General features: G+C 63.7%; 60 protein-coding genes and 1 tRNA gene (2 of these 61 cut by a window edge). 23 read left to right on the top strand and 38 right to left on the bottom strand.

Annotated features, from left to right (window positions below; translation table 11 throughout):
• The 5 genes from ACQ4WO_RS16275 to ACQ4WO_RS16255 all read left to right on the top strand — a co-directional run.
• On the top strand, positions 1 to 307 hold the 3' end of the coding sequence (locus ACQ4WO_RS16275) for a CobW family GTP-binding protein (RefSeq protein ID WP_436482330.1). The gene continues 776 nt to the left of window position 1, outside the view; only the last 307 of its 1083 coding nucleotides appear in the window; its start codon lies beyond the left edge, outside the window; the stop codon is at positions 305 to 307.
• A gap of 481 nt (positions 308 to 788) precedes the next feature.
• Positions 789 to 1241: an RNA polymerase-binding protein DksA gene (gene dksA / locus ACQ4WO_RS16270; protein ID WP_436482329.1), complete on the top strand. Its 453-nt coding sequence runs from the start codon at positions 789 to 791 to the stop codon at positions 1239 to 1241.
• Positions 1242 to 1462: 221 nt separating this feature from the next.
• Positions 1463 to 1999 carry an ATP-dependent protease subunit HslV gene (hslV, locus tag ACQ4WO_RS16265; protein WP_076565072.1) on the top strand — a complete coding sequence of 179 codons (537 nt, stop codon included), beginning with the start codon at positions 1463 to 1465 and terminating at the stop codon, positions 1997 to 1999.
• A gap of 132 nt (positions 2000 to 2131) precedes the next feature.
• Positions 2132 to 3487, top strand: coding sequence for an ATP-dependent protease ATPase subunit HslU (hslU, locus tag ACQ4WO_RS16260; protein ID WP_070304591.1), 1356 nt, complete (start codon positions 2132 to 2134; stop codon positions 3485 to 3487).
• A gap of 18 nt (positions 3488 to 3505) precedes the next feature.
• Positions 3506 to 3700, top strand: coding sequence for a hypothetical protein (locus ACQ4WO_RS16255; RefSeq protein WP_070220858.1), 195 nt, complete (start codon positions 3506 to 3508; stop codon positions 3698 to 3700).
• A 68-nt stretch (positions 3701 to 3768) separates the two neighbouring features.
• Here ACQ4WO_RS16255 and ACQ4WO_RS16250 read toward each other — a convergent pair whose 3' ends face one another.
• On the bottom strand, positions 3769 to 4383 hold the full coding sequence (locus tag ACQ4WO_RS16250; protein ID WP_128141010.1) for an outer membrane protein: 615 nt from the start codon (positions 4381 to 4383) through the stop codon (positions 3769 to 3771).
• A gap of 168 nt (positions 4384 to 4551) precedes the next feature.
• On the opposite strand from ACQ4WO_RS16250, the gene ACQ4WO_RS16245 reads away from it, so the two are divergent.
• Positions 4552 to 5337: a helix-turn-helix domain-containing protein gene (locus tag ACQ4WO_RS16245; protein ID WP_223278964.1), complete on the top strand. Its 786-nt coding sequence runs from the start codon at positions 4552 to 4554 to the stop codon at positions 5335 to 5337.
• Here ACQ4WO_RS16245 and ACQ4WO_RS16240 read toward each other — a convergent pair.
• From ACQ4WO_RS16240 to gpmA, 17 genes are all read right to left on the bottom strand, one after another.
• The gene (locus tag ACQ4WO_RS16240) at positions 5310 to 7568 is read right to left on the bottom strand and encodes a patatin-like phospholipase family protein (protein WP_436482327.1); all 2259 of its coding nucleotides are present in this window, start codon (positions 7566 to 7568) and stop codon (positions 5310 to 5312) included. The genes ACQ4WO_RS16245 and ACQ4WO_RS16240 overlap by 28 nt on opposite strands.
• Positions 7569 to 7626: 58 nt before the next feature.
• Positions 7627 to 8193 (bottom strand): type II secretion system protein N, encoded by a 567-nt coding sequence (locus ACQ4WO_RS16235; RefSeq protein ID WP_436482326.1) that lies wholly within the window; start codon positions 8191 to 8193, stop codon positions 7627 to 7629.
• 16 nt (positions 8194 to 8209) lie between these two features.
• A complete protein-coding gene (gspF, locus tag ACQ4WO_RS16230; RefSeq protein WP_070304520.1) occupies positions 8210 to 9430 on the bottom strand; it encodes a type II secretion system inner membrane protein GspF in 1221 nt (406 codons plus the stop codon).
• A 10-nt stretch (positions 9431 to 9440) separates the two neighbouring features.
• Entirely contained in the window at positions 9441 to 10862 is a 1422-nt protein-coding gene (gene gspE, locus ACQ4WO_RS16225) for a type II secretion system ATPase GspE (protein WP_211548936.1), read from the bottom strand.
• A gap of 10 nt (positions 10863 to 10872) precedes the next feature.
• Complete coding sequence (gene gspD / locus ACQ4WO_RS16220; RefSeq protein ID WP_436482325.1) at positions 10873 to 13110, bottom strand: type II secretion system secretin GspD; 2238 nt, start codon at positions 13108 to 13110, stop codon at positions 10873 to 10875.
• Positions 13107 to 13883 carry a type II secretion system protein N gene (locus ACQ4WO_RS16215; RefSeq protein WP_436482324.1) on the bottom strand — a complete coding sequence of 259 codons (777 nt, stop codon included), beginning with the start codon at positions 13881 to 13883 and terminating at the stop codon, positions 13107 to 13109. The genes gspD and ACQ4WO_RS16215 overlap by 4 nt, the downstream gene beginning before the upstream one ends.
• Complete coding sequence (locus ACQ4WO_RS16210; protein ID WP_436482323.1) at positions 13880 to 14413, bottom strand: type II secretion system protein M; 534 nt, start codon at positions 14411 to 14413, stop codon at positions 13880 to 13882. Before ACQ4WO_RS16210 ends, ACQ4WO_RS16215 begins: the two co-directional genes overlap by 4 nt.
• Complete coding sequence (gene gspL, locus ACQ4WO_RS16205) at positions 14410 to 15639, bottom strand: type II secretion system protein GspL (RefSeq protein WP_436482322.1); 1230 nt, start codon at positions 15637 to 15639, stop codon at positions 14410 to 14412. The genes ACQ4WO_RS16210 and gspL overlap by 4 nt, the downstream gene beginning before the upstream one ends.
• Before the next feature lie 19 nt (positions 15640 to 15658).
• Positions 15659 to 16636 carry a type II secretion system minor pseudopilin GspK gene (gene gspK, locus ACQ4WO_RS16200; RefSeq protein WP_436482321.1) on the bottom strand — a complete coding sequence of 326 codons (978 nt, stop codon included), beginning with the start codon at positions 16634 to 16636 and terminating at the stop codon, positions 15659 to 15661.
• The gene (locus ACQ4WO_RS16195; RefSeq protein ID WP_436482320.1) at positions 16633 to 17256 is read right to left on the bottom strand and encodes a type II secretion system protein GspJ; all 624 of its coding nucleotides are present in this window, start codon (positions 17254 to 17256) and stop codon (positions 16633 to 16635) included. Before ACQ4WO_RS16195 ends, gspK begins: the two co-directional genes overlap by 4 nt.
• Positions 17256 to 17639 carry a type II secretion system minor pseudopilin GspI gene (gspI, locus tag ACQ4WO_RS16190; protein WP_436482319.1) on the bottom strand — a complete coding sequence of 128 codons (384 nt, stop codon included), beginning with the start codon at positions 17637 to 17639 and terminating at the stop codon, positions 17256 to 17258. The genes ACQ4WO_RS16195 and gspI overlap by 1 nt, the downstream gene beginning before the upstream one ends.
• The gene (locus ACQ4WO_RS16185) at positions 17636 to 18130 is read right to left on the bottom strand and encodes a GspH/FimT family pseudopilin (RefSeq protein WP_436482318.1); all 495 of its coding nucleotides are present in this window, start codon (positions 18128 to 18130) and stop codon (positions 17636 to 17638) included. Before ACQ4WO_RS16185 ends, gspI begins: the two co-directional genes overlap by 4 nt.
• Positions 18131 to 18142: 12 nt before the next feature.
• Positions 18143 to 18595: a type II secretion system major pseudopilin GspG gene (gene gspG / locus ACQ4WO_RS16180; RefSeq protein ID WP_058051125.1), complete on the bottom strand. Its 453-nt coding sequence runs from the start codon at positions 18593 to 18595 to the stop codon at positions 18143 to 18145.
• A gap of 93 nt (positions 18596 to 18688) precedes the next feature.
• Positions 18689 to 19450 carry a HesA/MoeB/ThiF family protein gene (locus ACQ4WO_RS16175; RefSeq protein WP_436482317.1) on the bottom strand — a complete coding sequence of 254 codons (762 nt, stop codon included), beginning with the start codon at positions 19448 to 19450 and terminating at the stop codon, positions 18689 to 18691.
• A gap of 63 nt (positions 19451 to 19513) precedes the next feature.
• Complete coding sequence (locus tag ACQ4WO_RS16170; RefSeq protein WP_436482316.1) at positions 19514 to 21007, bottom strand: S41 family peptidase; 1494 nt, start codon at positions 21005 to 21007, stop codon at positions 19514 to 19516.
• A 47-nt stretch (positions 21008 to 21054) separates the two neighbouring features.
• Positions 21055 to 22518, bottom strand: a complete 1464-nt coding sequence (locus ACQ4WO_RS16165) for a murein hydrolase activator EnvC family protein (RefSeq protein WP_128141379.1) — start codon at positions 22516 to 22518, stop codon at positions 21055 to 21057.
• Between the two features lie 76 nt (positions 22519 to 22594).
• Positions 22595 to 23341: a 2,3-diphosphoglycerate-dependent phosphoglycerate mutase gene (gene gpmA, locus ACQ4WO_RS16160; RefSeq protein ID WP_034753030.1), complete on the bottom strand. Its 747-nt coding sequence runs from the start codon at positions 23339 to 23341 to the stop codon at positions 22595 to 22597.
• A gap of 106 nt (positions 23342 to 23447) precedes the next feature.
• Between gpmA and ACQ4WO_RS16155 the strand changes: the two genes are divergently transcribed.
• From ACQ4WO_RS16155 to ACQ4WO_RS16135, 5 genes are all read left to right on the top strand, one after another.
• Positions 23448 to 23864 carry a rhodanese-like domain-containing protein gene (locus ACQ4WO_RS16155; protein WP_128141002.1) on the top strand — a complete coding sequence of 139 codons (417 nt, stop codon included), beginning with the start codon at positions 23448 to 23450 and terminating at the stop codon, positions 23862 to 23864.
• A gap of 25 nt (positions 23865 to 23889) precedes the next feature.
• The gene (gene grxC, locus ACQ4WO_RS16150; protein ID WP_034753025.1) at positions 23890 to 24156 is read left to right on the top strand and encodes a glutaredoxin 3; all 267 of its coding nucleotides are present in this window, start codon (positions 23890 to 23892) and stop codon (positions 24154 to 24156) included.
• A 160-nt stretch (positions 24157 to 24316) separates the two neighbouring features.
• Positions 24317 to 24790: a protein-export chaperone SecB gene (secB, locus tag ACQ4WO_RS16145; protein WP_010394167.1), complete on the top strand. Its 474-nt coding sequence runs from the start codon at positions 24317 to 24319 to the stop codon at positions 24788 to 24790.
• Between the two features lie 82 nt (positions 24791 to 24872).
• Positions 24873 to 25334: an SH3 domain-containing protein gene (locus tag ACQ4WO_RS16140; protein WP_436482315.1), complete on the top strand. Its 462-nt coding sequence runs from the start codon at positions 24873 to 24875 to the stop codon at positions 25332 to 25334.
• Positions 25335 to 25370: 36 nt separating this feature from the next.
• Positions 25371 to 26411 (top strand): NAD(P)H-dependent glycerol-3-phosphate dehydrogenase, encoded by a 1041-nt coding sequence (locus tag ACQ4WO_RS16135; RefSeq protein ID WP_436482314.1) that lies wholly within the window; start codon positions 25371 to 25373, stop codon positions 26409 to 26411.
• Positions 26412 to 26435: 24 nt separating this feature from the next.
• Here the strand turns inward: ACQ4WO_RS16135 and ACQ4WO_RS16130 are convergent, their stop codons facing one another.
• The 4 genes from ACQ4WO_RS16130 to mscL are packed head-to-tail and all read right to left on the bottom strand — an operon-like array spanning position 26436 to position 29161.
• Positions 26436 to 26780 carry a cupin domain-containing protein gene (locus ACQ4WO_RS16130; RefSeq protein ID WP_436482313.1) on the bottom strand — a complete coding sequence of 115 codons (345 nt, stop codon included), beginning with the start codon at positions 26778 to 26780 and terminating at the stop codon, positions 26436 to 26438.
• 15 nt (positions 26781 to 26795) lie between these two features.
• Positions 26796 to 27488 (bottom strand): DUF2461 domain-containing protein, encoded by a 693-nt coding sequence (locus ACQ4WO_RS16125; RefSeq protein ID WP_034753016.1) that lies wholly within the window; start codon positions 27486 to 27488, stop codon positions 26796 to 26798.
• A 21-nt stretch (positions 27489 to 27509) separates the two neighbouring features.
• Positions 27510 to 28670 (bottom strand): Do family serine endopeptidase, encoded by a 1161-nt coding sequence (locus ACQ4WO_RS16120; protein ID WP_436482312.1) that lies wholly within the window; start codon positions 28668 to 28670, stop codon positions 27510 to 27512.
• A 41-nt stretch (positions 28671 to 28711) separates the two neighbouring features.
• A complete protein-coding gene (mscL, locus tag ACQ4WO_RS16115) occupies positions 28712 to 29161 on the bottom strand; it encodes a large conductance mechanosensitive channel protein MscL (RefSeq protein WP_436482311.1) in 450 nt (149 codons plus the stop codon).
• Between the two features lie 412 nt (positions 29162 to 29573).
• Between mscL and petA the strand changes: the two genes are divergently transcribed.
• The 7 genes from petA (at position 29574) to ACQ4WO_RS16080 (ending at position 34289) form a co-directional block, all read left to right on the top strand.
• Positions 29574 to 30182 carry a ubiquinol-cytochrome c reductase iron-sulfur subunit gene (petA, locus tag ACQ4WO_RS16110; RefSeq protein WP_034753009.1) on the top strand — a complete coding sequence of 203 codons (609 nt, stop codon included), beginning with the start codon at positions 29574 to 29576 and terminating at the stop codon, positions 30180 to 30182.
• Positions 30183 to 30184: 2 nt separating this feature from the next.
• Positions 30185 to 31597: a cytochrome b gene (locus ACQ4WO_RS16105; RefSeq protein ID WP_436482310.1), complete on the top strand. Its 1413-nt coding sequence runs from the start codon at positions 30185 to 30187 to the stop codon at positions 31595 to 31597.
• Between the two features lie 36 nt (positions 31598 to 31633).
• The gene (locus ACQ4WO_RS16100; protein ID WP_436482309.1) at positions 31634 to 32398 is read left to right on the top strand and encodes a cytochrome c1; all 765 of its coding nucleotides are present in this window, start codon (positions 31634 to 31636) and stop codon (positions 32396 to 32398) included.
• Positions 32399 to 32518: 120 nt separating this feature from the next.
• On the top strand, positions 32519 to 33130 hold the full coding sequence (locus ACQ4WO_RS16095; protein WP_010394154.1) for a glutathione S-transferase N-terminal domain-containing protein: 612 nt from the start codon (positions 32519 to 32521) through the stop codon (positions 33128 to 33130).
• Between the two features lie 117 nt (positions 33131 to 33247).
• A complete protein-coding gene (locus ACQ4WO_RS16090) occupies positions 33248 to 33760 on the top strand; it encodes a ClpXP protease specificity-enhancing factor (protein WP_436482308.1) in 513 nt (170 codons plus the stop codon).
• Between the two features lie 26 nt (positions 33761 to 33786).
• A tRNA-Thr gene (locus tag ACQ4WO_RS16085) sits at positions 33787 to 33862 on the top strand.
• Positions 33863 to 34082: 220 nt separating this feature from the next.
• On the top strand, positions 34083 to 34289 hold the full coding sequence (locus ACQ4WO_RS16080; protein WP_034753599.1) for a dodecin: 207 nt from the start codon (positions 34083 to 34085) through the stop codon (positions 34287 to 34289).
• Positions 34290 to 34316: 27 nt separating this feature from the next.
• Here the strand turns inward: ACQ4WO_RS16080 and ACQ4WO_RS16075 are convergent, their stop codons facing one another.
• Positions 34317 to 34628: a hypothetical protein gene (locus tag ACQ4WO_RS16075; protein WP_070304507.1), complete on the bottom strand. Its 312-nt coding sequence runs from the start codon at positions 34626 to 34628 to the stop codon at positions 34317 to 34319.
• A gap of 151 nt (positions 34629 to 34779) precedes the next feature.
• Here ACQ4WO_RS16075 and ACQ4WO_RS16070 point away from each other — a divergent pair, with 151 nt between their 5' ends.
• The gene (locus ACQ4WO_RS16070) at positions 34780 to 35154 is read left to right on the top strand and encodes a hypothetical protein (RefSeq protein WP_436482307.1); all 375 of its coding nucleotides are present in this window, start codon (positions 34780 to 34782) and stop codon (positions 35152 to 35154) included.
• A 211-nt stretch (positions 35155 to 35365) separates the two neighbouring features.
• A complete protein-coding gene (locus ACQ4WO_RS16065) occupies positions 35366 to 36355 on the top strand; it encodes an EDSAP-1 family PEP-CTERM protein (protein ID WP_436482306.1) in 990 nt (329 codons plus the stop codon).
• A gap of 66 nt (positions 36356 to 36421) precedes the next feature.
• Here the strand turns inward: ACQ4WO_RS16065 and ACQ4WO_RS16060 are convergent, their stop codons facing one another.
• From ACQ4WO_RS16060 to ACQ4WO_RS15995, 14 genes are all read right to left on the bottom strand, one after another.
• The gene (locus ACQ4WO_RS16060) at positions 36422 to 37495 is read right to left on the bottom strand and encodes a LytR C-terminal domain-containing protein (RefSeq protein WP_436482305.1); all 1074 of its coding nucleotides are present in this window, start codon (positions 37493 to 37495) and stop codon (positions 36422 to 36424) included.
• 11 nt (positions 37496 to 37506) lie between these two features.
• Entirely contained in the window at positions 37507 to 38445 is a 939-nt protein-coding gene (locus tag ACQ4WO_RS16055) for a type II secretion system F family protein (RefSeq protein WP_072455840.1), read from the bottom strand.
• A gap of 13 nt (positions 38446 to 38458) precedes the next feature.
• A complete protein-coding gene (locus ACQ4WO_RS16050) occupies positions 38459 to 39436 on the bottom strand; it encodes a type II secretion system F family protein (RefSeq protein WP_436482304.1) in 978 nt (325 codons plus the stop codon).
• Between the two features lie 10 nt (positions 39437 to 39446).
• Positions 39447 to 40793 carry a TadA family conjugal transfer-associated ATPase gene (locus ACQ4WO_RS16045; protein WP_436482303.1) on the bottom strand — a complete coding sequence of 449 codons (1347 nt, stop codon included), beginning with the start codon at positions 40791 to 40793 and terminating at the stop codon, positions 39447 to 39449.
• 49 nt (positions 40794 to 40842) lie between these two features.
• Positions 40843 to 42012 (bottom strand): CpaE/TadZ family protein, encoded by a 1170-nt coding sequence (locus ACQ4WO_RS16040; RefSeq protein WP_436482302.1) that lies wholly within the window; start codon positions 42010 to 42012, stop codon positions 40843 to 40845.
• A 55-nt stretch (positions 42013 to 42067) separates the two neighbouring features.
• Positions 42068 to 42676 (bottom strand): TadE/TadG family type IV pilus assembly protein, encoded by a 609-nt coding sequence (locus ACQ4WO_RS16035; RefSeq protein ID WP_436482301.1) that lies wholly within the window; start codon positions 42674 to 42676, stop codon positions 42068 to 42070.
• The gene (locus tag ACQ4WO_RS16030; RefSeq protein WP_128140989.1) at positions 42666 to 43148 is read right to left on the bottom strand and encodes a TadE/TadG family type IV pilus assembly protein; all 483 of its coding nucleotides are present in this window, start codon (positions 43146 to 43148) and stop codon (positions 42666 to 42668) included. Before ACQ4WO_RS16030 ends, ACQ4WO_RS16035 begins: the two co-directional genes overlap by 11 nt.
• Positions 43145 to 44572: a pilus assembly protein TadG-related protein gene (locus tag ACQ4WO_RS16025; RefSeq protein ID WP_436482300.1), complete on the bottom strand. Its 1428-nt coding sequence runs from the start codon at positions 44570 to 44572 to the stop codon at positions 43145 to 43147. The genes ACQ4WO_RS16030 and ACQ4WO_RS16025 overlap by 4 nt, the downstream gene beginning before the upstream one ends.
• Positions 44562 to 44864, bottom strand: a complete 303-nt coding sequence (locus ACQ4WO_RS16020; protein ID WP_436482299.1) for a hypothetical protein — start codon at positions 44862 to 44864, stop codon at positions 44562 to 44564. Before ACQ4WO_RS16020 ends, ACQ4WO_RS16025 begins: the two co-directional genes overlap by 11 nt.
• Positions 44865 to 44880: 16 nt before the next feature.
• Complete coding sequence (locus ACQ4WO_RS16015; RefSeq protein WP_436482298.1) at positions 44881 to 46311, bottom strand: type II and III secretion system protein family protein; 1431 nt, start codon at positions 46309 to 46311, stop codon at positions 44881 to 44883.
• 39 nt (positions 46312 to 46350) lie between these two features.
• A complete protein-coding gene (cpaB, locus tag ACQ4WO_RS16010; protein ID WP_436482297.1) occupies positions 46351 to 47214 on the bottom strand; it encodes a Flp pilus assembly protein CpaB in 864 nt (287 codons plus the stop codon).
• The gene (locus ACQ4WO_RS16005; RefSeq protein WP_436482296.1) at positions 47211 to 48584 is read right to left on the bottom strand and encodes an ATP-binding protein; all 1374 of its coding nucleotides are present in this window, start codon (positions 48582 to 48584) and stop codon (positions 47211 to 47213) included. Before ACQ4WO_RS16005 ends, cpaB begins: the two co-directional genes overlap by 4 nt.
• 93 nt (positions 48585 to 48677) lie before the next feature.
• Entirely contained in the window at positions 48678 to 49211 is a 534-nt protein-coding gene (locus tag ACQ4WO_RS16000; protein WP_436482295.1) for an A24 family peptidase, read from the bottom strand.
• A gap of 54 nt (positions 49212 to 49265) precedes the next feature.
• Entirely contained in the window at positions 49266 to 49448 is a 183-nt protein-coding gene (locus ACQ4WO_RS15995; protein ID WP_034752975.1) for a Flp family type IVb pilin, read from the bottom strand.
• A 480-nt stretch (positions 49449 to 49928) separates the two neighbouring features.
• Here ACQ4WO_RS15995 and ACQ4WO_RS15990 point away from each other — a divergent pair, with 480 nt between their 5' ends.
• Positions 49929 to 50975 carry a GGDEF domain-containing protein gene (locus tag ACQ4WO_RS15990; protein ID WP_139091390.1) on the top strand — a complete coding sequence of 349 codons (1047 nt, stop codon included), beginning with the start codon at positions 49929 to 49931 and terminating at the stop codon, positions 50973 to 50975.
• On the opposite strand, the gene ACQ4WO_RS15985 is transcribed toward ACQ4WO_RS15990, so the two are convergent.
• Positions 50972 to 52159: an HD-GYP domain-containing protein gene (locus tag ACQ4WO_RS15985; protein WP_436482294.1), complete on the bottom strand. Its 1188-nt coding sequence runs from the start codon at positions 52157 to 52159 to the stop codon at positions 50972 to 50974. The genes ACQ4WO_RS15990 and ACQ4WO_RS15985 overlap by 4 nt on opposite strands.
• Before the next feature lie 176 nt (positions 52160 to 52335).
• Here ACQ4WO_RS15985 and ACQ4WO_RS15980 point away from each other — a divergent pair, with 176 nt between their 5' ends.
• A complete protein-coding gene (locus tag ACQ4WO_RS15980) occupies positions 52336 to 53277 on the top strand; it encodes a LysR substrate-binding domain-containing protein (RefSeq protein ID WP_436482293.1) in 942 nt (313 codons plus the stop codon).
• 194 nt (positions 53278 to 53471) lie between these two features.
• Positions 53472 to 54682: the 5' portion of an indolepyruvate ferredoxin oxidoreductase family protein gene (locus tag ACQ4WO_RS15975; RefSeq protein ID WP_436482292.1), read on the top strand. The gene runs 2386 nt beyond the window's last position; 1211 of the gene's 3597 nt are visible here — the first part of the coding sequence; it begins with the start codon at positions 53472 to 53474; its stop codon lies off the right edge, out of view.

Below are 54682 nucleotides of genomic sequence, written 5' to 3'. Positions count from 1 at the left end.
GCAGCACAGCGACGATATCGCCGCCTTTGTTTTCAAGAGCACGCAACCGTTCGACAGCGCCAAGCTCGACGAGTTCCTCGGCGGCCTGGTGCAAGTGTATGGCCCGCGCATGCTGCGCTACAAGGGTGTGCTGCTGATGCAGGGCGCCGAGCGCAAGGTGGTCTTTCAGGGCGTGCACCAGCTGATGGGCAGCGACCTGGGCGCCAAATGGGGCGAAAACGAAGTGCGTGGCAGCAAAATGGTGTTTATTGGCAAAAATCTACCAAAAGACATTTTTATTCGCGGACTCGAACAATGTTTGGTATAAACTAGCCGGGTTTTGCAAAGTATCCGTTGCAAAGCAGAAACAAAAGGGAAAGTTAAGCACGCTTTCCCGCTGTCCGACACCCATCTTGCTGGAATAAACCAACAAGTAGCCGTCTCTGATCGGCTAGTCAACAAATCGGGATGGCAATATAAAGCAAAGCGTGCCAAAATCAGCGACGAAAACGGCCCATGTCGTTAGCCTGTCATGAAATGCTGGCAAACTGCCGCTGGCCGCATGCCAGGCATGCAACCGATCCACCCAACACGCCTGTTGACGCGCGCATAGCGCGACTGGCATAGAGCGGTAAAAAGTTATCAACATGGCACCTTGGCCGGCCGGCAATCCTGGCTTACGCCGGCAAGCCAAGGTCGCACGCAGTACAGCGGGACAGCAATGCCAAGCGAAACCTGTACAGTTGCTCGGTATCGCCGCATCAACTGATCAATTTGAAAACTCTGTCGTATCGAAGGTAAGCGAAGTTATGACCAAAACTAATAAATCGACCCCGGCCGCCAACCAAGACATCCCTCTCATCAGCGAAGATCACATTCGCGCCATGAGCGAAGATGACTACATGAATCCGGCACAACTGGCATTCTTCAAGGCGCGTCTGCAGCAGCTCGAAAAAGACCTGCTGAAAAACGCCGGCGAAACCACGGAACACTTGCGTGAAACCGTGCTCGTACCGGACCCTGCCGACCGCGCCACCATCGAGGAAGAGCATGCGCTGGAACTGCGCACGCGCGACCGCGAGCGCAAATTGCTGAAGAAAGTACAGCAATCGATCGCCAGCATCGACGCCGGCGACTATGGCTGGTGCGAAGAAACGGGCGAGCCTATCGGCATCCCGCGCCTGATCGCCCGTCCGACGGCCACCCTGTCGCTGGAAGCCCAGCAACGGCGCGAACTGAAGCAAAAACTCTACGGCGACTGATCGCCCCTCCCCTTGCGCGGCCGCCCCGGCGGCCCCGCGATGGCGATAAAAAGCACACAACCCCGGTTGCGTGCTTTTTTTTCGTCCCGCGCCGACTACACTGAAGCAAGCACGGCAGCGGCAAGTGCCGCTTGCAATTGCCTTTTCCATCCCCACTTTTGAAGCATGGGCGCGCAATCGCATGGCCTTGCACGCATCGGCACGAATTTTTTGAGGTCACTATGGAACAATTTCACGGCACCACCATCCTCTGCGTCCGGCGCGGCAAGCAAGTCGCCTTGGGCGGCGACGGCCAGGTAACGCTCGGCAACATCGTCATGAAGGGCACGGCCCGCAAAGTGCGTAAGTTGTATCAGGGCAAGGTCCTGGTCGGCTTTGCCGGCGGCACCGCCGACGCTTTTACCCTGCTCGACCGCTTTGAAGGCAAGCTGGAAAAACACCAGGGCAATCTGCTGCGCGCCTCCGTCGAACTGGCCAAGGACTGGCGCACCGACCGCGTGCTGCGCCGCCTGGAAGCGATGCTGCTGGTAGCCGACAGCGAATCGACCCTGGTCATCACGGGCAATGGCGACGTGCTGGAACCGGAAGACGGCATCGGCGCCATCGGCTCGGGCGGCACCTACGCCCAGTCGGCCGCCAAGGCGCTGCAGGAAAACACGGACTTGTCGCCGGCCGAGGTGGTCAGGAAATCGCTGACCATCGCCGCCGAGCTGTGCATTTACACGAACATGTCCCACATCATCGAAACCCTCGACTAAGAGTCCCCGAAAAAACGCCCATGGCTGCGTTGCATGGCCTGGGCGTACAAAAACGTACTGCCTGCGGCCACGCGCCTTGCCCTGAACGTTTTTCGGGAACTCTACGCAAAGAATAGAAAGCCAACTATGATCATGAACATGACCCCGTCGGAAATCGTTACCGAACTCGACAAGCACGTGGTGGGCCAGGCCAAGGCCAAGCGCGCCGTCGCCATCGCCTTGCGCAACCGCTGGCGCCGGCAGCAGGTGGCCGAGCCCCTGCGCCATGAAATCACGCCCAAGAACATCCTCATGATCGGCCCCACGGGCGTCGGCAAGACGGAAATCGCGCGACGCCTGGCCAAGCTGGCCGAGGCGCCGTTCATCAAGATCGAAGCGACCAAATTTACGGAAGTGGGTTATGTGGGCCGCGACGTCGACACCATCATCCGCGACCTGATCGACATCGGCATCAAGCAGACGCGCGCACTGGAAATGAAGAAAGTGCGCGCACGCGCCGAAGATGCGGCCGAAGACCGCGTAATCGACATCCTCGTGCCGCCGGCGCGCGACTTCGGCTTCACGCCGAATACAGCCGCGGCCGTGGATGCGGGCGGCAGCGGCGACAGCACGCGCCAGACCTTCCGCAAGCGCTTGCGCCAGGGCGAGCTCGATGACAAGGAAATCGAGATCGAGCTGGCCGAGGCAGGTCCGCAGATGGAAATCATGGCGCCGCCAGGCATGGAAGAAATGACGGAACAGATCAAGTCCATGTTCTCGGGCGTGGGCGCGCAGCGCAAGAAGGCGCGCAAGGTCAAGATCAAGGAAGCCTTGAAACTGCTGGTCGAGGAAGAAGCGGCCAAGCTGCTCAACGAAGATGAGCTGAAACAGAAGGCCATCCAGAACGTCGAGCAGAACGGCATCGTCTTCCTGGACGAGATCGACAAGATCGCCTCGCGTTCGGAATCGGGCGGCGCCGACGTTTCACGCGCGGGCGTGCAGCGCGACCTGCTGCCGCTGGTCGAAGGCACGACCGTCAACACCAAGTACGGCATGATACGCACGGACCATATCCTCTTCATTGCCTCGGGCGCGTTCCACCTGTCGAAGCCGTCGGATCTGATCCCGGAACTGCAGGGGCGCTTCCCCATCCGCGTGGAACTGGAATCGCTGTCGATCTCGGACTTCGAGCGCATTTTGACGAGCACCGACGCCTGCCTGACGATGCAGTACGAAGCCTTGCTGGCGACGGAAAACCTGAAACTGCAGTTCGCGCCGGAAGGCATCACGCGCCTGGCGGAAATCGCCTATTCGGTCAACGAGCGCACGGAAAACATCGGCGCGCGCCGCCTGCACACGGTGATGGAAAAGCTGCTGGAAGAAGTGTCGTTTACGGCCAGCGAAGGCAGCAGCAGCTCGGAAAACCTGCTGGTGATCGATGCAGCCTACGTCAACGAACGCCTGGAAGCGCTGTCGGTCAACGAGGACCTGTCGCGCTACGTGCTGTAAGAAAGAAGGGGGAAACCGATGGCAAACAAGGCATTGGCGACGCGGCAGAAAATGCAGTTCCGCGTCGAACCCTCGCAAAAACCGCGCAACCCGGTCGCCACTGCAGCCCTGCAGCGCACCGCCGGAGCGCACGTGAAAACCGTCTCAGGCCAGCGCCAGCAGGAAAAGCGCCTGCTGGCGAAACTGCTGTTGAAAGTCGAAACGGACAAATAGGCCGCCCGCGGACACCCCGTTCTGGGGGCGTCCGCCATCAGGCCACTCTCTGCAGCGGCAGCATCCCCTTAAAAACGATAGGACGCGCCCAGCGAAAACATGTCGACCTTGGTCGTTTGCTTGCTGTTGTACTTGACGGGCACGCGGTCCCAGTCGAGGTGCAGCGACCAGTTCTTGTTCAGCGCATACGCCGCGCCGATGCCGTAGGTCAGGCCGATCTTGCTCTTCTTGTCCGAACCGCCGCTCAGATAATCGACCTTGCCCTGCGTGTAGGCCGCACCGGCGCGGCCGCTCAGTGTAAACGCGTCAAACTGGTAACCGAGCACGCCCTGCATGCCGAGGCCCGTGAACTTGCCGCGGCCAGCGCGCTTGCCGGCGTCCGTGTCGAAGCCGGACTTGACCTCGCCCCCCATGTACCCCACCAGTTCAATCGAAGGCACGGCCACGCCGCCCTGAAACGGCAGCGCGTCGAAACTGTAACCCACGTAGGCCTTGCCATTGCGCTTGCTGCTTTTGTCGCAATCGCTTTGTCCGGCGATGCAATCGAGGCCGCTACTGGCGCGAAAGCCATAGCTGGCGCCCGCATAGATGGGACCCGGTGCAGGCTCGGCTGCGTTGGCGTGCAAGGGAGCGATGGTGGCCAGCGCCAGCAGCGCTGCGGGGAAACGGAAAGATGGGAACATGGATAACCTCTACAAGTGGATGGATTGCCTGGTTGTAGCGCGCTGCGCGAGCCACAAGCGGGAGTGTCATCGCTTTTGCCGAAAAGTACTATCATCTTGTGCAAAGTGCCATTAACGGCTACATTCGGTACCGTCACCCGCTACCAAACTTGTAAAAAAGGATATCCCGTGAGTTCACCTGAACTGGTTTTGCGCGTGCTGCGCACCCAACTGCGCGCCGCCGGCATCACGTACAAGGTATTGGCCGAACGCATCGGCATGAGCGAGTCGAGCGTCAAGCGCATGTTTGGCCAACACGACATGTCGCTGTCGCGCCTGGCCCTGATCTGCAAGGCCTCGGGCATCGCCATGGAAGACGTGCTGCGCGGCGCGGCCGACATCACGCCGCATGCCGACACGCTCACCCTGGTGCAGGAAAAGTCGCTGGTGGCGCATCCGCGCCTGCTGCTGGTGGCGATCTGCTGCCTCGGCCACTGGAGCCTGGAGCAGGTGGTGGAAACGTATGCGCTGACGCAGGCCGAATGCATCGGCTGCCTGGCCGAACTGGACCGACTGGGCTTGATCGAACTCAAGCCGCTGAACCGCTACAGCCTGCGCGTCTCGAACGCCTTCCACTGGTTGGCCGACGGCCCGGTGCAGCAGTACTTCCGCGAACACGTGGTGGCCGATTATTTCAGCGGGCATTTCGACGGCGCCGGCGAAACCCTGATGTGCATCCCGGCGCGACTGTCGCTGTCGAGCGCGCAGGAGCTGGTGCAGAAGATCCGCCAGCTGGCCGAGGAACTGGCGCGGTTGCACCAGAACGACCGGCGCCTGGCACCCGCCGAGCGCGATGGCTTTACCCTGCTGCTGGGCTTTCGCTCATGGGAATTTGCCGCCTTCACGGCCCTGCGCCGCAGTACGGCATCCACCGCCCCGGCGGCGCCCTACCAGACCGGTCCCAGGAACAGATAAAACGTGCTCTCGCCGCCCTTCGATGCGCCCGAGGCCACGTACACGGGACCGAAGCGCGTATCGACGGAAATGAAGGCGCTGCCGGCTTGCGTGAACTTGGTGGATTTCCAGCGCTCGCTCTGATCGAAGCCGCCGCCCATCTCCAGCGAAAAGCCGGCCCGCACGGCGCCGCCCAGGGTGCTGGGCAGGGAACCGATGCGGCGCGCCATCACGAAGCGCGCCAGGGCCACGCTGCGTCCCGTCACCGACTCGAACTGCGTGCCGGACAGGCGCAGGAAGCCGCCCAGGCTGAGCGGCGCCTCGCCCCGCTGCGCGCGCGCCCATTCGCCATACACGTGGCCGGCCCAGTTGCCGCGGCTAAAAGCCTGCATGCCGGTGATGGAAGAGCGGCCCAGGGCCGCTTCGCCCGAACCCGTGCTCGAATCGCGCGTCCAGGTGGCATCCACCAGCATGCCGCGCGTGGGGAAACCCGGTGAATCGAGCGTATCGACGCGGAGCTGCACAAACTGGGTGGTGCCCAGTGCGCGCGATTCCGGCAGCGTAGGGTCGGCCGGAATCGCCAGCCTGCCCTTGACCTCCGTGCGCGTGACGCCAAACCGCAGATCGCCCCAGGTCCCGAACTGGCGTCCCAGTACCAGCGCCGCCGTCTGGCCGTTATATGTCACACGGGAGCTGCGCCGGCCCTTGTCGAACAAATCCATTGCCGACGAGCTGTACTGCAGTTCCGGCGCGATATACCACGGGTTGCCGGCCCCCAGCGGCTGCCAGAACTGCACGCCATAACCGCGCTCATTGCCGATCTGCGCCATGCTGCGCAATTCGCCGCCCCAGCTGTTCAAGTTCGAGCGCACGTGCAGCAGCTTCAGGGCAAAGGTATTGCTGTCCCTGAAATCGCTGGCCATTTCCAGGCCCACGCGCAGGCGGTTGCTGGCCCATGGCGCTTCGACCGCCTTGATGTTGACCGTGCGCTGGTCGCCCGCGTCGACCACTTCCGTCTCCACGCGCGCCACGTCGCCACGGCCATACAGCCTGGCGGCCGCCTTGAGCACATCTTCCTGACTGACCGGCTGCCCTTCCACCAGGCCCGATTGGGCCTGCAGGATGCGCGGATTGATATCGCCTTCGCTCTCCACGGCCAGGCGCGTGAGCGGCAGGGCCACGTCCAGCAGGGCCGGCGCCGCCAGGCGCAGCTGCTCGCGCGCCGCATACTGTTCCGGCGGCAGGGCCAGCGGCGCCAGGCGGGCGGCCAATGCCTGCGCCGCCTGTTCGCCGGCGCGCATGGCGCGCGCATAGTTTTCAAAGTCGAGGAAACTCACGCCCGTCAGGTCGGGCGCCACGAGGATATCCTGCGATTGCAGCTCCTTGAGCGAGCGCTGCACGTTCTGCTCCGTGAGGATCTGCAGCATCTGCTGCGCCACGCCGATGGCGCTGCCCAGCTCTTTTTCCGGCGCCAGCGGCGTACCTACGTTGACGGCGATGATGACGTCGGCGCCCATGGTGCGCGCCATGTCGACGGGCAGGTTGCGCACCAGGCCTCCATCGACCACCAGCCGGTTGTTTACGCGCACGGGCGCGAACACGCCCGGCACGGCCAGCGAGGCGCGCATCGACAGGAACAGCGGCGTGTCGACCAGTTCCACCAGTTCGCCATTGACCAGGTCCGACGCCACCGAGCGGAAGGGCAAGGGCAGTTGGCTGGCGGGACGGTCGCGCATGCCGGCCGGCAGCAGGCGGTTCAAGGCCATTTCCAACGCCGCATTGCTGGCCGCCGCCGGCGGCGTGGAAATGCCGTTGCGGCTGGCGCCAAACTCGATGCGCGACGGCAGCAGCAAATCTTCCTCGCGGCGGCGGAACGCCAGTTCGTCGCGCGGCGGCCGGTCGGCCACCACGCGCGCCCAGTTGGTCTCGCGCGCCATCTTTTCCAGGTCCGCCACGGAAGCGCCGGCCGCATACGCGCCGCCCACCACGCCGCCCATGCTGGTGCCGACCACCATGTCGATCGGCACGTGCAGCTCCTGCAGCACTTTCAAGACGCCGATATGCGCGAGGCCGCGCGCGCCGCCGCCCGACAGTACGAGGGCGATGCGCGGGCGGGCCGGCGCGGAGGCAGGAATGGCCACGGTGGAAACGGGGGAAGGCGTGACGGCGGGAGCGTCGGCTGCGGCGCCGGCTTGCGGCAAGGCGCACAGCGCCGCCACGCAGCCCGCCAGGACGGCACGGATCGAGAACATGAAGACTCCAGTCGCGATGGCGGCACGGCGCCATCGGCAAAATACGATAAGAACGGCGTTAATTCGACGGCGGCGTGCTGGTGGTGGTCACCTGCGGCGCGGCCGGCATGACGGTGGCCGGACGCTGCTGCTCCATCGGCAGCGGCGGCGGCACCAAATTCGATGCCGGCGCCGGGGCCGGTGCCGGCGTTGGGGCGGCGGACACAGGCCCCGGCAAGGCCAGCGCCTTGTCGTCGGCCACCAGGTCGATGCGCTTGCTCACGCCGCCATCGCGCAGCAGCACGTGGCGCGCATGCACTTCCAGCACCGTCACGCCGGGCACCACCTCGGCGCCTTCCGGCAACGCCACGGACGGCTTGCCATCGGTCGAGATGATGGCCACGCTACCGCGGCCATTGCCGGCGGCGACCACACCCTTGAGCTGGTAATTGCTGGCCGTGGCCACGCTGACCTGGCCGCCGAACAGCGAGGCGCCCGCCTCCACGCTGGCATCCTGCACCACCGGATTGGGGGGCGGATTGATGGGGCGCTGCGGCGCCTTGAACAGCTGCATGGCCCAATAGGCCAGCGATACGGACAGCGCCACGACGGCGAGCAAACTTGTAAATTGAGGCAAACGCTTCATGGCTTCCTTGGGTTTCTTATCTGACGAGCTGATTGATTTCGATAATCGGCATCAGCACGGCCAGCACGATCAGCAGCACCACCACGCCCATGGCCAGGATCAGGGCCGGCTCCAGCAGGCCGGCGATGGTGAGCGTGCGGCGTTCCAGGTCCTGTTCCTGCGCGCTGGCGGCGCGTTCCAGCATGGCCGGCAGCTCGCCCGTGATTTCACCCGCGCGTATCATGTGGATCAGCATCGGTGGAAAATGCTTTTGCGCCGACAGCGCGCGCGCCAGGCTGACGCCCTCGCGCACGGCGCCGCTGGCCTCCTGCACCAGTTCCTGCATCGCCACGTTGGTGAGCGTGTCGCGGCTGGTGTCGAGCGCGCGCAAAATCGGCACGCCGGACCCCGTGGTGATGGCCAGGGTGCTGGCAAAGCGCGCCGTATTCAGGCTGCGTTCGAACTTGCCGTACAGGGGCGCCGTCAGCAGCCAGGTATGCCAGCGCCGCTTCAGGGCCGGCTGCTGCAGTGCGCGGCGCCAGGCGAACCAGGCGCCGATCAGGGCAATGGCCACGACGATGCCATAGTTGCGCACGAAGTCCGACAGCGCCAGCATGATCACGGTGAGCATGGGCAGCTTTTGCTTCGTATTGGCGAACACGGAAACGATCTGCGGCACCACGTAGGTAAGCAGGAAGATCACGATGGAAAACGCCACCACGGTGACGATGGCCGGATACGTAAACGCCAGCTTGACCTTCTGCACCAGCGCATTGCGCCGCTCGATGTAGTCGGCCAGGCGCGAGAGCACGCGCGACAAATGGCCGATCTGCTCGCCCGACGCCACCAGCGCCCGATAGATCTCGGCGAAATCGCGCGGATGACGCGCCAGCACGTCGGAAAACGCGGCGCCGCCGATCACTTCCGAACGGATCGAGGCGATCAGATCGCGCAGATACGGCCGCTCGGCCTGTTCCAGCAGCGCGGAAAACGCCTGCTCCAGCGGCAGGCCCGCTTCCAGCAAACTGGCCAGCTGGCGCGTAAACAGGGCCAGCTCGGTGCTGGACAGGCGCTCGCCGAAGCCGCGCCGCTTGGTCACGCCGGCGGCGTCGACCTGCGCGGCGATCGGCTCGACGGCCAGCGGCACCAGGCCTTGCACGCGCAGCTCGGCGCGCGCGGAACGGGGACTGTCGGCATTGAGCACGCCCTTGCGGGTGGCGCCCTGCGCGTCGACGGCTTCATAGCGGAATGCGGGCATGGTGGCGGGCCTAGTCTTTGGTCACGCGCAGCAATTCAGCCTGCGTGGTGGTGCCGTCGCGCAGCCAGCGTTCGCCATCGTCGCGCATGCTCGTCATGCCGTCCTGCAGGGCCACCGTGCGCACTTCCGCTTCCGACGCGCGGTTGTGGATCTGCGCGCGGATCTGCTCCGTCGTGCGCAGCAGTTCGTACACACCGACGCGGCCCTGGTAGCCCGTCTGGCCGCAATGCTCGCAGCCGACCGCCTGCCAGTACTGGCCATCGAAGGTCTTGCACGAACCGCACAATTTGCGCACCAGGCGCTGCGCCAGCACGCCCAGGAGCGACGACGACAGCAGAAACGGTTCAATGCCCATGTCGAGCAAGCGCGTGACGGCCGCCGAGGCGTCGTTCGTGTGCAGGGTCGCCAGCACCAAGTGGCCCGTCAAGGATGCCTGCACGGCGATCTGCGCCGTTTCCAGGTCGCGGATCTCGCCGATCATGATCACGTCCGGGTCTTGCCGCAAGATCGCCCGCAGCGCCTTGGCAAAGGTCATGTCGATGCGCGGGTTGACCTGCGTCTGGCCCACGCCGGCGAGGTCGTACTCAATCGGGTCTTCCACCGTCAGGATATTCGTCGTCGTCGCGTTGAGCATCGACAGCGCCGCGTACAGGGTGGTCGTCTTGCCCGAGCCGGTGGGGCCCGTGACGAGCACGATGCCGTGCGGCTGCGTGATCAGGCCATCGAACTGCCCCAGCATGGGCGCGCTCATGCCCAGGTGCTGCAGGTCGAGACGGCCCGCTTCCTTGTCCAGCAAACGCAATACGGCACGTTCGCCATGCCCGGTGGGCAGGGTCGAGACGCGCACGTCGACGGGTTTTCCGCCCACGCGCAAGGTGATGCGGCCATCCTGCGGCAAGCGTTTTTCGGCGATGTCGAGCTGCGCCATGATCTTGATGCGCGAGATCAGCGAGCCGTGAATGGCCTTGCGGGGGCGCACCACGTCGCGCAGGCTGCCGTCGATGCGAAAGCGCACGACGGAGGTCTGCTCGAACGGCTCGATGTGGATATCGGACGCGCCTTCGCGCAGCGCCTGCGTGAGCAGCGCGTTGATCATGCGGATGACGGGCGCATCGTCGGACGATTCGAGCAAATCCTCGATGGCCGGCACGTCCTGCAGCAGCTTGGTGAGATCCAGGTCGGCGTCGAATTCATCGGCCATCTGCGACGCATCGCCGCCGCCGCCCGCGTAGGCGCCGGCGATGGCCGCATCGAGTTCGCCGCGCGGCAGCACCGTCAGCTGGATCTGGCCGAAACGGCGCGACACTTCGGCAATCGCCGCCGGCGCCGTCGATGCGGCCACCAGCACGTCCACGGGGGCGCCGTCGACGGCGCCGGGCCGGGCCAGCAAGCCGAAGTCGCGCGCGTAGGCGTAGGGAAGCAGATTACTCATGACTGTCCCATCACTTCTGTGGCTGCTGCGGTTGCTGATATTGCTGCAGCAGCGACTGCGGCGGCGTGGCCGCGTTGGCCGGCGCGCCTGGCGGCGGCGTCGGCGCTGGCGGCACGGGACGCGTCACCATGTTGCCGCCCACGGGCTGTCCATCCTGCAGCGGCGGCAGCACCGGCGTGCCCAGGTCTTTCAGCATCAGATTGCCCGAAGCCGGCACGGCGGCCGTCTCGGCCGAACGCATGTAGTCGTAGCGGTCGGCCGCCAGGCTGCCGCTCTGTTCCTTGTTGCGCACGATGACAGGGCGCAGGAAGATCATCAGATTGGTTTTCTTGCGCTCGCGCGTCTGGTACTTGAACAGGTTGCCGATCAGGGGAATGTCGCCCAGGCCACGCACTTTTTCCGCGTTGTCGCCCGTGCTGTCTTCGATCAGGCCGCCGAGCACGATAATCTGACCATCGTCGGCCAGCACATTGTTTTCGATCACGCGGTTGTTGATGGTGATGCCGCTGACGGCTGTCGACGTGGATTTGTCCACGCTCGACGTCTCGTGATAGATGCCCAGCTTGATGGTGCCGCCTTCGGAAATCTGCGGACGCACCTTCAGGGTCAGGCCCACCTCCTTGCGGTCGATGGTCTGGAACGGATTCGTGTTGGTGCCGGCCGTGCTGGTGTACTGGCCCGTCAGGATAGGCACGTTCTGGCCCACCTTGATGGTCGCCAGCTCGTTGTCCAGGGTGATCAGGTTCGGCGTCGACAGGATATTCGCGTTGCCGTCCGATTCCAGCGCATGCGCCACGGCGCCCAGGCCCAGCGCGCCGTTGATCTGCTTGAAGATACCCAGGGTCAGGCCGCCCGTCGGCAGCACCTTGCCGCCGCCCAGCGCCAGCTTGGCGATATTGTTGTCGGTGCCGCCGGCGAACGACTGCAGCGCGCCTACGCGGTAGCTGCTGCTGCTGTCGCCGGAAAGCCCCAGCCACTGCACGCCGAACTCGGATGCCTTGGCCGACGTCACTTCGACGATCAGCGCCTCGATATAGACCTGGGCGCGGCGCACGTCGAGCTGGTCGATCACGGCGCGCAGGTTGCGGTAGACGGCTTCGTTGCAGGTCAGGATCAGGGTATTCGTCGATGCGTCGGCCTGGATGAAGCCTGCCGCGCCGCCCGACGACAGCTGCTGCGGCCCGTTGTTCAGCGAAGCGCCGCCCGTGGTGCCGCTTTGCGTATTGCCGCCCAGGCCAGTGCTGTTCATGCCGCTGTTGTTCTGGTTGATCTGGTTATTCGTGGCGGCGTTGCTGGTGCCCTGCTGCGCCGAAGCGGCTGTGCCGTCCGACGTCACCACCGAGCGCAGGGTCTGCGCCAGCTTCGTGGCGTCCGCGTTTTTCAGGTACACCACGTGCACATTGCCCAGCTGCGTGGTGGGCTGATCCAGCTTCGAGATCAGCGACTTGGCCAGGTTGGCGCGCGCCGCCGACGGTGCGCGCAGCACCAGCGAATTGGTGCGCGGGTCGGCCAGCACGGAAACCTTGCCCGCGTCCGCCCCTGCGGCGCCGCCCGCGTTACCGCCTTCCATCAACTTGTTCACCATCGAGGCCAGGTCGGACGCGATGGCATAACGCACGGGGATGACGTCCAGGTCCGTCGACGCGGGTACGTCCAGCGCGGCGATGATCTTCGCCAGGCGCTTGAGGTTGTCCGCGTAATCGGTGATCACCAGCGAGTTGTTGCCCGGGTTGGCGTTGATCGTGTTGTTCGGCGAGATCAAGGGGCGCAGCACGGCCAGCAGGTTGGCCGACGATTCGTAGTTCAGGTAAAACACCTGGGTGGCGATCTGGTCGCCCTTCACCTGGCTGGCGCCATTGCCCACCTGGGTCGGCACGGATTGCAGCTTGGCATCCGCTTCCGGCACCACTTTCGCATAGCCGTCGCCGGAGACCACGGCATAGCCTTGCAGGCGCAGCGCGGAGGCGAGCAGCCCGAACGCCTGCGTCTTGCTGATCGATTTTTCCGACACCAGGGTGATCGTGCCCTTGACGCGCGGGTCGATGACGAAATTGATGTTGGTGTAATGGCCCACCGCCTTGATCACCGATTCGATGTCGGCGCCGACGAAATTGAGCGCCGCTTCATCGCCGGGCGCGGCCCAGACGGGCGCCGGCATGCCGGCCACGGAACAGCACAGCAAGGCGGCGGCCGACAGGCGGCGCAGCGAGAAGGAGGAGGTAATGGGGCTCACGGATGGTTTTTTCATTGTCTGAACTCTAAGGCGATGATGTTTTTTTCGCTATTGCTACGGCGCTGTCCCAGCAAATTCAACAAACTCGCCAAGGTCTCTTCATATCCTGCTGCGGCCTGGGCCTGGCCGGAAAACTGCATGCGCCCCTGTTGCAGGCTGCCGCTGCCGTCAAGCAGCAGCGGTCCCTTGATGGAGCGCAGTGTCAACGTCGCCTGCTGCCCCTGCCAATCGAAATCGAGCTCGTAGCTGCCCAGCGGACGCAAGGACGACAGGCGCGACGCCATGTCCGTCATCTGCAAGGTGGTGCGGCCAATGGCGGAAAACTGCCGCTGCTCCAGGGCCAACTGCAAGGTGCTCCACGACAGGCGCATGCTGCCCGTCGGCGCGACGGTATTCAACGGCGCACCGAGGCCGCCGAGGCCGTCGGCCGGCAGCAGCAGGGCCGCGGGGCTGACTTGCCAGTGCGACCACGAGCCGCGCAGGTTCACCGGCTGCGACAGCGCCTGCGGGTTTTGCAGTTCCACGTCCGCCGATCCCCACAGCACCGAAGGCGAAATACGCCAGTTGAAGCGCCCCGGCAGCAGCGGCGTCACGGCGCCATTCGCGCTGGACGCCCCGCCGATAAAGGCCGAGCCGCGCCACAGGGTACCTTGCGCGTCGCCCAAGGTCAAACGTCCGCCCGTCTGTTTTTCCACGATACTGGCCACCCAGCCGGCCGGGAAAAACACCAGCAGGGTGACGCAGACGCTGACGATGATGGCCAGCAGCCAGCCAAGCAGGCGCATCATCGTGCCGCGCCCGGGCTCTGGTGCAGGGTCAGGCTGGCGTCGACCAGTCCCGCCTTGGTCTGCGCCGTGATCTTCGCTTCCTGCACGGCCACGCGACCTTCGCGGCGCAAGCCATCGAGCCACAGCATGACGCTGGCGAACGGCACGCCATTCAGCTGCACGCGCGCGTATTCTCCCGTCAGCGACAGCGATTGCGGCGCCAGGCCGCGCGCTTTCAGCGACGCGTCGAGGCTTTCACGGGCCATGGGAGCGACCTGCACGGGCGCCTGGCGCGCCAGTTCGCCCGCTTCACGGGCCAGCGCCTGCAATTGGGCCGCGTTCTGGCGCAGCTCGGGCAAGCTCTTTTGCAAGGCGATGCGGCCCGTCCAGGCAGGCTCGAAAAACACGGCGTAGACGAGGGCCAGCCCCGCCACGACGCCGCCGATGGTCAAGAGCTTGCGTTCCTGCGGCGTGCGCTCGGCCCAGAAGGCCTGCACGGCCTGCTGTTGTCCCGCCAGCGCGGCGCGCGCCTTGTTGACTGCTGCACTCATGCTTTTGCTCCCGTGGCCGGCGTGATCTTCCACACGCCCGGCGCCGTTTCATTCAAGGCCAGCTTGCGCGCGGCCAGGCCGTCGCGCACCTGCGCCTGGGCGCTGGCGTCGACCGTGTCCGGTTTCAGCTTGACGATCAGGCTGCGCTCGCGGTATTCCAGCGAGGCCACCACGCCGCGCCCGGCCAGGCCGCCCAGCGCCTCGCCCAGGGCCGCGCTCATGCTCGTGAAATCATCCATGCTGGCTTGCCCGCTTTGCAGGCGGGCGACGGCGATATTGCGCCGCATCTGTTCCGCTTCCAGGCCATACACGGGCGCTTCGTTCGGATACGCGGCCTTGAAGGTTTGCTGCATCGAGGTGCGCACGGTGGCGGCCTCGCGCTTCAGGCGCATCCATTCGATATTCATGCCGGCCAGGTTGACGATCACGGCCAGCAGCGCCAGGCGCAGCGGCCAGCGCCAGCGGCGCCACTCGGTGGCCGATCCCGTCGCCGTGCCCAGGGCACCGGCCAGATCCAGCCCCGCGCCCTTGGCGCCGGCGATCCAGTGCGCCCAGTGATCCGGCTCCACCGTCACGCCATCCATGCCGGCGGCCAGCTGTTGATATTGCGCCAGCTCGGCCTGCGCCACATAGACCGTCAGCGGCACGTCGCCGGCAAACGCGCGCGTCGTCAGCAGCGCCTGCTGCGGCTGGGCCGGCAATACGAGGCCCAGGCCCTCTTGCGGCGCCTGGCGCAAGGCCAGTTCCAGGCCGTCGCCGCTGGCCTGCAGGGCGGCCGTCACGCTACCCGGCTGCAAGGGCAGGCACAGCTGCGACGGCAGCAGCGCCACCTTGCGCGCGCCCTGCGCCAGCAAGGCTTTCACGAGGACCTCGGCCCAGGCGCGCTGCGCCACGGCCACCGTGCGCATGCCGGACGCGTCGGGCGCGCCGGCAGCCAGCAGGCAATCCTGGGCGTCGCCGAGGATATGTTCTTCCACCAGGCCCGGCAAGGCCGCGCGCAAGCGGGCGCCGGCCAGCGGCGGGGTTTTCAGGCGCAGCAGGGTCACGTCGGCCGCCGCCAGCAGCAGCAGCACCTGCTTCGCGCCGGCGATCAGCTGGCCCAGGCTGCCCAGCGGCGCGCTGCCCTGCTGCAACAGGGCGCCGCCGTCGCCGGCCAGCACGAAGGAGCAGGCAGGCGCGCTGTCGGTGGACGCCTTGGCCGGGTGACGGATATACAGTATTGTCAAAGTGACTCGCTTTCAGCTGTTAATTTTCCCGCAACCAGACCAGGCTGGTGGTGCGCTGCGGATTCGGCTCGCGCCACACCAGTGCCTGCGCATCGAGCGCGGCGCGGTCCAGGCGCACGCGGATCACGGTGAGAAAGTACTGACTTTTCACATCGATCTCCACGCCGTCGATCGGTTTCTTGCCGTTGATATTATTCTGGAAATTTGATCTATCGACAAACTTTTTACGCGGATTGCTCAAGGTCAGGGCGCTGGCCTCGGACACGGACATGTCGGTGATGGCCGCCAGCACCTCGGCCGACGCCGTATTCACGTTCACCGCGGTCGGTTTCGGCAGCACAATGATGAAGTCGCGCAGTTTCTCGATCATCTGCGGCGTATAGCCGGGCACGGCCAGCAAATCCTCGACCTGCGTAAACGCCACCGGTTCGCCGCTGCCACCCGTGGCGGGCGTGGCGGCGGGCGTCTTGCCGTCGGTGCCGCTGTCGGCAGTGCGCGGTTTCGGCCGCGCGCGCAGCACGGCATCGGCCGTCGCCTGCGCCAGGGAACTATCGAGCTGCAAGTTGGACAGCAGCCGCTGGTAGGCCTGTACGTTGGGCGGGCTGATGGCGCCCGCGGCAGTGGCCAGGTTGGTGATATTGAAACGCGCCTGCGCGTCGAGCGCGCGGCCCGAGACGGTGGCGTCGAATTTTTCCGTGTCGACCTTTTCGCGGTCCACGTAATCGTCAAGCCGCGCTTCCTCGATGGGCGTGGCCCAGACACCGTCAAGCGCCGTCAGCGTGACATTGTCCTGACGCAACCAGAAGCGGGCGAAGTCGACCATGCCGCGCATGGCCCACTGCGTCTGCAGGCGCAAACGCTGGTTTTCCATCGAGCGCACTTGCACTTGCTGCTGCCAGAACAGGCTGGCAACGACGGTAATCGCCAGCGCCGTCAGCAGCAAGGCCGTGATGACGGCCACGCCGCGCTGGCGCGAGGGACGTGTAAAAGTCCTCATCCCGGCCCCAGCAAAAAGACTTTGGACAGGCCCGCGTCCTGGCCCGGCATCTGCAAGGTCACTTCCAGGCCCGGCACTTGCGTGGAAATGGCGGCGCCCGTCGTCAGCACGTTCCAGGCGCCATTGCTCCAGCCGCGCATGACCATGCTGTCGACGCCGCGCATCAGGGTCACGTCGGCGCTCGAGGTATCGGTATCGTCGCGCGCCGCCTGCCACAGGGTGTCGAGCACGGCCAGGTCGCGCGTGCCGTTCGACTCGCGCCGCGTCAGCACGCCGCCGCGCAGGCGGTAAGTGACCACTTGCAACTGCTGCGGCTCCTGTTCCGACGCGGCCAGGCGCACCAGGGTCAGGCGGTCATTTTCCGCCGACAGGTTGATGCGGCCATTCAGCAGGGTATTGCTCTGGCCGGCGCCGGCCAGGTGGTCGCAATCGCTCTGCATCTGGGCGAACGCCAGCTGCATGCCGCGCGCCTGCTCGAGCTGGCTGGTCAGCACTTCGCGCGAACGCATGATGCTGTCCAGGCCGCGCCAGCCCAGCACGGCGACCATGGCCAGGATGCCGATCGCCACGAGCAGCTCGATCAGGGTGAAACCGCCGGCAGGGACAGTGCGGCGCGCCATCAGTCGTTGAACGCCAATAACACCAGGCGCACGATGCGCCGGGCCGGATATTGCACGTCATACACGTTCACGCGCACTTGCCGGATACGGGGATTCGGCGTGGCCACCACTTCCTCTTCACAGATCAGTTTCAGATCGCCTTGCGGGCAGTCGACCGTGCGCTTGCCCGTCTGCGGGAAGGTTTTTGCCAGGCGCAGGCGCACCAAATGGTTTTCCGCCGACCAGGTGGCCATCATGGCGCTGCGCAAGCCATCACTGTTCTGCGTCAGGCTGCCGACGGCGCGCAGCGAGGCGCCCAGGGCCGTGCCGACGATGACGAGGGCGACCAATACTTCGAGCAAAGTGAAGCCGCGCTGGCGGCGGTGAAATGAGAACCGCATCATTGCTCGACCGTGAAGTGGCCGATGCCGTCGGCGCGGATGGCCACGCTGCGCTCGCCGCTGGCCAGGGTCAGGACAAAAGGCTTGTCGACCGGTTCGCGGCCGAAGATGATGCGCAGCGGCTGGGCCACGCTGCTCGATGGCTGCACGCTGAGCAGCATGGGCGTGTTGGCAAACGCCCGCTCGCGCAGCAAATCGTCCTGCGTCACGGGTTCCCACAGCTTTTCATTGAGAACCAGGAAACGGTATTGATTTTCGTCCGCCTCGAACGCCACTTGCCGGCTGCGCACGATGGCTTCATCGCGCGCCAGCTGCAGCAGCAGGGCGATGCGCTCGGCTTCCTTTTGCAGCGCTTGCTGGCCATTCGGCATGGCGTTCAGCGAGACCAGGCCCAGGGTGACGCCGATGATGACCATCACCACCAGCAGCTCGATCAGCGTGAAGCCGCTGGCGCGTGGCCGGGGCAGTGCGCGACCGGTGCTCATGGCAGGCATGCAATGGAAAACTTACAGTTCCCAGGAACCGATATCGGCGTCGTCGCCGCTACCGCCAGGCTGGCCGTCGGCGCCCAGCGAGATCAGGTCGACTTCGCCTTTCACGCCTGGCGACAGGAACTGGTACGGGTTGCCCCATGGATCCTTCGGCATCTTTTCCAGGTAGCCGCCCGCTTTCCAGCCATTCGCGGCCGGTCCCGTGGTGGGTTTTTCGATCAGCGCCTGCAAGCCCTGCTCGGTGGTCGGGTAGCGCTGGTTATCGAGGCGATACAGTTTCAACGCTTGCATCACGGTGGCGATGTCGACTTTCGCGGCCGCCACTTTCGACTCGCCCGTGCGGGCGATCAGCTTGGGCACCACCAGCGACGCGAGGATGCCCATGATCACCACCACGACCATGATTTCGATCAAAGTGAAGCCGCGCGCGCGGCGCTGGCGTATCGGATGGTTTGCTGCGTTTTGCATAAGAAAGAGAGAAGAAGGTGAGTAATGAGAGCAGAGTATAAAGCGGAAATATGACAAAGCCTGTCATATAGGGAAAAATTTCTGCGGGGGCTGTCAGGCCGGCAAGACCACTTTGCCGCAAACGGCGCAGCCGGGGTCGCGCGCGACGCGCATGCTGCTCCATTCCATGTGCAAGCCGTCCAGCAGCAGCAGCCGTCCGGCCAGCGATTCGCCCGCACCCATGATCAGTTTCAGCGCTTCAGCCGCCTGCATGGCGCCCACCACGCCGACCAGCGGCGCGAACACGCCCATGGTCGAGCACGCCTCGTCCGTAAACTGCTGCTCCTGCGGAAACAGGCAGGAATAGCAGGGCTGGGTGCCCGTGCGCGGGTCGAACACGCTCACTTGTCCGTCGAAACGGATCACGGCGCCCGACACCAGCGGCACCCTGGCCGCCACGCAGGCGCGGTTGACGGCGTGGCGCGTGGCGAAGTTGTCGGTGCAGTCGAGCACCACCGTGGAGGACAAGACCAGTTCGGCCAGGCGCGCGCCGTCGAGGCGCTCCTGCAAGGCCACTATGTCAATCTCGGGATTGATGCCGGTCAATGTTTCGCGCGCCGACAGCACTTTCGGCTGGCCCACGCGGGCCGTCGTGTGGGCGATCTGGCGCTGCAGATTGGTCAGGTCGACCGTGTCGTCATCGACGAGGGTCAGCTTGCCGACACCGCTGGCGGCCAGGTACATGGCCGCAGGCGAGCCTAGCCCCCCCGCGCCGATCACCAGCACATGCGCATCGAGCAAGGCTTGCTGGCCTTCGATGCCGATCTGATCAAGCAGGATGTGGCGCGAGTAGCGCAGCAATTGATTGTCGTTCACGGGGTCAGACCCGCCGGGACTCGGCGTCCCCGTCTGACCCCAGCTTTTGCATTAGCTTACGCATCAAGGCTTCCGCACCGGAATTTTCTTGTCATCGGCCTTGATGTCGGAAGCAATTTCCGGCTTGGCGCCGATCTTCTCAACCTTGGCGTCTATCTTGGCCAGCTGCACCGGCAAGCCCTGGAAATGGTTCAAGGCTTGTTGCAGCTGGAAATCGTCCTTGGCGCCGTATTCGAGCGGCTTGCGCTTTTTCGCCGTGGCGATCAGGCGCTGCTCTTCTTCCAATTGATCTTGCATGCCTTCCATCGTCGGCTTGGCCGCTTCCGGCTTGCCGTCGTTACTGCTCAAATGTTTTTCCAGATCCGCCTCGCGCACGCGCAGGCTGTTCCAGCCGTCGCCTTCGGCCGTTTCATCGACCAGCAAGTCGGGCACGATGCCGCGCGCCTGGATGGCACGGCCTTTCGGCGTGTAATAGCGGGCCGTCGTCAGCTTGACGGCCGTGTCGGCCGTGATCTGGCGCAAGGTTTGCACGGAACCCTTGCCGAACGTCTGCGTGCCGATGACGGTGGCGCGCTGGTAATCCTGCAGGGCGCCCGCGACGATTTCCGAGGCGGACGCGGAACCGGCATTGACCAGCACCACCAGCGGCACGGTTTTCAGCGCGGCCGGCAGCTTGGCCAGCGGATCGGCCTTGGCGCCGGGCGGCGCATAGAATTCGCGGCGGCCGTAAAACACCTGTTTCGACTCGGGCAACTGGCCCTTGGTCGAGACGATCACGGAGTTGCCGGGCAAAAATGCCGTGGCCACGCCGATGGCGCCCGGCACGACACCGCCGGGATCGTTGCGCAAATCCAGCACCAGGCCCTTGAGCTTGGGGTCTTGCGCATACAGCGCGTTGATCTTTTTGACCATGTCGTCGACGGTCGGTTCCTGGAATTGGGCGATGCGCAGCCAGGCATAGCCGGGCGCGACCATCTTGGCCTTCACGCTTTGCACGCGGATTTCCTCGCGCACGATGGGGAAGACCAGCGGCTTGCTTTCGCCCTTGCGCGACATCGTCAGCACCAGCTTGCTGCCAGGCTGGCCGCGCATCTTCTTGATGACCTCTTCCAGCTGCAAGCCCTTCAGCGGAATGTTGTCGAGACGGGTGATCAGGTCGCCAGCCTGGATGCCGGCCTTGGCGGCCGGGCTGTCCTCGATGGGCGAGACGACTTTCACATAACCGTCTTCCATGCTCACTTCGATACCGATGCCGACGAACTTGCCCTGCACGCTTTCGCGCATTTCCTTGAAGGCATTTTTATCGAGGTAGACGGAGTGCGGGTCCAGGGACGAGACCATGCCGGAAATGGCTTCCGTTAAAAGTTTCTTGTCTTCCACCTTCTCGACGTAATCGGACTTGATCAGGCCGAAGACATCGGACAGCTGGCGCAGCTCGTCGAGCGGCAGCGGGGCATTCGTGATCTTCTGCGCCACGGCCGGGAACTGCAGCGACATGCCGATGCCGGCCAGTACGCCCAGACCGATCAGGCCGATACTTTTGACTTTGATACCCATGTATTCTTCGCAATCTACAAATTCGCTGCCGCAGCAATGGTGGGAACTTAAAACTTCACCCAGGTGGCGGGATCGAAGGCGCGGCCCTGATGACGCAATTCAAAGTATAGCCCTGATTCCTCGTTGCCGCCGCTGTTGCCCGCGCTGGCAATGGCGTCGCCGCCCTTGACGGCGTCGCCCACCCGTTTCAGCAAGGATTGGTTATTGCCATAAATACTCATGTACTGGCCGCCGTGGTCGACGATGATCAAATTGCCGAAACCGCGCAGCCAGTCGGAAAACACGACACGGCCGCCGGCGATGGCGTGGACTTCGCTGCCTTCGCCCGTACGGATGAACACGCCCTTCCAGCTGGGGCCGTCACCACGCTTGCTGCCGAAGCGGGCGGCGATCTTGCCCGCCACGGGGGCGCGCAACTGTCCTTTCAGGCTGGCAAAGGCGCCGGCTGGCGCGGCCGGGCCCAGGCTCGGGCGTTCCGGCTCCGGTTCCGGCTTCGGTTCGGGCTTCGGTGTCACCTTGGCCACTTGCGGCGGCTCGTCGTCGTCGATCGGTTCCAGTTTCACGGGCGGCGGAGGCGGCGTTTGCGGCTTGATCTTGCCCGATTTATTTTGTTGCTCTTTAGCAATGCGTTCGCGTTCGGCCTGCGCCTGGGCCGCCTTGGCGCGCGCGGCCAGCAGGCGTTCGCGTTTTTCCGCCGCGATCTTTGCGTCGGCGGCCGCTTTGGCGGCGGCGCGTTGCTCGGCCAGCAATTGCTGGCGTTTCTTTTCAGCCGCGGCGGCGGCGGCCTGCTCTTCGATCAGCTTTGCCAGCTTGTCGACCAGGTTGCCCATGCGCTGTTCGTCGCGCTCGACATTGCCCACTTCCTTGCGCTGCGCCACCAGGCGCTGCGACAAGGTCGTCAGCAAAGCGGCGCGGCGCGCCTTCTCCTGCACCAGCAAGGCCTTCTGGTCGCGCTCTTCCTGCGCGATTTCTTCCAGCTCATCCTTGGCGTTCTGCACGTCCGCCTGGTTTTTCTCCACGGCCAGCAAGTTGGCGCGCAAGGCTTCCAGCAGGCGCGCCTGCGCCTGCGACACATACGCCATCAATTGCAAGTCGCGGTTGATGCGGTTCGGATTGTCGCCAGACAAGAGCAGCTTGATGCGGTCTTCGTTTCCTGCGACATATTGTTCACGCAGCAACTTTGACAGCTGCGTCTTTTGTTTCTCGACGGTGGCCGTCAATTGCTGGTGCTCTTGCCCCAGCGCATTGAGTTTCACGCCCGTCTCGCTTTGTTCCTGCGCCAGGTCGCGCAAGGCGCGGTTGGCGTTGGAAATGGCTTCTTCCGACTCGGCCAGGGTATCGGCCGCGTCATCTTTGGCGCTTTCCGTGCGGCTGATGTCGCGCTTGAGCGCCGTCAGCTTTTGTTGCAATCCAGCACGTTGTGCTTCCGCGGCCGCCTTCTGCTTGCTGCGTTCGGTGGGCTTGGCGCCCTGCGCGGCACCGCTGGAAAGCAGCAGCGCCAGGCACAGCATGGCACCGGCGCGCCACGCCGGCAGGGGTCGTTCAGCAGAGGGGGCGATGGCTGTGCCGCGGAAGAAAGACGACAAGTTACTTGGCCTTCCCTTGGTTGGCCACGGCTGCTTGCGCTGCCGCAATCGCTGCCGGGTCGCCCAGATAGTAGTGACGGATCGGTTTCAGGTCGGCGTCCAGTTCATACACGAGCGGCTGGCCGTTCGGGATGTTCAGGCCGACGATGTCGCTGTCGCTGATGCCATCTAACATCTTGATCAGCGCGCGCAGGCTGTTGCCATGGGCCGAAATGATGATCTTTTTGCCAGCGCGGATGGCCGGGGCGATTTCTTCATCCCAGGCCGGCATCACGCGCGCCACGGTGTCTTTCAGGCATTCGGTCAGCGGAATCGACGCTTTCGGCAAGCCGGCGTAGCGCGGATCGTTGAACGAGGCGCGGTCATCGTCTTCCGCCAGCGGCGGCGGCGGCGTGTCGTAGCTGCGGCGCCACACGAGGACTTGCTCGTCGCCATACTTGGCGGCCGTCTCGCCCTTGTCCAGGCCTTGCAGGGCGCCGTAGTGGCGCTCGTTCAAGCGCCAGTCGTTCTTGATCGGCAAATACATCATGTCCATCTCGTCGAGCGCCAGCCACAGGGTGCGGATGGCGCGCTTCAGGACGGAAGTGTAGGCCACGTCGAACGTAAAACCTTCCTGCTTGAGGATCTGGCCGGCGGCCTTGGCTTCGTTGACGCCCTTTTCCGTCAGATCGACGTCGGTCCAGCCGGTGAAGCGGTTATCGAGGTTCCAGGTGGACTCGCCGTGACGCATGAAAACGATTTTGTACATAGTTCTATCTTCTCAAGGGGTTCAAATCAAAAAAGCAAAACGTAAAAAGACCTCGTCCAGCTTCTATTTTATAATGCGCGGATTGACTTAAACCATTGGACCCTACGTGAAATTCATTATCGACCACATTTTTCTGTTTGCCATCGTCATTATTTCCGGCGGCGCCCTCCTCTGGCCACTGCTGTCGATGCGCGGCAAGCGCGCGACCGTGCTGGAAGTCACGCAACTGATCAACCGTGGCAAGAGCGTCATCGTCGACGTGCGCAGCGCGGAAGAATTCGCCACGGGCCACTTGCCTGACGCAAAAAATATTCCGCTGCCGGAACTGTCAAAACGCCTGGGCGAACTGGAAAAATTCAAAACGCGCCCCATTGTAGTGGTTTGCCAGAAAGGTTCGCGTTCGGCAACCGCCGTCGGCCTGCTGGGCAAAGCTGGTTTCGCTGAGGCAACGAGTCTGGAAGGCGGCCTCGACGAATGGAAAAAGCAAGGTTTGCCATTGAAAACCTTGTCGCTGGCGAAATAAGCCAGCCTTAACTGAAGGAATGATCATGACCGTACCCGTAATTGTGTATAGCACCGCCGTGTGCCCGTATTGCGTACGCGCCGAGCGCCTGTTGGAATCGAAGGGCGTCGCCGTGCAAAAGATCCGCGTCGACCTCGACCCGGAAGAGCGCATCAAGATGATGGAACGCACGGGCCGCCGCACGGTGCCGCAAATCTATGTGGGCGACACCCACGTGGGCGGATTCGACGATTTGTATGCGCTCGATCAAGCTGGCAAGCTCGACCCCTTGTTAAATGGCACGGCAGCCTGATATAAAGCTGGTTCGAGAAATTGCTTGGTTTTTTGTCGTATTGTTTTGATACAATTGCCCTCGCACCTGATCTGGCCGCGCCTATCCGGCGCGGTTTACATACCGCAAGCACCATATTTGAACGGTGTGCCGTTCTTGTCCTTTACAACGAAAGCGTTCCATGTCTGACGAAAACCTGCAACCAGTCTTCCAAATCCAACGCGTCTACCTGAAAGACATGTCGCTGGAACAACCAAATTCCCCAGCTATTTTCCTGGAACAAGAAGCACCAGCGATCGAAGTAGCTCTGGACGTGGGCGCTGCGCCTCTGGCCGACGGCATCTTCGAAGCCACCGTGACCATCACCGTCACCGCCAAAGTCGGCGATAAAGTCGCTTTCCTGGTTGAAGGCAAGCAAGCCGGTATCTTCGAAGCACGCAACATTCCTGCCGATCAACTCGATCCGCTGCTGGGAATCGGCTGCCCGAACATCATCTACCCTTACCTGCGCGCCAACATCGCCGACGTGATCACCCGTGCCGGCTTCCCGCCAGTGCACCTGGCCGAGATCAACTTCGAAGTGTTCTACCAACAACGTCTGCAAGCTATTGCTGACGCCGCTGCAGCAGCACCCGCAGCCAGCGAAACGCACTAAGCTCTTGCAAGACCCCGCCAGCCGTCAAGGCTGGCCTGACACGGCGGCCTGGCCGCCGTGTTTCGTTAAGGTTCAAAATATCATGTTGAAAAGTGCGCTCTTGAGCAAGTTCCGCTGGATGGCCGGCGCCGTGCTGCTGCTGGCGACCGCCGCCAGCCACGCCGTCGATTTCAAGACGGTGGGAGCAGCCCCCGTGATCCTGTATGACGCGCCGTCCGCCAAGGGCGGCAAGCTGTACGTGGCGCCACGCGGCATGCCGCTGGAAGTCGTGCTCAGCTACGGCGAATGGGTCAAGGTACGCGACGCCAGCGGCGAAATGGCCTGGACGGAAGCCAAGGGCCTGTCGGCCAAGCGCAACGTCGTGGCGCGCGCCGCAAACCTCAAGGTTCGCGCCAGCCCCGACGATGCCGCCTCCGCCATCCTCCTCGTCGACAAGGGCGTGCTGCTGGAAATGAGCGAGCAAGCGAGCTCCGGCTGGGTCAAGGTACGCCACAAGGATGGCCTGAGCGGCTACGTCAAGACCAGCGAAGTGTGGGGCTTGTAAGCACCGTGCCCGTTTCCCCTGCCCCGTTGAGGTTGCATGCAAGTTTCTCCTGAAGTCACTCCCGATAGTATTCCCGCCGCCCGCAAGATCACCCTCCTGGGCGCCGGCGCCTGGGGCACGGCCGTGGCCATGGCCCTGGCCGGCCGCCACGACGTGCTGCTGTGGGGCCGCAACGGCGACGCCATGGCCGCCATGGCCGCCAACGGCGAAAACAGTTATTTGCCCGGTTTCCCATTGCCGCCGCAACTGCGCATCAGCGCCGATTTCGACGCCGCCGTCGCGCATGCCAGTGGCGAACACGGCCTGCTGATCGCCGCCTGCCCCGTGGCGGGCTTGCGGCCCATGCTGCATCAGCTGAAAGACAAGGCCATCGGCAACCTCGTATGGCTCTGCAAAGGGTTTGAAGGCGGCACCGGCCTGCTGCCGCACCAGATCGTGCAGGAAGTGCTGGGCGACACTATCCCCGGCGGCGCCCTGTCCGGCCCCTCGTTCGCGCAGGAAGTGGCACGCGGCTTGCCGTGCGCGCTGACCATCGCTTCGCACAGCGCGGCGTTGCGCGGCGCCGTCGTCTCGGCCCTGCATGGCGGCACCATCCGCGTGTATGCGAGCGACGACCTGGTAGGCGTGGAAGTGGGCGGCGCCGTCAAGAACGTGCTGGCCATTGCCACCGGCGTGGCCGACGGCCTGGGCCTGGGCTTGAATGCGCGCGCCGCGCTGATCACGCGTGGCCTGGCGGAAATCACGCGCCTGGGTACGGTCCTAGGTGGCCAGACGGAAACGTTCATGGGCTTGACCGGCATGGGCGATTTGATACTCACTTGCACGGGCGACCTGTCGCGCAACCGCAGAGTCGGCCTGGGCCTGGCGCAAGGCAAGGCGCTGGACACCATCGTGGCCGAACTCGGTCACGTGGCCGAAGGCGTGCCGTGCGCCAAGGCCGTGCGCGAACTGGCGCGCCGCATGGGCGTCGACATGCCGATCACCAATGCGGTGGCCGGCGTGCTGTTCGATGGGGATTTGCCGCACGTGATGGTGCAGCAACTGCTGTCGCGCGACCCGCGCGCCGAAGCGGCCTAAGGTGTCCTGACCCGCCAGGGAAACCTAGCGCCCCGCCTTGGCCATCAAGATCGTCAGCAGCAACAGACTGTCTTCGCGCGCTTCCAGGGCGTGCGCCTGGCCGCCGAGCAGGTACAGCATCTGCCCCGGCCCCAGCACTTGCACGCCGCCATGCGCTTCCACCGCCACCTGCCCTTGCAGGCACAGCAAGGTGATTTCACCAAGCACATGATGCTCGGGCATGGTCTTGCCCTTGGGCATGCACATGCGGATCAATTCCAGCTCATCCGTCTTGGCCAGCGCAATGGCGGAAAACTGCGACAGGTCGCCGCCGTCCCTGCGCAGCACGTCGATCACCTGTCCTGAACTTGCATGCTCCAATGCCATCATGTGCTCCTTCAGCAATTACTCGGTGACTTCCTCCGGCTCTTTCGCGCCGCGCATCCACTCGACCAGCGGCCACGCATCCTTCAAGCCTTCCGCCAGAGTCGGCAGCAGTTTCTCGGGGGCATTGACGGGTAGCGGCACTTCGGTCCAGACGAAAAAGCTCTTCAGCTTGATGAATTCGATATGTTCGGCGTCCGCGTCAAACCCCTTCGGCGGGCGCTGCAGCTTGCCCTCGTTCTGGATGGTGCCGAAACGGGCCTTCAAGCGCTTATTTTTCAGCACTTTGGAAAAGCCTGGCGCATCGTTGACCATGTGCTCGCGCAGCGCCTTCAGGCGGCCCGGTGGCGGCATGTACTCGCCGGCGCCGAACAGCAGGTTCCCCTGGCCGTCGATCTGCAGATAATACGTGGGACCGCCCGCCTTGCTGGGGCGGCGCATGTCGTTCGGCGCGATGGCGGCCGAAAAACGCGTTTTATACGGGCTTTTATCATGGGCAAAGCGCACGTCGCGGTTGATGCGGAACATGGCCTTCTTCGGATTGCAATATTTCACGGCCGGGTCGAACTTGCCCAGCTCGCCGATCAGGCTGGTGACCAGCGCCAGGAATTCCTCGCGCAGGATGTCGTAGCGGGGCTTGTTCATCACAAACCAGGGACGATTGTTGTTGTCGCTCAGTTCACGTAAAAATTGGGTCAAATCACGCACATGCATGTGTCAAATTCCGATCAGCAACTATTTGGAAAGCTCTTTCGGGATGGGGCGCTTGCCCACCATCACGTCGAGTGCCGCTTCGCGATTCTTGCGCAGCACCGTCATTTTAGCTTTTTCGCCGGGCGGCAGTTGGGCGATCAGGTTGAGCATTTCCGTCGTGTCGCCCACGGGCTTGCCTTGCACCGCCAGCAGGATGTCGCCGGGCACGATGCCCGCCTTGTCGGCCGGGCCGTTGCGCACCACGCCGGCGATGATGGCGCCGCTGGTGCGCTGCAAGTTGAAGCTTTGCGCCAGCTCGGGCGTGATGTCCTGCGTTTCCACGCCGATCCAGCCGCGCACCACGTGGCCATCCTTGATGATGGCTTCCATCACCGTCTTGGCCGTCGACACGGGAATGGCGAAGCCGATGCCGACGGAGCCGCCGCTTTGCGAGTAAATCGCCGTATTGATGCCGATCAGATTGCCGCGCGTGTCGACCAGGGCGCCGCCCGAGTTGCCGAAGTTAATCGCCGCATCCGTCTGGATGAAGTTTTCAAAACTGTTGATGTGCAGATTGTTGCGCCCCAGGGCGGAGATGATGCCCATGGTCACCGTCTGGCCCACGCCGAACGGGTTACCGATGGCCAGCACCACGTCGCCCACGCGCGCCAGTTCCGACTGGCCCAGCACGATGACGGGCAGCTTGTCGAGGTCGATCTTGATGACGGCCAGGTCCGTTTCCGGGTCCAGGCCCACCACCTTGGCCGGCGCCTTGCGGCCATCGGTGAGCACCACTTCGATTTCATCGGCGCCTTCGACCACGTGGTTGTTGGTCAGCACATAGCCTTCATGGCTGACGATGACGCCGGAGCCGAGGCTGTTTTTCAAGTCGTCGTCATCCCCGTCGTCCGGGTCGCGGTCGCCGAAGAAACGCTTGAAGAAGGGATCGCGCGCCAGCGGATGGGCGCCGCGCTTGGGTACTTGCAGGGTGAGAATGTTGACGACGGCGGGCATGGCGCGCGCCGCCGCGTCGCGGTAGGAGCCGGGCGCCAGGCTGCTCGACGCCGTTTCCACCACGGGCACCGGTTTCGCGGGAGAACCCAGTTGCTGTACCCGGCTGGCCGGGCGCAGCGCACCGTACACAAAGTACAGCGCCAACGCGATCGTCACGGTTTGCGCAAACAATAACCAGAATCGTCGCATACAGTTCTCTGCCCAAGTCAGCCGGCTCGTGCCGGAACGACTTATTTTGCCAGATCGTTGCTATTCTGTCCGTTCCTCTGCAGCGAGTCGCGGATTTCACGCAGCAGCACGATGTCTTCCGGCGTGGCCGGTGCCGCTGCCGGCGCGACCGGCTCGCTGCGGCGGGCCTTGTTCATCAGACGTACCATCTGGAAGATGATGAAGGCCAGAATGACGAAATTGAGCAGAATGGTCAGGAAGTTACCGTAGGCCAGCACGGCGCCCGCCTTTTTCGCTTCCACCAGGGTCAGGGTGGTGGCTTGGCCATTCAGGGGCAGGTAGTAGTTGGCGAAATCGAGGCCGCCGAAAATGCGGCCGATAGGCGGCATGATCACGTCTTGCACCAGCGAATCGACAATCTTGCCGAAGGCACCACCGATAATGACACCGACCGCCAGATCGACGACGTTACCCTTCATTGCAAATTCTTTAAATTCTTGCATCATTGCCATGAATTTCTCCTTCGGATAGATATAAAAACATGCCGATCATACTATTGATTCCTGGGGACACCAACTTGTGGTTGCCGGCAGGACCAATTCCGGCACAGCCATGCGCATCTAGTTCGAAAGAACTAGCCACCTCCTGCAAAAGTATATAAATTATGGTACAAGCAACGTTTTTGTTTTATTCGTTGTTTGCTTCACTTATAATTTGCGGTTGCCAGAAGTGGCTTTTTCACTTCCGGATAATCAACAAGAAACTGGCACGGGCTGCGCCATTGGCCGAAGTTCCGCAGGGATGTTGCCACGTTACCGTACAAAGATGCGGATCGCGGCAATCAGTGGGATAGAGCTTCGGCGACGGGTTTTTCGCGGCTGCCACTCATAATAAAGATTCGCATTTTGACTGATTGGGGTTTGCATGAGTAACGAAAAGCAGGTCGATTCAGGCCGTCGCGGCTTGCTCGTCGCCACGTGCGCGGCGGGCAGTGTAGTTGGATTGGCAACCGCGGGAGCCTTGGTAAGCACCTTCCAGCCGTCGGAGCGCGCGAAAGCGGCTGGCGCGCCGGTCGAAGTAGACATCACCACCTTGCAACCCGGCGAAATGCGCACCGTCGAATGGCGCGGCAAGCCGGTCTGGATCCTGAAGCGCACGCCGGAAATGATCGCGTCCCTGAAAAAGACCGACGGCAAAGTCGCCGATGCCAATTCCCAACGCAATCCCGCCGAATTCACGCCTGAATACTGCATGAACGAGGCACGCTCGATCAAGCCTGAAATTCTCGTCGCCGTCGGCATCTGCACCCACCTGGGCTGCTCCCCTTCCTCGAAATTTGCCCCCGGCCCGCAACCGTCGCTGCCCGATGACTGGGAAGGCGGCTTCCTGTGCCCTTGCCACGGCTCCACCTTCGACATGGCTGGCCGCGTGTTCAAGAACAAGCCGGCGCCGGACAACCTGCAAGTGCCGCGTCACATGTATCTGAGCGACACCAAATTGCTGATAGGTAAAGACGAGAAAGGCGAGGCTTGATCATGGCTGCTTTCAAAGAGACGAAATTCCCGACAGACGCTCCCGTCGCCGAAAAAGCGCTGGGCTGGGTCGATGACCGCTTTCCCCTGACCAAGCTGTGGAACGACCAATGGGGCAAATACTACGCCCCGAAAAACTTCAATTTCTGGTACATCTTCGGCTCGCTGGCCATGCTGGTGCTGGTCTTGCAGATCGTCACCGGCATCTTCCTGACCATGCACTACAAACCGGATGCGGCCCTGGCCTTCAATTCCGTCGAGTACATCATGCGCGAAGTACCGTGGGGCTGGCTGGTGCGCTACATGCACTCGACAGGCGCCTCGGCCTTCTTCATCATCGTCTACCTGCACATGACGCGCGGCCTGCTGTACGGCTCGTACCGCAAGCCACGTGAACTGATCTGGCTGTTCGGTTTCGCCATCTTCCTGTGCCTGATGGCCGAAGCGTTCTTCGGCTACCTGTTGCCATGGGGCCAGATGTCGTACTGGGGCGCCCAAGTGATCGTCAACCTGTTTGGCGCCATCCCGCTGATCGGCCCTGACCTGTCGCTGTGGATCCGCGGCGACTACGTCGTCTCCGACGCGACCCTGAACCGCTTCTTCGCCTTCCACGTGATCGCCATCCCGCTGGTTCTGCTGGGCCTGGTTGCAGCGCACTTGATCGCCCTGCATGAAGTCGGCTCGAGCAATCCGGACGGCATCGAAGTGAAGGAAAACCTGGGCGCCGATGGCCACCCGGTCGATTCGATTCCTTCGCATCCGTACTACACCGTGCATGACCTGTTCGGCGTATCGATCTTCCTCGTCATTTTCAGCGCCGTCGTCTTCTTCGCGCCGGAAATGGGCGGTTACTTCCTGGAATACAACAACTTCCTGCCAGGCGACTCGCTGAAGACCCCGCTGCACATCGCGCCAACCTGGTACTTCACGCCGTTCTACTCGGTGCTGCGTGCCACCACGGCCGACTTCATGTACGTGCTGATGGGTGTCGTGGCCGCCTATGTGGTGTTCATCTGGCTCAAGTCGCGCCTGTCGACGACCGTCAAGTCGGTCATCGCCGGCATTGCCATCGTCGCCATCATCGGCATGCTGCCGCAGGTGCTGGACGCGAAATTCTGGGGCGTGGTGTTCTTCGGCGGTTCCGTCGTGATCCTGGCGTTCCTGCCATGGCTCGATCATTCGCCGGTGAAATCGATCCGCTACCGTCCGACCTGGCACAAATACATCTATGCCATCTTCGGCCTGTCGTTCCTGATCCTCGGCTACCTCGGGACCCAGGCGCCAACAGATGCAAAAACCATCGTGTCGCAAGTGTGCACCCTGATTTACTTCAGCTTCTTCCTGCTGATGCCATGGTGGAGTGCCATGGGCAAGTTCAAGACCGTGCCGTCGCGTGTGACGTTTCACCCGCACTAAGCCGCTCTCACGCCACGCTCAAAGGACATACATCATATGAAGATTGCAAAAAAACTGCTCGCCATCCTGGCACTCGTGCCCGCCATGGCTCTCGCCAGCGAAGGCGGCTTTCCGCTGGACAAGGCACCTGACCGCCAGACCAACATGGCAGCGCTGCAGCATGGCGCCAAATTGTTCGTCAATTATTGCTTGAATTGCCACTCTGCCGTGTCGATGCGCTACAACCGCCTGCGCGACCTGGGCTTGACGGAAGACCAGATCAAGCAGAACTTGTTGTTCACCAGTGATAAAGTGGGCGACCTGATGACGACAAGTCTGGCAGCGCAGGACGCCAAGGCCTTCTTTGGCGTCGTACCGCCGGATTTGTCGGTAATTTCGCGCGCGAAATCATCTTCCGCTGGCACAGGCGGCGACTACCTGTATACTTACCTGCGTACGTTCTATAAAGACGACACTCGTCCGACCGGCTGGAACAACATGGTCGTGCCGAATGTTGCCATGCCGCATGTATTGTGGGAATTGCAAGGTATCCAGACTGCCAAGTTCGTGGAAGAGAATGATCCGCACGAAGCTGGCAAGAAGATCCACAAATTTACCGGCTTCGAGCAGGTCAAGCCAGGTACGTTGAACAAGATCGAGTATGACAATGCGGTAGCCGACCTGGTCGGCTACATGGAGTGGATGGCCGAACCGGCACAGCAAACACGCAAGCGCCTGGGCGTGTGGGTGCTGCTGTTCCTGTCGGTCTTTGCTCTGCTGGCATGGCGCCTTAACGCGTCGTTCTGGAAGGAAGTCAAATAAGTGAGGCGCCGGCCATAGGCCGGTTTATGCCTGTTTCTGCGTTGTCCGCATGAGTGGACAAGCGACCTGGGGTGAGCCGTTCGCGGCTTCACCCCCTTTGTTTCTAAGGAACTATAAAAAATGATGGTTCTCTATTCGGGTACAACCTGCCCATTTTCGCAACGCTGCCGCCTGGTTCTGTTTGAAAAAGGCATGGACTTCGAAGTGCGCGACGTCGACCTGTTCAACAAACCGGAAGACATTTCGACCATGAACCCGTATGGCCAAGTGCCTATCCTGGTCGAGCGCGAACTGATCCTGTATGAATCGAACATCATCAACGAGTACATCGATGAGCGCTTCCCGCATCCACAACTGATGCCGGCCGATCCGCTGATGCGTGCCCGCGCGCGCCTGATGCTGTTCAATTTCGAAAAAGAACTGTTCGTGCACGTGCACGTGCTGGAAAGCGAACGCGCCAAGAGCAACGACAAGGCCCACGACAAGGCACGCGCGGAAATCCGCGACCGCCTGACGACCCTGGCGCCACTGTTCCTGAAAAACAAGTACATGCTGGGCGACGAATTCTCGATGCTCGACGTGGCTGTCGCGCCGCTGCTGTGGCGCCTGGACCACTACGGCATCGAACTGTCGAAGACGGCCGCACCGCTGATGAAATACGCCGAACGCATCTTCTCGCGTCCAGCCTATATCGAAGCACTCACTCCTTCGGAAAAAGTGATGCGTCGTTAAAAGATATTCCCGGCAGGCCGCGCTTGCCGGGACATTTTGCGTCAGCAGCCAGTCTTTTGAATTACCGGTGCGCCACCCTGTCATTGACAGGGGCGCTCCCGCCTCACAGTGCCTACCATGTCTGAAATCTCAACCAAACCTTATATGCTGCGCGCCATCTACGAGTGGTGCACCGACAGCGGCTACACGCCTTATCTCGCGGTCAAAGTCGATTCGCGCACCACGGTACCGATGGAATACGTGAAAAAGGGCGAAATCGTGCTCAACATCAGCTTCGGCGCCACCAGCGGCCTGAAGATGGACAACGACGCCATCCGCTTTCACGCCCGCTTCGGCGGCGTCTCGCGCGAAATCTATGTGCCGGTCGACAACGTGATGGCCATCTACGCCAACGAAAACGGCCAGGGCATGGCCTTCGAGCCTGTGCTGGGCAACGATGACCCCAATGCGCAACCGACGGACAGCCCGGCCTCCGCCGACGTCCCGCCGCCAGTGCTCGCCCCCACCGCCAGCGCCCCGACCCTGTCGTCCGTGCCGACCAGCTCCCCCGAACAGCGCGACAGCGCCACGCCCGGCGACGACGAGCCACCAAAAAAAGGCGGCCGTCCGACCCTGACACGCATTAAATAGCGTATAATTCGCAACGCGCAGTTTTTGCCGACTTAGCTCATTTGGTAGAGCAGTTGATTTGTAATCATCAGGTGGCCAGTTCGAAACCGGCAGTCGGCACCAGAATTCAGTAGGAAATCAAAGGGTTACCCGCTTCGGCTGGTAGCCCTTTTTTCTTTTTCTCCCGCCTGCGGGAGCCATCCGGGACACTGAAACGCATCGTCATTCAGGTTGACGCATTGCTGCACCGCGCAATGACGTCCAGCACATTTAGGCGCAAGATGAGCACGTGCTTGCGCAAAGCAGGCTCCCGTCATCTGACTTGCCTACCGGGGGAAATATCATGTCCGCACACACTTACAAGCTGATCGAACTGGTTGGCACTTCGACCGAGAGCAGCGATCAGGCGATACGCGATGCCATTGCCAAGGCGGCGCTGACGGTCAAGCATATGGACTGGTATGAAGTGACGGAATCGCGCGGCCATATCGTCGACGGCAAGGTGGCGCATTTCCAGGTCACGCTCAAGGTCGGCTTCCGGCTCGAATAAAGGGATCGAGCAAGGCGGGCGGCGCGCTCAGCGCCGCCCAGGTACTCCCCGGCTCTCCAGCCATTCCCGTCCGCCGCTGTCGAGCGCGGTCTCTATGACCTTTTCCGGCAAGCTGTAGACGGTCGCCCAGCTGGCACGGCCGTCCTGCGTGTTGGCGGGAAAGCTGTGCGTCTCGATCGGCCAGTGGTATTTGCGTTTCAGCGCTTTCACGATGGCGGCCAGCGAGACGCGGCCTTGCAGCGGTTCGGCGCCGGACTGGTCGCGGTTCGACAGCAGCACGGCCAGGACCTGGCCGCGGCCCGTGCGTGCGCCGGGGAAAGTGGGGGTTTTGTTTGCCATGGCCTATTTTACCGGCCAAGGCGCGATGTGCCGCACCTTTGATCTGGCGCAAACGCCGCAGCGGCTTTGCGGCCACGATGGACGTTTCGACAGGCGTGCCAGTACCCCTCTGGCAGCCTGGTCCTACCATCACGGGGCACAGGAGCCTATCATGCACAGCCTGAACATCCACGCCATGCAATGGCAGCCCGTCGCCGATATTTCCGCCGTCAATCCGCTTCTGCCCGACGACCTCGCCTGCTTTCGCGAATTGCGCGACGTGCTGCAACGCTACGGCGCCCTTGACCGCTTCGGCATTTCCCTGATCCACCGCCATTTCGACATCGCCGACGACGAGGAGCTGATGGAGTACACGGATGCGGAAACACGCACCTTGACCGTCAAACCTGTCAAGAAAAGCGACATCGACTGGCAGCACACGACGATTACCAACTGGAAACTGACGAAAGGCGAGGAAGTGGCGCGCATCGGTTGCGGCTGCGCGCGCAATTCGGGTGGCCACCTCGGCTATCACCGGGGTACCTGACACTGACCGGTACCGCCGGCAAAGCGGCGTCGGCCTTTCTTACACTTTGCTTCCACCTGCTCAGTTCGCTTTACGCAAGCCCTTGATTCAATATGCTTTTTTTGTGTGGCACGCAAGCTGCTTATCACTGTCTACGAGATGAATCCAGTCAGGTCATTCTGGATTCTTTCTCCCCCGGATTTTTCGAGACTGACTACGATAAGAGGCTGCGATGAACGTCGATCACACACGAAACAAGACCCTGGGTTGGCTGGGCGCACTGGCGGCGGCAAGCTTGCTGACCAGCGCTCAGGCGCACGCCGGTGCGTACGGCCTGGCCGTCAATGAGTTGAACAATTTCCGCATCGCCACCAGCGCCGGCGCGCTGTCGCTGGCCGGCGCCAACCGCAATGCCAGCGACAGCGCCTTCTTCGAAGGCGGCGTGGCCGTCAATCCGCGCGCCGTCAATACGGGGCCGGCCGCCAACGCCGACGTGCTGCAAGTGTGTTCGGGCAGCGGCTGCGGCGGCTTGCCGCAAAATAACTACGCGCCCAGCCCCAGTTCCACTCTGGAGTTCGCACGCGGCGACGCGCACGCATTCGGCAACATGCTCAATGGCGGCGCCACCGTGCGCGCCGTTGCGGAAGCACAGCGCGACACGGTCGGCGCCGCCACGGCCACGGCTGGCGACACGCTCACCGGCTCCGTCAATCTGACCCTGTCGAGCGCCGGCTTCATCACCTTCAGCTTCATGGGACGGCGCGATCTGCGCACCAGCGTGACGACCATGGGTGACAAGTCGAGCGTATCGATCATGGATATCTTCAATATCTCGTGCAATACTTCCAGTCCCGTGGGCTGCCTGTCGAACGCGAATGCCGATGGCGTGATCTTCCAGTTCGCGCCCGATGGCGACGCCAGCAATGGCAGCGACGTCAATGGCAACCATACGGTCGGCAGCCTCGATCCCTTCAGCCTGAACATGACGGCAGGCACCAACGATCCGGCCACCTCGCGCGCCTTTGCGAATGGCTTTGCGATGTTTTCCCTGACCTCGAATTTCGCTTTGCCGGCCGGCAGCTACACCTTGAACTTTTCCAAGTCCACGCGCACCGACATCGTCGTCATCGATCCCTTGCAAGTACCGGAGCCTGGCACCCTGTTCCTGCTGGGCATGGGACTGGCGGTCCTGGCTTTTACGCGCCGCCGCCAGCCGAAATAAGCCTCAGCATGAAAAACACGCGGCGCCCGCAAAAGGCGCCGCGTTTTTTATGCCGATAAAAACGTGTTAACCGAGCAGTGCCAGCGCCCGGCGCGCCAGCTGCAATTGCTGCAGATAATAGCGGTGCAGCATGGCAGGGTCGCTCAGGTCGCGCCCCAGTACCAGGCGCAGCTCGCTGGCGGGGCAGTCGGCGGCCTGGATCTGCACTTGGGTACGCACCTGTATACCGAGCTGGCGGGCCAGTTGGCGCGCCGCCTGTTCCTGCGCGGGCCGGTATTCGACGCGGGTGCGCGCCACCTGGAAGCTGGTTTCATTGGCCAGGCGCACCACTTGCACGGGCGCACCGGCCAGGCTGCGTGCCAGCGCGGCGGCCAAGCCAGGCACGCCGTTGCCGTTCACAATTTCCAGGCGCGGATGCGGCGCGCCGGCTGCCGGTGCAGGCGCCACAGACACCGACGCGGCAGCGGGCACGCTGCGCACGACGGCCGACGGCACGCGCCGCAGGCGGGCCATGCCATCGCTCTGCGTGATCTCCACGCGCGCCATGGCGGGCGCATCCGGCACAGGCTCGGGCATAAGCTTCGGCGGCGCCTCGGCGCGCAACAAGGCCATGTCGCGCCGCACATCGTGTTCCTGCAAGCTGGCCGCCTGGCGCCGCATGACGGCGGCGCGCTCGTGCTGTCCCAGCCGTTCGAGCACCTGCGCCAGGTGCCGCCATGCCAGCGCATTGAGCGGATCGAGCAGACACGCCTGCTCCAGCGCAGTCAACGCTTGCGCATCGCGTCCGCTCAAATAATAGGCATGACCGAGATTGCTGAACAGATAGGCCTGCCGCGGCTGCGGCGTGCCCGCTTCCTGCGTCAAGGCCAACCAATGGGCGATCGCAGCGTCGTGTTCGCCACGCTGCGCATGCAGCACGGCCAGGCCGTTGCGCGCGTTCATGTGGCGCGGCGCATTGCGCAGGGCTTGCTCATAAGCCGCTTGCGCCGCAGGCAAGTCGCCCCGCTCGACATGCTGGCGTCCCGCCGCGTAGGCGGCATCGGCGTCGGGCCACACCGGCACGTGGGCCAGCTGCGTGGTACAGGCGGCCAGGCCCAGGCAGGCGCAGGCGGCGGCCAGGCGGGAAATCGTCAAGCGCATGGTGACTCCTTTCAGCGGCTGGCCATGGCCGGCACCAGCACGCGATAGACTTCGATCACGGCCGGCCCCATGAGCACCAGCATCAGGGTGGGAAAGACGCAAAAGATTAGCGGGAACAGCAGTTTCAGGGCGATCTTCGCTGCCGCCTCCTCGGCCAGCAGGCTGCGCTTGCCGCGCAGGTTTTCCGAATGCACGCGCAGCGAATCGCCCATGCTGGTGCCGAAACGTTCCGATTGGATCAGCATGGCGACCAGGGTGTCGACATCTTCCACACCGCTGCGCAGGGCCAGATTGCGCAGCGCCTTTTCCTTGGAAAAGCCGGCGCGCATTTCCATCAGCACCAACTGCAATTCCTGCGCCAGCACCACGCTCTTGATGTGGATTTCGCCCGACACCTTCACCAGCGCGCGCTCCAGGCTCAGGCCCGCTTCCACGCACACGGTCAGCAAGTCGAGCGCGTCGGGGATGTTTTCAAAGATGTCGCGCTGGCGCCGCTTGGCCGTGCTGGCCAGCACCAGGTTGGGCAGGTAATAGCCGATGGTGGCGCTGACGCACAGCAGCAACAGCAGCACGCTGCGCAGCTGCGCCGCCATGGCGCTGGCCGCGTACAGGCCCAGCACGGTGGGAAACAGCAGGGCCAGCACGGATTTCGCCGCGAAGTACAGGGCCGGCGCGCTGGCTTGCCGCCAGCCCGCGTTCATGAAACGCGTACGCAGCGGCGAACGTTCCCAGCCCTCTTCCGGCAGCGACAGCTTGCTGAACGGCTGCGCCACGCGCGCCACCCTCTCCACCCAGCCATTTTCCACCACCGCCTCGCTGGCGGCCGGCGCCGTGGCGCCAAACAGGCGCTGGCGCAAAGTGCCGGGAAAGAAGATCACCCACGCCAGCAGGGCCAGCGCCACCACCACGGCAAAGACGATCACGAGAAACAGCAGTTGTGCACCGCTCATAGCACCTCCTGTTTTAGATGCGGATGCGGATCACGTTGCGCATCCACACGACACCCAGCGCCACCATGCCGGCTGCGTACCACAGCAGTTTGATGCCGCTGGGATCGGTCCACAGCAGGCGGATGTATTGCGGGTTGACCAGGGCCATGACGCCGATCATCACCACCGGCATCAGCCCCAGCACCCAGGCCGACATGCGTCCCTCGGCCGACAGCACGCGCACCTGCCCCAGCAACTTCAAGCGGGCGCGGATGATGCGCGCGATGCTGACCAGCACTTCGGCCAAATTCCCCCCCGATTCGCGCTGTACCAGCACGGCGATGACGAGGTAGCGCAAGTCCGTCAGCGGAATGCGCGCGGCCAGGTTTTGCAGCGCCTCGTTCATCGGCACGCCGTAATTGATCTCTTCGTGCGCCATCTTGAATTCGCCGCTGATCGGCTCATTGAGTTCATCGCCGACCATCTGCAGCACGTTCGAAAACGAGTGCCCGGCGCGCAGCGCGCGGGCCAGGAAATCGGCCGCTTCCGGCAGTTGCGCCTCGATCTTTTTCAGCCGCGCCGCGCGCGCGCGCAGCACGCACAAACACGGTGCGCTCGCGGCGCAGGACAACAGCAGCACGGCGCCGGGCACGGGCATGGACCATGCCGCCAGCAGCAGCAAGGCCGCCAGCAGCAAGGCGCCGGTGCCGCCGAGGAATTGCGCCACCGACCAGGACAGGCCCGATTGCAGCAGCAAATGGTCGAGCTTTGCGGCCTGCGGCGCGCACCGCAGCAAGCGTTCCAGGGCAGGCGAACGCGCATAGCGGCGCTGCTTGAGGATGGAGACCCGCTCGCCGCCCCCTTCGCCGCGCGCCGCCATCAGCCGCAAGCGCCGGTTGATGCGCCGCGCCGCGCTGCCATGCGTGCCCGACCACCACAGCCAGACGCCTTCCACCATCAGGATGCAGGCGGCGAACAGCAGCACGGCAAAGCCGTAGAAGACCAGGTCCATGGCTCCCTCCTTACTCGTAGATGCGGTCGGGGTCGAACACGCTGTCGGGCACCGGCGCGCCGAACATGCGCAGGCGTTCCGTAAAACGGGGCCGCACGCCCGTGGCGCAGAAGTGGCCCTGCACCTTGCCGTCGGCATCGACACCCGTCTGCTCGAAGCGGAAGATTTCATGCATGGCGATGATGTCGCCTTCCATGCCCGTCACTTCCTGCAGGCTGACCAGCTTGCGCGCGCCGTCCGTCAGGCGCGACACTTGCATCACCACCGTCACGGCCGAACAGATCTGCTGGCGCGTGGCGCGCGGCGTCAGGTTCACGTTGGCCATGCCGACCATGTTTTCCAGCCGCGCCAACGCGTCGCGCGCCGTGTTCGAGTGGATGGTCGCCAGCGACCCTTCATGGCCCGTGTTCATCGCCTGCAGCATGTCGAGCGCCTCGGCGCCGCGCACCTCGCCCAGGATGATGCGGTCGGGCCGCATGCGCAGCGCATTGCGCACCAGCGCGCGCTGGCTCACTTCGCCCTTGCCCTCGATATTCGGCGGGCGCGTTTCCAGGCGCACCACGTGCGGCTGGCGCAGCGCCAGTTCGGCCGCATCCTCGATGGTGACGATGCGCTCGCTGCCAGGGATGAAGCCGGACAGCACGTTGAGCAGGGTCGTCTTGCCGCTGCCCGTGCCGCCCGAAATCAGGATGTTGACCTTGGCCTGGCCCAGCGCCTGCAGCACCTGCACCATGGGCGGCGTCAGGCTTTTGTAATCGAGCAGGTTGGCGATGGTGAGCGGCTGCACGGCAAAGCGCCGGATCGACAGGATCGGCCCATCGACGGCCAGCGGCGGAATGATGGCATTCACGCGCGAGCCGTCGGGCAGGCGCGCGTCGACCATCGGGCTCGATTCATCGACCCGCCGCCCCACGCGCGAGACGATCTTTTCGATGATCTTCATCAGGTGCGCATTGTCGTGGAACGTCACATCCGTCAGCTGCAGCCGCCCGCCCCGCTCCACGTACACCTTGTCGCAGGTATTGACGAGGATGTCGGACACGCTGGCATCGGCCAGCAAGGGTTCCAGCGGGCCAAAGCCCAGCATCTCGTGCTGGATGTCGAGCACCAGACTATGGCGCTCATGCTGGTTCAGCACGATGCGTTCTTCCTCGATCACGCGCTGCACCAGCAGCGCCAGCTCGTGCTTGAACTGCTCGGCCGTCAGGCGTTTCAAGCGTTCCAGGTCGATACGGTCGAGTATCGTCTGGTGCATGGTTTTTTTCAGTTCCTGGTAGGCGTGCAGCGCCAGCGCGCCTTGTGCATTCGTGGCGGGGCGCACCGTTTCATTCGCCGCCAGGCGTTCGCGTAAAGTCATCTCGGCTCCCATGACGGCCCCCGGCGGGAGCCTTGACATCTATCCTGTCCTAGGCCTCGCTGCGGCTGAACAGGCGGTCGAACAGGCCGCGGCTTTCCGTCACGCGGCGCGCCGTCACCAGCTCCACCAGTTCGGCCAGGCTGCGCGCCACGGCGCTGGTGCGCGACAGCTGCAGCAGCGGGATGCCCTGGTTGACGGAGTCGGTGGCGGCGATGTAATCGTTGGGCACCGTGTGCACCACTTCCGCGCCCAGCGCCTGTTCCAGATCCGCCAGGCGCAGGCGCCCGCCCTTTTCATAGCGGTTGACGATCAGGCGCAGGCGCTCGCCCGGATAGCCAAGCGAACGGAAAATGTCGAGCAGGCGGCGTCCGTCGCGGATGTCGGGCAAGGCCAGTTGCAGCACCGGATAGATGGCGTCGGCGTTGTCGAGCGCGCGCAGCGACAGCGCATCGATCTGGCGTCCCACGTCGAGCACGATGTAGTCGTAGTGCTGGCGCGCCACGGCCAGGATGCGGTCCATGTGCTCGGGCTGCATGTCGACCTTGTGCGACGGGTCGTCGGCCGCCGCCAGCACGCCGAAGTTCGGCGTCACGTGCACCAGGCACGAGGCGAGAAAGGCGCCATCCATGCGCGCGATCTGCGCGCAGATGTCGGACAGGGTCATGGCCGGCTTCTGGTCCGACACGTACAAGGTGGCGTCGCCGAACTGGCCGTGCAGGTCGATCAGCAGCACCTTGCAGCCGGCCAGGCTGGCCAGCGCGTAGGAAAAATTCGTCGACAAAAAAGTGGCGCCGCTGCCGCCCTTGCACGAGATGAAGGCGAGGACTTTGCCGTCGCGCATCTGCGTCACGCCGGCCTGGATATCGACCCTGTCCATCGCCTCGTGAAAGGCCTTGTGCACCAGCGGCAGCTGCAGCACTTCGCGCATGCCGGCGCGCATGGCGCGTATCAGAACATCCTGCTGCTGGCCGCGCGTGAGCAGCATCAGCACGGCCAGCGGATACTGGCGCGCCAGCCGCTCGAGCAGGTCGGCTTCATCGGCGTCGATGCCGCTGGCGTCGACAATCACCAGTTCCGGCGCTTCCGGCAGCATGCGCTCGACGGCGTCGCGCAGGCCGCTGCGCCGTTCCAGCAGGCGCAGCACGGGCATGCGGGCCGCCCCCTGCGCGGCAATTTCATCGTGCAAGCTGGTGTCGCGGCTAATCATCAAGGCTTTCATCGCACTTCCTCGCTTCTTTCAGGTCTACACATTCGGCTGCGCCGACAAGTGGCGCTCAAGGACAAAAACCGGGATTGTCCGGATAGCCCAGCGACTCGGCCACCGCCATGGTGGCGCCGTTGGGCAGGCGCACGGCGCCTGCGCCGGAGGGAAACATCACGTTCAGCAGCGGCAGGATGGGCCGGTACGGCACGCTCTCGCAGCGCCCGCCGTCGCCAGGCACGCACAGGCGCGCGCGCACGAAACGGATGCAGCTGGCGCCATGCGGGTCGTCCAGGCAATTGATGCGGTTGCGTTGCGGGCAGCCCGGCAATACCGTCACCGGCACGGCCGCCAGCGCGGCGCCGCCGCTCGACTGCGACAGATAATCGATGCGCACATACGCGTCGCTGATGCCGCCGCCGAGCGGCAGCACACCCGGCGCGGCGCGCAGCACGGCGTGCGTGCGCACGGCCTGCAGCGCACTTGCATTGCTGAAATCGGCGACGGCGGCGCCGCGCGCGGCACGCCGGGTAATCTCATGTACCATATTCCATAAATACACGGCGCGCGCCACTTCCAGCATGGCAAACAGGAAGAGCAGGAACAACAGCGCCAGCATGGCGAACTCGACGGCAAAAACACCGCCCTGGCGCTGCCGGCGGGGAAGCGGGTTAATTGACATAGCGTAATGTCGCGTTGGCGCGCAGCGGGATCGGCGCCAGTTGCGGCAGCCATTTGCGCGTCAGCTCGGGCAAGATATCGACGGGCATGTCCACGGACAACTTGATGCGCACCTGCAGCGGCGGCGTCGCATAAGTGCCGCAACTGTAGGAATCGTCGGCATAGACACAGTCCACGCTGACCCTGACGGCCTCCATGGTGGGCCAGCTTTCCGCCATCGCCTCGGTCACCATCTGCCGTGAAAATGCGACCGCCTGGGTCGCCGTGCCGATACCGGCCATCTGCGACAGCGGCATGGTTGCCATGTAGCGCGCCGCATCGTGCGTGCTCTTTTGCAGGGCCGTGTACACCAGCAGCGCGCGGCCGAACAGCAGCACGAAGGGCAGCAGCGCCATGAAAAACAGCAGGATCAGCGCCAGCTCGATGGCGGCGACACCATCCTGGCGGCGCGGCGCGCGGCAGCGCGGCCTCATTGCAGCAACTCCGCAGGGCCCACCAGCGTGCCCTCGGCCACCAGACCGTCAAATTCCGCGCTCAGCACGCCATTGCTGGCCGGCGCCGTCATGAAGAAGCGGCCGATGCCGCGCACCTGCGCCAGCACGTCGCTGCCGGCCGGCAGCGGACAGGCCAGCAGGGCAATATGCAGCAGGCGCCGCTGCGCCACGCCCGTATTGCCGGTCGGCGCCGTCTGGTACGCCAGCGTCTGGTACGGCGGCGTGGCGGGATAGCCGGACTTGGCGGCCGGCGCGGCAGGGCTAGCCGGATACAGCTTGGCCCAGTCGCTGGTGGCAAACGGCAGGTAGCCGCCGGCCGGCTTCACACTGCTGTACCTGGCCGCCTTGGCAAACGACCACAACGGCCCGTAACTGCCAACGGCGGGCGGCGTCGCGTTCGATTCCGGATCGGCCACGGACAGCAGCGGATTGCCGGTGCTCAGGGCGCTCGGTGCGTCGGGCGTATTCGTCATCCACCAGTTCGCGGCCGTATTCGGATAGGCGCGGATATTCGTATCGGGCGGCGCCGTGACGGGATGACAGCCGCTGCCAGCGTGCAGATTGAAGCGCGCGTTGAAGGCCGGCCACAGGGTGGCGGGAAACGGCCGGTGCACGTGCACTTGCGCGCCGCCGATGCGCGGGTACAGCACCGTGCCGCTGCACACGAACGGCAACACGCTGGTCTCGCCGACCTGCAGCGACGAGCCCACCACACCCGGCTGGCCCAGCGGGTTGAGCACGAAATGTTCGGCCGCCGGGCCGTGCGGATTGAGTTTCAGCAGGTTATATGCCACGCCACGGCGAAAGCCATATTCCAGCAGCTCGACGGCCGGCAGCAGCGCCGCATTCGTGCGCGCACTGGCCGCGCTGGCCGACAGCGCGCAGACGGCCAGCGGCGTCAGGTTCAGACTGGTACGCCCCGCCACGGCGCGCGCGCCCGTGTCCAGCGTGCGCAGCGCCGGCGACCAGGCGCCCAGGAACGCCGTCGCCACCCGCCCCAGCGACGGGTCATTGGCCTGCGTATCGATGCGCACGAACAGCGCCGTGGCCGCATCGGGCACGGCGCCCGCCGCATGCCATTCGCTGGCGGGCGCATCGGGCGCGCTGGCGAAGCGGATGCTGGCGTCCGACAGGATCGCGCCCTGCATGCGGCGCCGCCACGCGCTCTTGTCGGCCGCGCTGCTCTTGGCCTTCGTCACGGCAGCAAGCAAGCCTTCGGGCGTGCCCGCCAGTTCGGCGGCCGCCGCCAGCGCCGCGTTGTCGGCCAGGTTCTGCAATTCCGTCTTGCGGCCGATGACCTGGCCCACGTCGAGCGCCAGGCCGATAAAACCCAGCACCAGGATGAGCAGGATGGAAAAGGCGATCAGCATCGCCCCGCGCTGGTGCTGGCGTCTATTTGCCATTGCCGCCTCCCAGCATGAATTGCACCGGCTGCGGCGCCTGGCCGTTCGGTTCGACGAACGAGGCGCGGTAGCGCTGCATGACGGCGTGCGCGCTGGGGCCGTCCAGGCCGTCGGCAGGCTGGCGATTGCCCGCGCTGGCCGGATAACGGACCTGCTGCGCCATGGAAAGGTGCACGGCATTGCCGAAACGCGGGTCCAGCTGCGGCGTGCTGCTGTGCGCGCAGGCGGCCAGCTGCATGACCAGGGTCAAGGCGGCCAGGCGCCGCAGCGGTATCAGGAACGAGTTCGGCATGGCGTGTCTCCCCGTCTCATTTCAACTCGAAGCCGTTGGCCGCGCGCGGTGGCGGCACGGACGGCGGCGCCAGCGGCAAGGTACCTTCCATCTTGCCGCGCAACATCAAGTCCGTGCGCGAAGGCGGCGCCAGCTGCGCCGTCGGCAGTACGGCATCGGCCGGCAAGGGTTTGACCAGGTGCGCGGTAATAACGAACAACAATTCCGTGCGGTCATGCTGGAAATCCGTGCTGCGAAACAGCGCGCCGAGGATCGGCAGCTCGCTGAGCCACGGCACGCCCGTGATGTTGCTCACCTGGTTGTTTTTGATCAGGCCGCCGATGGCGTAGCTCTGGCCGTCGTACAGCTGCACCGTGGTCGAGGCGCGCCGCGTGGTGATCACGGGCAAAATAGAGCGTCCGCTGACGCCGGCGGCGGAAATGCCCACGCCTTCACGCGACAGTTCCGACACTTCCGGCGCCACCTTCAAATTGATGCGCCCGCCCGACAGCACGGTGGGCGTAAAACGCAGGCCGACGCCATACTCGCGCTCTTCCAGCGTGATCTTGTTGTTGTCCTGGCCGACGGGAATGAAGATCTTGCCGCCGGCCAGAAAACTGCCCTCCTGCCCGCTGATCGCCATCACGGTCGGCTCGGCCAGGATGCGCACCAGGCCATCCTGTTTCTGCGCCTCGATGGTCAGCTGCTGGCCATTCGACTTGCGCACGTCGAGCAAGCCATTGGCCGTGCCGCTCAGGAAATTCGACAGCAAGGTGGTGGCCCAGCTGCCGGACGCGAAGCGCAAGGTGGCGCCCACTTCCAGCCGTTCCAGCAGCGACTTCGACACTTCGGCGATCTGCACGGCCAGCATCACCTGCTGCGGCGCGCTGACGTCGAGCATATTGATAATGCGGCTGTTTGCGCTGCCAGCGGACGCCGTGGCGGCCGCCGGCATGGCGGCGCCGTCGGCAGGCTTGGGCAGCGCCAGCGGCACGGTAGCGCGGCGCACATACGCGTGCGCCAGCTCGGTGGCGCGCAGTACGGCGCCCGCATCCTGCACCGTGCCCGACAGCACCAGGGTGTCGGCCACGGCCGTGACGCGGATGGCTTTTTCTTCCGGCATCAGGGCCGCCAGGGTCGTCTGCAAGCCGGACGGATCCATGCTGACACTGACGTTCACCACGCTGCACACGCCGCTGCGTCCCTGGATGATCATATTCGTGCTGCCCACGTCGACACCGACGACATATAAGGTGTCGGGCGCGACCAGCATGGCTTGCAGCATGGCAGGATTGCCGACGCTGCGGGCCAGCACGGCCTCGGGCAGGCGCAGCATGCTCGACTTGCCCACCTGCAGCTGCAAGTTGCCCGGTGTCGCCGCTTCGCCACCGCAGCGGGGGCCAGGATCGGCTGCCGCGCCGGCAAGCGGCAACAGCAGGCAGCACAGTGTCAGCAGGGCGCGGTTCATGAGCGTGTCCATGGTTGAGCAAGGCAAAGGCTAAAAAGGCTAAAAACATTCGCGCGACTGGCGCGTCCCATCGATGACGGTGCTGCACTGGCGCTGTGGTTCCGGCGGCGCCTTCGCCACGCGCGCCGGACGCGGCGCCGCAGCGGCCAAGGACACGACGGTGGCAGGCGCAGAAGCAGGCTCGGCTTCGTGCGGTCCGCCCAGCAAGGTCAGCTTGGTGGCGCCCGCCGTCACGCCCGGCTGCGGATCGACCTGGTTGCGCAGCACCAGCGACAGGCTGCCCACGCTGCGCGCCAGGTCCAGGTTTTCCGCCTGTTCCGGCGTCACTTCCAGGGTCACGGCATTGACCACGCGCGGCTTGGTCTCGTCGCGTCCCACTTCCTGCGCCACGGCCAGCACGAGAATGCGTTCGAGCACGATCTTGGAAATGTTGCGGCTTTGCGGAAACGCGCGGTCGCCGGCATCCTGCTGGGTACTGACGATGATGTCGACATAGTTGCCCGGCAAGGCGAAGCCGGCCACGCCGATCACATCGTTGACGCGCACGGTGATGGCGCGCCGCCCTTCCGTGATCAGGGCCGACAGGCCACCCAGGGTACCGACGGGCGCCAGCTTGGCCTCGCTCAGCGGCTCGCCGCGCAGCACGCTGGTTTTCAGCACCCGTCCGGCCAGTTTTGCCGGGTCTTGCAGCGCGCCTTGCGGCAAGCTTTCCGCCGGCCACTCGGCCAGGCGCAGCATCTCGGGTGTCAGGCGCTGGCCCAGGTTGACATCGCTGGAGGCGACGACGATCTTGCCCTTGCCGGCCGGCGTCTGGCGCAGCAGCCAGTGCGAGGCCAGCAGCACGGCCAGCAGACCCAGCACCACAGCCAGGGCCATCATCAAGAGGGCGCGCCGGTTTTTCATGCGATACGCTCGCACAGGCTGGCGGCCGGCACGTCGCAGCTGGCAAACAGGCTGCTCCAGGCCTGCTCCAGCGCGGTCACCGTCAGGCGCGCGTCGCAGCCGGCAAAGCCGGCGAAGTCGCCTATGCGCGCCAGCAATTCCTGCGGATAGCTGGCCAGCAAGGGCCGGCCCTGCGCGCCATGCAGCTGCAGCAGGTGGTTCAGGACCAGCTCGTCGATGGCCATGCCGGTCAGCCGGCATTGCTGGCGGAACAGGGCGCGATAGGCGTTCTCGGCCAGCGGCCCTACCTGCACCTTGTAGCCGATGCGGCGCAGCAAGGCGGCGTCAAACAGCTCGCCCGGCGGCACATTCGTGGCCAGCACGAGGGCATTGTCGAACGGCACGCTGATCTGCACGCCGCCGGGCAAAGCCAGCTGATCGCTGCCGCGCGCCAGCGGCTGCATCAGCCGCGTCAGCAGTTCTTGCGCACCCAGGCGCTGGCGCCCCAGGTCGTCGATGATCAGCATGCCGTTATTCGCCCGCACATGGGGCGGCGCCTGGTAGCAGCCGCCGCTGGGGTCATGGCGCAGTTCCAGCATGCCGGCGTCGAGCTCGGCGCCCACGTGGATCACGGGACGCTGGCACAGCACCCAGCGGATATCCGTGCTGCGCCGCTCCAGCGCCTGGCGCGCATGGCTGACGTGCTGCGGCGCGGGCGGCAGGTGCTGGGCCGGATCGTACAACTGGATGATGTCCTGGCCGACGACGATGGCGTAGGGCACGGCGACGAGACCGTGCAGCAATTGGCCCAGCTGCAGCGCCAGGGTCGACTTGCCGCTGCCGGGCGGACCGTACAGCAGCAGCGAACGTCCCGAATGCAGGGCCGCGCCGACCACGTCGAGCATGCCCGGCCCCGCATGGGCACCACCGAGCACGGCGGCCAGGTCATCGCTGCCGACGCGCTGTTCCTGTGCCAGCCACGACTGGCGCGCCACCATGGCGCGGTATGCTTCCAGGGTGACGGGAGCGGCGCCGATATACGCGCAGCGTTCAAGGAAGGCGCTGGCGCGCTGCTTGCCGGCGCTGGTCAGCTGGTACTGCACGTCGATATCGGATTCGCCGCGCCAGGCCACTTCGGCCATCTGCTCCGTCACCATGAAATCGAGCACTTCGCGCAAGACATTGATCGACAGGCGCAAGCGCGTCGTCAGCGCGGACAGGTGCGTCTTGCCGCCTACAAACATCAGCTTGGCAATCAGTTCGACGACGAGCGGCCGCTCGAGTCCCGTTTCACGCAAGCTCTTCGGCTGCGGCGGCAAGGGCGGCATCAGGTTCGCGTCGGCAGGGCGCGGAACGCTGTCGGTGCTCATGGAATAGTCGACCTCGGTCATGCTGCGTCTCCAAGCCGGTTAGGACTGCATTGAACAGAATTCATTCTAGCGAGTGAGAACTGGCGTCCATTGATTCAAAGCAATGAATACCAATCAGAAATAATTCCGCCCTTGCACCACCAGGCAGCCCATGGCGACGGCCAGTCCGTACGGCATGTTGCCCACGCTGGTGCCGCTGCCCAGCGCGCTTGGCGCCAGCGGAATGCCGGCCATGCGCGCAATCATCGGCCACATCAGCTGGCGCAAATTGCCGAGGCAAACGCGCCACTTGCCCTGCCAGGTGATCATCAGCACGGCCATCACGCCACCCAGGACAAATGTGGCAAAACAGATCTGCAGCACGGGCCAGGGACCGACAAAGGCGCCCACCATGGCGATCAGCTTGACGTCGCCGGCGGCCATGCCGCGCAGCACATATAAAGGCAGGAACAGGAAGAAGCCCGTCGCCATGCCGCCCAGCACCAGCTGCGGCACGCGGTGCGGCCACAGCCACAAATGCAGCGCCAGCGCGGCGAGCATGCCGGCCAGCACCAGCCAATTCGGAATCTTGCGTTGGATCAAATCACTGACGGCGGCTCCCGTCACGAAGCTCAGCAACAGCAGGTTGCACAAGGCAGTTGCAGGCATGGCACACCTCCCGAAAAAAAACCCGCCACCGGCCGGCCGATGGCGGGCACCCGCTTAGGGCGTCAACACCAGGTTCGACGAAATATCGGTGAGGACGGCCAGCAAGTTGGTCTTGATCAGCAAGAAACCGGCCGTGATGGCGGTAGCCATCAACGCCGCGATCAGGCCGTATTCGATTGCCGTAATGCCATCCTCATCCTTGACAAACTGCTGTACTGCCGACAGGAAGGTATGCATGACAAGCTCCCAAAAGTGAATCACAAGTCCCTGGCGCAATCGGTGTGAAACATTGCCCTTTCCTGCTAATATGTTTCCTGCCGTAAATTTCTGCGCCATTGCATTGACTATAAAGCGTCCATGTTTTGGCAAATTGACGCGCCACAAGTTTCCATATGGAAATTATCAAACCTTGTTGAAATGGCGGCTGGCGCAAACAAATGTTGCGATCCGGATTGAAAGCCTTCGTCAGGGCAAGTTTTTTGCAATGTAGTGCATGAATCTCATGTATTTACATGAAATATTGCATACGTTAATTGCCTATTAGGCAAAAAGACATTATCCTGCTTAGCTCTTCTTTGGAAAGGCCTCTCGCCCGGCGGTACAGAGCGTCATGCCACCAAATAAATCTTGGCTTCTTGTAGACGGACGCGAACATGCTCTTGCTTGATGCAATGCTGTTATGACGACACTTGTGTGACCACTTTCCAGAGATCGACAATGGATTCCCTACTGAAACACATGGTGGACATGACCGGGCACCGCGACCACACGATGCTCGACATCTCCGTGATCTCGGCGGTTCAGGAACTTGCTGCCGCGTCGCAGACCCGTGTGTTGGCGCTGACCACCGTGCGTGGCCAGGTGTTCGTGCGGTCGCGGGCCATCATCGTGGCGGGCAGCGTGGCCCGCATGGAAGAGCATAACGACCCGACCCTGCCAGGCGAACCGCTGTCCGACTACCCGGCCCTGGCCGCCTGCATCAAGCGCCATGAAGCGAGTGCCGACACCTTGTGCGCCGATGGCCGCCATCTGCTGTGGCTGCCCATCTGGATCGGCGACCAGGTCACCACCTGCCTGGAAATCACCAATCCCACGCCGTACACGGGCGCCACCATCCAGGTGATCGGCGGCATCGTCAGCGTGTACCGCAATTTCCAGAACCTGCTCGACTACAGCGAACGCGATTCACTCACCGGCTTGTTGAACCGCAAGACCTTCGACGACCAGCTGGCGAAAATCCTGCACAGCCGCGGCGAACCGGAAACGGAAAAGCCGCGTCCCGTCGATGAAGAACGGCGCCACCATACGGACACGGAACGGCAATGGCTGGCCGTGATCGACGTCGATCATTTCAAACTGGTCAACGATAAATTTGGCCACCTGTATGGCGATGAAGTGCTGATCCTGATCGCCAACCAGCTGCAATCGTCGTTCCGCTCGCAAGACCGCATCTTCCGCTTCGGCGGCGAGGAATTCGTCGTGCTGCTGCGCTCGATCACCCTGGAAAATGCACAGAAAATCATCGACCGCTTCCGCACCAATGTCGAAGCGCACGACTTCCCGCAAGTGGGCAGAGTGACCGTCAGCGTGGGCTTCGTCAGCATCAACGCCTACGAGGCGCCCGTCATCATCCTCGGCCGTGCTGACCAGGCCTTGTATTACGCCAAGAGCCATGGCCGCAACCTGGCGTGCCACTACGACGAACTGGTCGCCAAGGGTTTGCTCACCACTATCGCTTCGAACGATACGGCGGAATTCTTCTAAGCGTCTGCAAGGGATAGAAAACGCATGGGATCGACCTGCCACTTGGCGGCCGACTCATGGCCGACGATCTTGTCGGCACCGCCAAAGCCGAAGCCGCGCGACAAATCGACCGTTTCCGGCTTGATGTAGGTCTTGCTCTTCGTACTGAAAAACACATTGACCTTCGGCGCCAGCAGATTGCTTTCGTGCGCCTCGATGACGACGGCCAGCCGGCCCGACTCCAGCATCACCATGGTGCCTACCGGATAAATACCCACGCAACGCATGAAATCCTGCGCGAACACGGGATTGAAGTGGAATTTGCTCCATTCATAAATCTTGCGCAAGGCTTCGGCGGCGGGAATACCCTTGTGGTAGCTGCGGTCCGACGTCAGCGCGTCATACACATCGACGATGGCGGCCATCTGCGCCAGCTCGCTGATGGCGTCGCCGGCCAACTGGTCCGGGTAGCCGCTGCCGTCGCGCCGTTCGTGGTGGTGCAGGGTAATGTCGAGGGGAATGGCGCCCACCTCGGGCGACTGGCGCAGGATGTCGTAGCCGTCGCGCGGGTGGCGCTTGATCTGGATAAACTCTTCCGGGCTCAAGGGGCCCGGCTTGTTCAACACGCTATCGGGCACCAGCGCCTTGCCCGTGTCATGCAGCAAGCCGCCGAGACCGGCCTGGTGCGTGGTGGCCGCATCGATGCCGCGCGAACGGCAAAACGCCACCAGCAGCGCGCACACGCTGACGGAATGCAGGAAGGTGTAATCATCCTTGCTCTTGATGCGCAACAAGCCGACGAGGGCGCCGGGATTGCGCAGGATCGATTCGGTAATGTCTTGCACCGTGTGCTGTACGCGGTCGAGCTCGACAGCCTTGCCCAGGCGCACGTCGGCCATCACCGTGCGCACCAGGCTTGCCGCCTGCCGCCGCACCTGCGTGGCGCGCGCCAGTTCCATGCCCAGCGACACGCGCGTGACCACTTGCAGCGGCGTGGCGATCTGCACCAGTTCGCGTTCCGTTTCCACCTGCGCCTGCGCCACCGTGAGCGCATCCTGCACATCGAGGCCCTTGCCGCTGTCGATCACCACGTCGCGGATGCCAGCCTGCATGATCTTGCGGATTTCATCGTCGCTGCGCAACAGGAAGCGGTTGCGCACGAATGGATGCGTCATCCAGTCGCAGCTGAGGTCATGAATGTACATGCCCACTTTTAATTGAGACGAATCAACTTTCTTGAGCATGCTGTCATCCCACAAATACGCGGCTGGAGCACCGAAGGCGCTAGAATGAGTATAACAAAATTGTTATTCTGCTGGCCGCGTTCGGCGCTGCGGCGCAATATGCTGCTTTTCCGACCACCGCACCGCTTTTGGGACCCATGGAACTGCGCCAATTACGCTACTTTGTTGCCATCGTCGACCACGGCTCGCTGTCGCGCGCGGCCCTGATCCTGCACGTGGCGCAGCCGGCCCTGACGCAGCAGTTGCGCCAGCTGGAAGAGGAATTGGGCGTGCAGCTGCTGCACCGCTCGGCCCAGGGCGTGCTCAGCACGGACGCGGGCAAGGTGTTTTACGAACATGCGCAGGCGATCCTGAAACAGGTGGCCGACGCCCGCTCGGCCGTCACGCAAAGTGCCACGCGGCCGTCCGGCAACGTCACCCTGGGCTTGCCGCACAGCATATCGGGCGCGCTGGCCCTGCCCCTGCTGCTGGCCGCACGCGAACGCTATCCCGAAATCACCCTGCAGTTGACGGAAGAAATCACGGGCAACCTCAATGAACAACTGAAATCGGGCCGCATCAATCTGGCCGTGCTGTTCGACGATGGCCAGTTGACCCCGTTTGCCTGCTGCCCCCTGGTGGAGGAAGAGATGCGTTTCATCTGCCGCAGCGATTCGCCGTTCGCGCCCCCGGGCTCGGCGCTGTCGTTCCCGCAGGCATTGAGCGCCACTCTGATCCTGCCGGGCCTGCAGCATGGCGTGCGCCCGCGCATCGACAGCCGCGCCCGCGAACTGGGCCTGGAGACGGCGAACGTGATCGAAATCAACTCGATCGCCATCCTGAAATCGGCCATCCTGGCCGGCATGGGCACCACCATCCTGCCCGCCGCGCCCCTGCTGGCCGAACTCGACAGCGGCGCCATGCGCAGCTACGCCATCCACAGCCCCGTCCTGTCGCGCACGGTGGCCCTGTGCGCCTCGAAAAACATTCCCCTGACAAATGCCGGCAACGCCGTGAAAAACCTCGTGCTGCAAGTGGCCGCCGAGCTGTGCGGCAGCGGGCGCTGGGTGGGGGCGCACGTACTCTCGCCCATGACATAAGTATTTCTTATACCCCCATCGTCAAACCGTATTTGCCCCTTCCCCACGGTCGTTCTACACTGACCACATTAACTATTTTAAATTTAAAATAGTTATGTGCCGCCCACACGCGGCCATCCCGTCTGCACAGCGCGCGCCTTACCGGGCGCGTCCCTTGTACAGCCGTCATCTGAAACACCCTTTTGGAGACAGCCATGTCCGTGACCACGGAAAACGGCTCCGCAGCGTTCGCTAGAAACGCCGGTGCCGCGCCATCTACCCCCCCCGACACTTCCCGTTTGACCACCGTCAGCCTCGACGACAAATACACGGCCACTTCCGGCGCCATCTTCCTGTCCGGCATCCAGGCCCTCGTGCGCCTGCCCATGATGCAGCGCCTGCGCGACCAGGCTGCCGGCCTGAACACGGCCGGTTTCATCTCCGGCTACCGCGGTTCGCCCCTGGGCGGCCTCGACGAAAACCTGTGGAAAGCCAAGAAACAGCTGGAAGCGCACCACGTGCAGTTCGTGCCCGGCGTCAACGAAGACCTGGCCGCCACGGCCGTCTGGGGTTCGCAGCAGGTCGACCTGATCGGCCCGGCCAAGTACGACGGCGTATTCGCCATGTGGTATGGCAAGGGTCCTGGCGTGGACCGCTGCGGCGATGTCTTCAAGCACATGAACCATGCGGGAACGGCGAAACTGGGTGGCGTGCTGCTGGTGGCCGGCGACGACCATGGCGCCTATTCGTCGACTCTGCCGCACCAGTCCGACCACCTGTTTTCCGCCTCGATGATCCCCGTCCTGTATCCATGCAATGTGCAGGAATACCTGGACCTCGGTATCCATGGCTGGGCCATGTCGCGCTTTTCCGGCTGCACGGTGGCCTTCAAGGCCCTGGCCGACACGGTCGAATCGTCGGCCTCCATCGATGCCGACCCGTTCCGTGTGGAAGTCAAAATTCCACAGGATTTCCACATGCCCGAAGGCGGCCTGAACGCACGCTTGTCGAGCATCCCGCTGGGCCAGCAGGCGCGCAACCAGGAAGCGCTGATGCAGGATTACAAGATCTATGCGGCCCTCGCTTACGCGCGCGAAAACAAGCTCAACCACACCACCATCGACAGTCCGAACGCCAAGCTGGGCATCATCGCTTCCGGCAAGTCCTACCTGGACGTGCTCGAGGCACTGGAAGAGCTGGGCATCGACGAACAAATGGCAGCCGACGTGGGCATGCGTTTGTTCAAGGTCGCCATGCCGTGGCCGCTGGAACCGGATAGCGTGCGCGAATTCGCGCAAGGCCTCGATGAAATTCTCGTCGTCGAAGAAAAACGGCAGATCGTCGAATACCAGTTAAAAGAGCAGCTGTACAACTGGCGCGACGACGTGCGCCCTCGCGTGATCGGCAAGTTCGACGAAAAAGGCGA

It is taken from the genome of Janthinobacterium aestuarii, assembly GCF_051380835.1.
GTDB classification, from domain to species: domain Bacteria; phylum Pseudomonadota; class Gammaproteobacteria; order Burkholderiales; family Burkholderiaceae_D; genus Janthinobacterium; species Janthinobacterium aestuarii.
The sequence above is the reverse complement of the archived record's forward strand: the minus strand, read 5'-3'. Positions and strand labels throughout refer to the sequence as shown.

Bases quoted from the DNA above. Each gene is read 5' to 3' on its own strand.
- dksA (WP_436482329.1), top strand. From the start codon at position 789: ATGACCAAAACTAATAAATCGACCCCGGCCGCCAACCAAGACATCCCT.
- hslV (WP_076565072.1), top strand. From the start codon at position 1,463: ATGGAACAATTTCACGGCACCACCATCCTCTGCGTCCGGCGCGGCAAG.
- hslU (WP_070304591.1), top strand. From the start codon at position 2,132: ATGAACATGACCCCGTCGGAAATCGTTACCGAACTCGACAAGCACGTG.
- ACQ4WO_RS16255 (WP_070220858.1), top strand. From the start codon at position 3,506: ATGGCAAACAAGGCATTGGCGACGCGGCAGAAAATGCAGTTCCGCGTC.
- ACQ4WO_RS16250 (WP_128141010.1), bottom strand. From the start codon at position 4,383: ATGTTCCCATCTTTCCGTTTCCCCGCAGCGCTGCTGGCGCTGGCCACC.
- ACQ4WO_RS16240 (WP_436482327.1), bottom strand. From the start codon at position 7,568: ATGTTCTCGATCCGTGCCGTCCTGGCGGGCTGCGTGGCGGCGCTGTGC.
- ACQ4WO_RS16235 (WP_436482326.1), bottom strand. From the start codon at position 8,193: ATGAAGCGTTTGCCTCAATTTACAAGTTTGCTCGCCGTCGTGGCGCTG.
- gspF (WP_070304520.1), bottom strand. From the start codon at position 9,430: ATGCCCGCATTCCGCTATGAAGCCGTCGACGCGCAGGGCGCCACCCGC.
- gspE (WP_211548936.1), bottom strand. From the start codon at position 10,862: ATGAGTAATCTGCTTCCCTACGCCTACGCGCGCGACTTCGGCTTGCTG.
- gspD (WP_436482325.1), bottom strand. From the start codon at position 13,110: ATGAAAAAACCATCCGTGAGCCCCATTACCTCCTCCTTCTCGCTGCGC.
- ACQ4WO_RS16215 (WP_436482324.1), bottom strand. From the start codon at position 13,883: ATGATGCGCCTGCTTGGCTGGCTGCTGGCCATCATCGTCAGCGTCTGC.
- ACQ4WO_RS16210 (WP_436482323.1), bottom strand. From the start codon at position 14,413: ATGAGTGCAGCAGTCAACAAGGCGCGCGCCGCGCTGGCGGGACAACAG.
- gspK (WP_436482321.1), bottom strand. From the start codon at position 16,636: ATGAGGACTTTTACACGTCCCTCGCGCCAGCGCGGCGTGGCCGTCATC.
- ACQ4WO_RS16195 (WP_436482320.1), bottom strand. From the start codon at position 17,256: ATGGCGCGCCGCACTGTCCCTGCCGGCGGTTTCACCCTGATCGAGCTG.
- gspI (WP_436482319.1), bottom strand. From the start codon at position 17,639: ATGATGCGGTTCTCATTTCACCGCCGCCAGCGCGGCTTCACTTTGCTC.
- ACQ4WO_RS16185 (WP_436482318.1), bottom strand. From the start codon at position 18,130: ATGCCTGCCATGAGCACCGGTCGCGCACTGCCCCGGCCACGCGCCAGC.
- gspG (WP_058051125.1), bottom strand. From the start codon at position 18,595: ATGCAAAACGCAGCAAACCATCCGATACGCCAGCGCCGCGCGCGCGGC.
- ACQ4WO_RS16170 (WP_436482316.1), bottom strand. From the start codon at position 21,007: ATGGGTATCAAAGTCAAAAGTATCGGCCTGATCGGTCTGGGCGTACTG.
- ACQ4WO_RS16165 (WP_128141379.1), bottom strand. From the start codon at position 22,518: ATGCTGTGCCTGGCGCTGCTGCTTTCCAGCGGTGCCGCGCAGGGCGCC.
- gpmA (WP_034753030.1), bottom strand. From the start codon at position 23,341: ATGTACAAAATCGTTTTCATGCGTCACGGCGAGTCCACCTGGAACCTC.
- grxC (WP_034753025.1), top strand. From the start codon at position 23,890: ATGACCGTACCCGTAATTGTGTATAGCACCGCCGTGTGCCCGTATTGC.
- secB (WP_010394167.1), top strand. From the start codon at position 24,317: ATGTCTGACGAAAACCTGCAACCAGTCTTCCAAATCCAACGCGTCTAC.
- ACQ4WO_RS16140 (WP_436482315.1), top strand. From the start codon at position 24,873: ATGTTGAAAAGTGCGCTCTTGAGCAAGTTCCGCTGGATGGCCGGCGCC.
- ACQ4WO_RS16135 (WP_436482314.1), top strand. From the start codon at position 25,371: ATGCAAGTTTCTCCTGAAGTCACTCCCGATAGTATTCCCGCCGCCCGC.
- ACQ4WO_RS16130 (WP_436482313.1), bottom strand. From the start codon at position 26,780: ATGATGGCATTGGAGCATGCAAGTTCAGGACAGGTGATCGACGTGCTG.
- ACQ4WO_RS16125 (WP_034753016.1), bottom strand. From the start codon at position 27,488: ATGCATGTGCGTGATTTGACCCAATTTTTACGTGAACTGAGCGACAAC.
- ACQ4WO_RS16120 (WP_436482312.1), bottom strand. From the start codon at position 28,670: ATGCGACGATTCTGGTTATTGTTTGCGCAAACCGTGACGATCGCGTTG.
- mscL (WP_436482311.1), bottom strand. From the start codon at position 29,161: ATGGCAATGATGCAAGAATTTAAAGAATTTGCAATGAAGGGTAACGTC.
- petA (WP_034753009.1), top strand. From the start codon at position 29,574: ATGAGTAACGAAAAGCAGGTCGATTCAGGCCGTCGCGGCTTGCTCGTC.
- ACQ4WO_RS16105 (WP_436482310.1), top strand. From the start codon at position 30,185: ATGGCTGCTTTCAAAGAGACGAAATTCCCGACAGACGCTCCCGTCGCC.
- ACQ4WO_RS16100 (WP_436482309.1), top strand. From the start codon at position 31,634: ATGAAGATTGCAAAAAAACTGCTCGCCATCCTGGCACTCGTGCCCGCC.
- ACQ4WO_RS16095 (WP_010394154.1), top strand. From the start codon at position 32,519: ATGATGGTTCTCTATTCGGGTACAACCTGCCCATTTTCGCAACGCTGC.
- ACQ4WO_RS16090 (WP_436482308.1), top strand. From the start codon at position 33,248: ATGTCTGAAATCTCAACCAAACCTTATATGCTGCGCGCCATCTACGAG.
- ACQ4WO_RS16080 (WP_034753599.1), top strand. From the start codon at position 34,083: ATGTCCGCACACACTTACAAGCTGATCGAACTGGTTGGCACTTCGACC.
- ACQ4WO_RS16075 (WP_070304507.1), bottom strand. From the start codon at position 34,628: ATGGCAAACAAAACCCCCACTTTCCCCGGCGCACGCACGGGCCGCGGC.
- ACQ4WO_RS16070 (WP_436482307.1), top strand. From the start codon at position 34,780: ATGCACAGCCTGAACATCCACGCCATGCAATGGCAGCCCGTCGCCGAT.
- ACQ4WO_RS16065 (WP_436482306.1), top strand. From the start codon at position 35,366: ATGAACGTCGATCACACACGAAACAAGACCCTGGGTTGGCTGGGCGCA.
- ACQ4WO_RS16060 (WP_436482305.1), bottom strand. From the start codon at position 37,495: ATGCGCTTGACGATTTCCCGCCTGGCCGCCGCCTGCGCCTGCCTGGGC.
- ACQ4WO_RS16055 (WP_072455840.1), bottom strand. From the start codon at position 38,445: ATGAGCGGTGCACAACTGCTGTTTCTCGTGATCGTCTTTGCCGTGGTG.
- ACQ4WO_RS16050 (WP_436482304.1), bottom strand. From the start codon at position 39,436: ATGGACCTGGTCTTCTACGGCTTTGCCGTGCTGCTGTTCGCCGCCTGC.
- ACQ4WO_RS16045 (WP_436482303.1), bottom strand. From the start codon at position 40,793: ATGACTTTACGCGAACGCCTGGCGGCGAATGAAACGGTGCGCCCCGCC.
- ACQ4WO_RS16040 (WP_436482302.1), bottom strand. From the start codon at position 42,012: ATGAAAGCCTTGATGATTAGCCGCGACACCAGCTTGCACGATGAAATT.
- ACQ4WO_RS16035 (WP_436482301.1), bottom strand. From the start codon at position 42,676: ATGTCAATTAACCCGCTTCCCCGCCGGCAGCGCCAGGGCGGTGTTTTT.
- ACQ4WO_RS16030 (WP_128140989.1), bottom strand. From the start codon at position 43,148: ATGAGGCCGCGCTGCCGCGCGCCGCGCCGCCAGGATGGTGTCGCCGCC.
- ACQ4WO_RS16025 (WP_436482300.1), bottom strand. From the start codon at position 44,572: ATGGCAAATAGACGCCAGCACCAGCGCGGGGCGATGCTGATCGCCTTT.
- ACQ4WO_RS16020 (WP_436482299.1), bottom strand. From the start codon at position 44,864: ATGCCGAACTCGTTCCTGATACCGCTGCGGCGCCTGGCCGCCTTGACC.
- ACQ4WO_RS16015 (WP_436482298.1), bottom strand. From the start codon at position 46,311: ATGAACCGCGCCCTGCTGACACTGTGCTGCCTGCTGTTGCCGCTTGCC.
- cpaB (WP_436482297.1), bottom strand. From the start codon at position 47,214: ATGAAAAACCGGCGCGCCCTCTTGATGATGGCCCTGGCTGTGGTGCTG.
- ACQ4WO_RS16005 (WP_436482296.1), bottom strand. From the start codon at position 48,584: ATGACCGAGGTCGACTATTCCATGAGCACCGACAGCGTTCCGCGCCCT.
- ACQ4WO_RS16000 (WP_436482295.1), bottom strand. From the start codon at position 49,211: ATGCCTGCAACTGCCTTGTGCAACCTGCTGTTGCTGAGCTTCGTGACG.
- ACQ4WO_RS15995 (WP_034752975.1), bottom strand. From the start codon at position 49,448: ATGCATACCTTCCTGTCGGCAGTACAGCAGTTTGTCAAGGATGAGGAT.
- ACQ4WO_RS15990 (WP_139091390.1), top strand. From the start codon at position 49,929: ATGGATTCCCTACTGAAACACATGGTGGACATGACCGGGCACCGCGAC.
- ACQ4WO_RS15985 (WP_436482294.1), bottom strand. From the start codon at position 52,159: ATGTACATTCATGACCTCAGCTGCGACTGGATGACGCATCCATTCGTG.
- ACQ4WO_RS15980 (WP_436482293.1), top strand. From the start codon at position 52,336: ATGGAACTGCGCCAATTACGCTACTTTGTTGCCATCGTCGACCACGGC.